This window comes from Nostoc sp. MG11 (assembly GCF_014904695.1).
Classification (GTDB): domain Bacteria; phylum Cyanobacteriota; class Cyanobacteriia; order Cyanobacteriales; family Nostocaceae; genus Komarekiella.
On the sequence record NZ_JACXXN010000039.1, the window covers coordinates 1 to 45,898 of the forward strand.

Sequence of the window (45,898 nt, forward strand, 5' to 3'; positions counted from 1 at the left end):
CAATTCGCAATTCGCAGTTCGCAATTCGCAATTGCGGACGTAATTGTAAATTGATTCATTCAGGGATACAAGCCCCTCAATTCATTGAGAAAAAAAATCCGTAGTATCAATACTCAAGCCCCCGCCTTAAGGCGTGGGGTAATAATTGCGAATTGCGAATTGCGAATTGCGAATTGGTGTGACGAATCATTTATGTCTAAATCTTTAGTTTAATAGTTGAGCTTTTTAAATTAATTTGAAAATATAACCTACATCAAAAGCCAGCTATTCAAATAAAGGATTATTTAAAATGTTTGATGCTAATTCCGCCAAATTAGTTGAAATCCTAGACCACTTTGGGTTTACAAAGGGAAGTTTCACAGGTGAATTAGAACGCATACTTTACCTCCTCCCAGGATATGAAAATTATCGTCTAGGCTTTAGATGGGTTAAAGATGATAATTTTTGTTCCGATGCAATTGAAGTTACTTTAAGTAAATGCTGGGGTGGATTAATCATGGCCCAATGGCGTGTAGATTTATTTTTGTTTGGGCTAGTTTTGAGGCAAGCTCAGATGTTTGCTTCTGAATTGGAATCACTCGATGAAGTGGAGCATAGTTAAAGTTAAAACGTGCTTGTTTGAAGCCCCTAGTAGTTCGCTCTCGTGAACTGAGCTGGGCAAAGGGAAAGAGGTAAAGGTGTTTTATCCCTTCCCCCTGCCCCCTAGCTTCCCAAACACCTCGTTGAGAATTTGATTTACTTCGTCTTCTGTCGCTGGAGTATCCCAGGCTCCCTTAGATACCAAATTTTGTGTGTACTCTTGAATCCAAATCTTCAAAAACTCTTTTTGTTCAACTCTGGCTCCTCTGGGTAATATTATTGTGACTGGAACTTGATTGAAAACCAGACTGCAAACTTCGCACGTTCCCAGACCAGGAACATGAGTTTTGAAAATTCTGTTGGACATACTCGACTGTTGCGGCACAGTAACCAGAAGGGTCAACAACAACTGCTGGATATTGATACGAACAATTGTTTCTCCTTTCTGGGAAGTTGTTTGACCTCAAAATAATCGGCGTTGTTTAAACTTAACTGCGGGGTTAGTTTTTTGATTGAGTTTAAGAATGTTTGTTTCTTAAACTAAAACCTTAGTACTTAAAAAATCAAAAGATAGAACTTCGGAACTTGGTTGAAATAAAATAGAGGAATCGGTAATATAAGTTGTATCTCTTAATCTTTGGCGCTCCCACTCAGGATAAATGTAATTTTGCAACCAGCCAGTAAGCTCCCAAGAATACTTATTGTCTATCTGATTTAATAGTGCTATCGCATTCTTCTTGGATAAAAAATCAAACTTTTCTCCATACAACTCTAATGGAAAAGCCAGATTTTTTATCAGGCTTTCATATTTACTCACTCTGAAATTTGCTTGCGACTCCAAGCAATAGTTAATCACAGAAAAAGCTGCAACACTTAAATTTACAGCATTATCAGCAAATATAAAGCTCTCGCCATCTTTATTTGATTCATAATCTATAGGTAGCCAAAAATCTATACAATAAAACTGATAATTAGTAGACATAAATTACTTCATTATTTAAAATCATAGCCAAATTCCACCTTGTTTCCCTGGACTAATGAATTTAAATTAAATTGCTTAAAATGGAATAACAATAAAGGGAAACTGGGTTAAAAAGATACCAGATGTGCTTGCAGTTTGAATTCATCCTGTTAAAAACAGTACCATTATGCCTACTAGTTTATTTATATATCTAAAGGAGTAAATTGAAGGAGTTTATCGGAATTTTAAGTTATTTTTTATACTAAACATTGAAAAAATTAAGAAGTGCAGATGCAGCCTGGGAGCAACGCTAAAAAGTGAGATCATGGTGAAGAGAGCAGGGGAGGTAGGGGAGGTAAAACAATGAATAAAGAAGCAATCAAAGATCATAAAAATTTGGGGATTTATAAAATTGCCTTTGAAGCGGCAATGAAAATTTTTGAGCTATCAAAGAAGTTCCCTGTGGAGGAGAGATATTCGTTAACTGATCAAATTCGTAGATCCGACGCTCGAAGACTCGCTAACGCTTCGCTATCACGTTCTGTTTGTGCTAATTTAGCCCTTGAGCATGGAGACAAATAAGAGGACAAGGGGCAGGGAGCAAGGGAGGGGAATGAAGAGAAAAAATAAGGGGTTTCAAATATTAATCCCCCTGCTCCCTGCTCCTTTTCTCCCTGCTTCTTATGAAGCTGCTTTTATCGCTAAATTAAACGATTGTGTTCGCGGAGCGTGTCGTAGACAGGCTGAAGCAGCAGAAACCCAAACTGGGATTGAATTTGCTGTCAAATGCAACTACATGAATGTAGAAGTAGGACGAGAAGTTTATGCAAATTACAACCAAGTTTTATCCGGTTTGGTAAATATGATTAATAATCCATCACCTTGGTTGAGAAATCACTAATCCCCCCCTGCATCCCCTGCTCCCCCTGCTGTTTCAGCATCTCACAAAATCGAGTTGCTCCCATGCAGCCTTAGGTCTATCCTGCTCAAAAAGCCGCCAGAAAAGCATAAAGGCATTCAGTCTTTAATTAAACCCAAGAATAGAGGTGCATATCTTTTACCTGAAGGCTAGGAATGGCTGTAGTTGTGTGAAGATGTAGGAAAAACTAGAACCACTTCTTTGTGATATTAACTTACAGGATAATATAACCCCGTATTTTTATTAAATTCCCACCCCATACCCGATTTATCCTTGCCCTTACACCAAGCTACAAAAAGCGGTGGGTGCAGCTTATTTCGCTGTTCACGTATAGTTTCTACACTAACACCAAGTCTTGTAGCCAAACCTTCTTCGGTTAGCGGTTGAATTCTTTGAGTAGAGCGTTGATAATACGAATTGTTGTACGATTTCTTAGTTTGCTTGAGTTGATTATTCAGATAATCTTGAATTTTAAGAATTGCTTCAGTCAACTGTTTGATTCGGGCTGCCATCCCCTCAATTTTTCGCTCCAAATCAGCGAGATTAGGGATTGCTCCGGTTTCATTGCTATTAGATTCACTTAACAACTGTGACTCTAAATGAGCAAGTCGTGAGCAAATATCCAATATCGTTTGATTCGTAGCGTTGGCGCTATTATTACTAGCAACCAAGTACTCCTCCAAGTACTCCTCAACCCTTGCCTTAATCTTAGAATCCAGGCGTTTATCTAAATCATTGCTGACAATTTTATCAAGATCATCTAAAGAACCATCCAGGTAGCGTTTGATAAATTGGGTGAGCACGGCTGTTGCCGTCGTGTCTTTCGAGTTGCAACGGGCGATAAACTGCGACCACATCTTTTGATCACAGTTGAAAGATGCCAGTTTCTTGTTTTTCCCTGTTTGGCTCATATCTGGCTCATGTCTAGGTAAACCGGAACTGCCCGCGACCGAGTAAGCGCCAGGACTGGAAGATAGTTACCTAGACAGTACCATGATTAGTGCGTTATTCCCTGCCTAACCCCGCATCAATCATCTTCGCCAATGATTCTGCGTTGAATCTCGTGAGCGATTCCGCCAATTGCTGAAAATAACTGTATTGTTCGTAGGCATAATCGCTTGGCTCTAACTCCAAAAGTTGACAAAACTTAAAATAATCTGTCTGCCAGTTAAATTCTTCAATCGCCGTAGCAAATCTTTGGGCCAAATCCCTCGATTCAAAACTTGCTGCCGTTGGCTTGCCGTTATGATTGTAGGTACTGCCGCGCTCGGTCATACTGTTGCTACAAGATTGTGATGATAATATTTTTGTATTATTAGCGATTTTCCTCCGTCCCGCGTAAACTAAAAAATGCGGTGAAAATCACGGTGTATGGTAAATGAAGCGCGATCGCCACGGCAAAGCAAAAATTCTCAGTCACGAGGAAATACAGTTGCTATTTACCGACGGACTGAAAACGACCCGCGATCGCACCATATTTGCTACTGCCCTGTTCACTGCCGCGAGAATTAACGAAGTCGTCACTCTGCTCAGTGACGATATATATGATGGTAAGGGAGGGGTGCGATCGCATCTTACGATTCGCAAGGCCAACACCAAAGGAAAGTTAGCAACTCGCTCCATTCCGATTATTGAAAATCTGCAAAACCTGCTGATACAGTACTATCCCCAATCTGGGGAAGTATATTTATTCCCTGGCAGATATGGGCAGGGACACATCGCCTCAGATTCCGCAGCCAAGGCATTAAGAAAAGCATGTGCTAATGTTGGATTGCAAGGGGTAAGTACTCACAGCTTTCGACGTACCGCATTAACACAGATGAGTGATAATCAAATTCCGTTGCGCGTCATTGCTGAAGTTTCGGGACACCGCAGTTTAGAGGAACTTCAGACATACCTGGAAGTTCGCCCGGCACAACTGGTAGGTGCGGTTTCGTCCCTCGCAATACTGCTCCCGGTAGCTGAGGCAGTGAAAAGCGACTTTTTACGTACTGCAAACTCAAAAGTCTAACTTCTCTATATATAAGGTAAGAAAACTTGTCTTTGGCATAACTTGGGTCTTTTAGTTAGCTCTTGCGGGGAATGTAAGTAATATCCAGCTTCTCCACAGCTTTACGTTTCGTTTCTTCTCCCCGACGGTCATACTTGGAAGTTGTTGCAGGTGAGGTGTGTCCGGCTAACTTTTGCACAGTCACAATATCAGTTCCAGAATCTAGCAAGTCTGAGCAGAACGTCCGGCGGAAGTCATGAGGAGAGAATGGGTCTACGCCTGCTGAAGTTGCTCGTTTTCTCAAAATCAGTAATATCGCCTGGGGAGTCATGCGTCTTAACTGCACTTCTCCACCCTTGCGAATCGGACACAGTAACGGGCCTGGTTTCTTTCCCCGAACAGCAAGCCAGTCTCCCACCACAGCAGTTGCTACAGTTGGCAGATACACCGTGCGGTCTTTTCCACCCTTGCCACTACGCACTTCCAAACAATTAGTCTTGGCAAGAAAGTCTTTCAAGTCCAGGTTTACTGCCTCAGCCCGTCGTAACCCAGCCCCGCGCAGTATGGCAATCAGTGCTGCATCTCTTACTCCCTGCGGTGTGGTGTCATCCATGCACGCTTGCATCAACGCCGTAATTTCCTCTGGGGAGAGCGCCCTTCCCCTAAGTTTTTTTCTAACTTTCACCGATGGAAAATCCACAGCTTTAGCAAAATCAGTTGCGTCCATCAATTCTAGTCTATGCGCTTCAGTGAGAACTCGCCGCAAAGCACACAGCATTTTATTAGCTGTAGCCGGGGCGTATCGTCGCATCAAGGCAGTGCGAACCGCAGAAGTATGCTGGTAGCGCAAGGCTGACCAGTCTAGCGTCATCGCGTCACATTCTCCACTGGTTAACAAAGAAGCGATCGCATTTAGCGCTCCCTCCATCGTCGATTTTGAGCCTATTGCCAGCCCAGACAGATACACCGCCGCCGGGTGGAGAGTCAATGGCGGTGGAATGGTTAAGACCAGTGATTTAACTGTCTGGCGGCGCATTTACTTATCAGAACATACATTCTAGATAGTAATTTTCTCACCAATAGTGAATCGCCGATCGCTTATTTTCGTTAACATGGAACGCTAACGTCGTGACGAAGATATAACGCCTGCTTTTAGGAGTGAGTAGCCAGATGGCGAACGCTATGAAGATGTAGTGCATTCAAGCTCGATAAAACGTAACATTTTCTCCTCAAACTCTGTCAAATAAGGGCGCTTCAGTTCTCCCAGGTGTCTGAGAACAGCATCAGCAGCAGCTTCTAGATTGTCACTATCGCGCAGTTTGTTGATACGGGCGCTAAGTGATTGCATATCGTGGCATTCCGAATCGCTATAGTTCAGTGATTTCAAATGGTCTATCCTCACGGTGTATTCTCCATTCCACATTCTCAGGGTACAGCTAAAGTCATTGACTGCACTGACAATCGCCCAACACCCACCCTTGCCCCTCAGTTCAGGATTATCTTTAACAATAATCTGGCACACTTCGCCAATTTGGTAGGTGTTGGGTACTTGGGTGCGTTCCATAATACGCTGCACCACATCTTTGACAACCCTACCAGTTGGAATTTTTCCGCCAGCTTCTTGGACTGCGGCTTGCCATACCTCCCACTGTTCCTGTGGCTTTAGGCTTGTAATTGGTCGAACTTGTCCTTCACTGGTCGGCAGAATTTGTGTCCCATTTGTTGTCAAATCCTCAATCCCAGAATTTTGACAACAAATTGTTGTCAAATTTTCGTAGACATCAGCTGCGGCAATTAAGTAATTCGACTTTTGGCGACTGTGACCAAAACGAACGCGGCAGTAATCTTCAAAAGTCTTGTGAGTTGAACGATACAGTCTGCGGTCGCGTAATTGCATTAACGCTTTGCCAGCTTCATAAAATGCCCTTTCTACACGGCGTTCTAGATACAGGCGATCACGTTCTTCTTGCTGGCTCAACTCGTCAAAATTGTCTAACTCAACAGCGATATCGGCTCTTTGCATTTCCTGAAGCATAGTACTAACAGGCTCCAATTTGGGATTAAAAATTTGTGATCAAATCAGTTCAATAGCCCTCCATCGGTAGCACCTCCTCCGATAGCCACTGATAAAACTGGGGTACAGCTTGTTCAACTCGCCGCAGTTCATCTGCCGCTAGAGCCTCCAATTCCAGCACCGCCTGCCAGCGCAAATCGGAACACCATCGCTGAAGTATGCCTTTAATCGCATCTACCCCTTTAGCAATGCCATCTCTAAGCGCTTGTACACAATCAAGTAGAGGAGTCGATTCATTGAATTGCGTGGTATCCACCCCCCCCCATAGGGGGTTCCCTATAGCAATATAGGGGGGGGTGGATACGGGGGCTTGATTCGGGTCAAACTCATGCTGTAACTGTATTTGAGCCTTTTCTTGCCGTTTGTTTTGGCGATGAGCTATTACTGTACGAGCAAATTCCAATTCCTCCACAGCAAGTGAATAAATTTTCACTTGTTGACTGCGTGGCCCCTGCTTGCGACAAGCTAACTTGAGTCCCATCTGCTCTAGTAAAGTGGCCAGCAACCATATCGGTTCACATTCACCAGGGACAGTAAACCCAAGAATTGCTTTAATGTGAGCAGCGCAATCAACAGCGATCGCTCTCATGTTAACTAAGTCGCTGTCACTAGCGTTAACTTCCTCGCCTGCTACCAATCGCTTGAGAAGGTGATGCAAACCCAAGTTGAACCGTGCCAACCATTTTGCCGAATAATTACCCCAGTCGATGCACAGAGGTAAATTATCCCGTTGGCTGCGGTCTTTTTGGGTGACAATTGTTGGTGGTGCGGGGTATTGCTGTCCAGTCTTGGAGTCAACAATTGACTCATCGGGTTCTAATAGAATTGCTTCTAGAGAAGCGATCGCTCTAATTAGCCGACCGCCGTCATCTAATTCAACCAGTTCTGGGGTGACATCCATACCGTAGGAATCAAATATGCGAAACTTCTCACATTCAAAAACCTCCTGGGGTGTCAGGTAATCTTTGCTCTGACGGTGACGGTATTCACTCAAAGTAATATTGTTAGCTTTGGCAACAGCCGAATAATGGGCAATGTCCAGAGCCGATGCCGCAACTTTTAGACTTTCTAGAGATTGATGATCATCATCACTCCCCACTGATACTATGGTATTGCCCATTTCTGTAAGCAGCGATCGCAGGTCATCCCGCAGATTATTGAGAGAATAGTGACGGTTGGCTTGAATTTGACAGTAAGCTTCTAGCGCCCAGTCTTTTTCTGCTCCCCGCGCTCCTGTTTTGCGGTCAATCCGCAACAGAAAAGCAGTCATCTCGTTGGTTTGGAGCAATCGCTGTTTGATTTTTGTAGCGTTGGTATCTTTGTAACCGAAGGGAGGGCGAGGAGCCACCCAAACATGAAATGGAACTTTGGGGCGATAACGGTAGAGCTGTTGAGCGCATTCGGTTGCAGTTTGGGAAACGCCGTGAAATACACCAAACACTAAATCAAAATGATATTGGGAGATATCTACACCAGTTCCCAGGCTGGGGGAAGTCAGCAAGGCATCGAGATTTTTGACGGCGTTGGTAATATCTTTAATGAATGCAATGTTTTCCTCGCTGCCAGAATTATCGGAGTGAACAGACCAAATCCGTAATTTTGGCGATTGCTTGCTGTGAAGATCGCTTTTTTGAGAATGTGTGGCTGATGCTGAATCGCTCCCAGGTGCAGAAGAAGAATATATTTGCACGGTTAGAGATTTTTCAAGTTTCTTGATGAAACGCTTGGAGTCGCTGACTACCATGATTTTCTGTCCTGCCATCAGCGCCGCCGAGATTTGGGCGACTAGAGCGCTGGAATTATCCCCCTCGTACCAGTAAATTGTGCGATCGCCATTTCTCCATTCGTTTTTGACAATGTACGGGATTTCACCTTCTGGTCGCATAGCCCGAAAGAAGTCCACTGTCAGGTCATCCATGTGTGCGTCGGCAATTACCACCAGCGGCGCATTGTATACTATATATTCCAGCACTTCCAAGATGGCGGCGCGATGTTCTTTGCAAGTATTACTGTGTAGTAGGTGCGTGAGGTATTGGCAAGCCTCATCAATAAATATGCAACCGTAGTTTAAAGCTTGGGTATTTAGTTTGTGCAAGCTGTCGATGGTAATGCTGAGAGCTGTGGCTTTGGCTAACCCCACGTAACCCAAGTCTGAATACATGGCAGTCCCCAAGCGTTCGGCAAGATTTTTCAGCAGATTAACGCGATGCCCGTTGTTAAGAAATCTTGCTGAAGGATTTTGGTCACGCCACCAGCGCATTAGCTCGGTTTTACCAGTGCCCATGTCGCTCCATAAAATCACAAGTCCTCTCTGGGGAAAGCGGAAAGTAGAGCGGCCAGAGGTAGAGGAATACCGAGGATTAAGGGAAGGGGTGAACAGTTCTTCTGTTTTTATCTCATAAAGCTCTCCAATTTCGGAGCATTTTTCTTCCAGATCGCTCATGCACAAGGCTTGAGACAGATATTTAATATTGACTGTCACATCTGGTTTGTATTTGCTCAGTCCCCATTTTTTAGCCCGATATGAACGCTGGTAATCTTTAAGGCTTTTGGCATCATCAATGATCGCGCTCAGTAAGGCATTCGCATCCGCACCCCTTGACACCACAAAATCATCAACGCCTTTTTCTGGCCCTGGCAGCAATGCCACTTCACAAACACAACCTTGGGACTCGATTGCTCTACCAGTGCGAACGGTTGCTTGAAAAACTGACCAACGGGTATTGGAAGAAGTTTCGTAGTCAAATAATATAATGAACTTGCGTCCCGCCTGAGCCAATGGTACTAAGTCAGGATGCAACCGTTCATCAAAATCCAGCTTGCCCACGCGCCCGTTCCAAATTCCAGGGAGTGCGATCGCTACAAACCCTAGACTGAGTAAGCAAGCGGCTTTCTTCTCACCTTCGCAAAGTATTATCGGGATTTCTCTTTGAGCGATGACCCACTCCCAGAAGATCAGCGGCCGCAACAAGTCTTTTAACCGCAGCGCCAGGGGGGAGAGATATCGCTTGATGTTATACCTGCGTGCAACTTTGTCCCAGATACAATCAGCAACATCAAAATATGTGACGCGGTTGGCGGTTTTGGGGGGCGACTCGTACTTAACGGGTTTACCTTTGTGCCAATCAATGCGGGGGAAGTTCGGCTTTATCCGCCCCCACTCCATTGGTTGCCAATTTTTGAACGGGTCGAGGGATTGAATCCATGTCCCTCCCAGTAATAGATGCTGATACAGCTTTAAGTATGCGTCCGTGACTCGACCTGCATTTTTTCGAGGGAGCAGAGGGGATATAAAAAGGAAATCGTAAACTGATTCTCCTTCAATGTGGAAGAAGTTGCGTTCAATCAGCGCCGGATGAATCGCACTACCAACCGCTAGCTCATGGTACTCTGCGTCCGTGAGATTGTTTGGATATTCAGTTGTCGCTGCTTTCATCTGATGCCCCCGCCCGTTAGGGAGCGCTCTTGAAAGTTGGTAATTGCCAATTTTTCAAGAGAGTTACTATTGGCCGCTTCTTTAATTCCCCAGCCTAAAGAGTTTTGTTCCTTCTTCTGTCTAAAGAGAATATGGGTGCTGAAACTCTTAAGAGTTGACAACACTGTGCCAAACACAAAGTTTTGGTCACTCGAAATCAGCAGTAACAGCTCCGCTTGTGGGTTTAACTCCTGTACCGCCTGGGCTAACTGATTCTGTTTGATTAAGATTTGTTTGTAATCATTCGTATTACAAGCAATGATTGCGATCGCCGCCTCTGATAGGTGCGTGTGGTTCAAGTGATGCCAGAACCAGCTTGTCTGCGGTAGTACTCTCGCTCTTTGCAAGACATTTTTAAAGCGAGTTTCCTTGAAAGAGCTAATAATCCACTTCTCTAGGGTGTCGGAATTAAGGGGTAGAATGTGCGGGACACAGACAACCCCCGACAGCCTAACCTCGACACCCTCTTTTATTGGGCATTTGCCATTTATCACGTTATTTACCTCTGATTACTTGGTTGACAAGTTCAGAGGGGGTTTACTGCGCTGCTACAACTTTTAACTACGAAATTCGGGAGTTTTCTTTACAAAACTTAATACTTTCCTAAATTGAGGAATTTCAACAGCCAAAACTGCCACACAAAACTGGTCAGTTTCGTGTGGCTTCTCGTATAATACGAGAAGCAGCGGATTCAATCTCTTTCGACCAGTCAGTGGATAAAAGCCGTCAAACTTTATGCACCACTGCTTTGGTTTCTCTGAGATAACCCCGCTCTGAAATTATTTAATTTTTTGCGCTTGGACAAAGCGTTACTCCTTAGTACGTTTTGTCCTTTAAATTTTCTACTGTTGTATATCTACCTCCATCTTCCACTTCAACTAGCCTTGATCTTACAGAACTTCTGATCATCTGATATCTAACATTGTTTTGATTTTTGCTTTAGACCTCCATATTTATTAAAGATTGTTTGAGGGGTAATCTGAGGTTTGGTAGCACCTCTATGTAGGGTGGATTACCCTGTGTAATACAGTAAAAGCTTTTGCTCAAGATGCGATCGCTAAATTGGACGAAGCATTAGATGTATGCACTAATCCTTGCGGATCAGTTAAAATATACTTTTTAATTACTGGCTGGAGAGTAAAGCTAATTTCTTTAGTAACTGGGTCTTTGCTACTTTCGACTAACGACTGTTTTTCAAGCATTTCTAATGCTGTAACCAAGTCCGAGACAGAGATAGATGATTTACACTTTTGTCTTAGTCCACTCAACAAGTTATTAAAACTAATAGACGTTAAATTTAACGCTTCTTTTTCTGCTATATAAATCATAATTTGTTGCTGGAAATCACTTAAAACCTGACCAAACATATTATTAAGCATTTCTTTAAAACGATTGCTAACAAACGTGGTTTTATTTTCAAAAAATATTTCTGTACTACTAGCAAAAAAGTGATGGATTCGATTGACGACTGCTTTCATTTCGCCAGGATTGCCGCGATAAGTCTCAATTAATTCTTCACAACACTTCTTTTGCCCTGCCAATCCTTGCTCAGATAAAAACTGCATCGCTGCTTCAGTATCTAATCCTTCAAGTCTAAGATACTGAATAGGTCGATCAGCCTCTATAAAAACATCAAATTCACTAGGCCAAACTCTACTAGTCAAGAGAAAACAGCTTTGATGTTGCTCCTCTATTAAGCGACGAAAAAATACTTTGTATTCTGATGCCTGTTCGGAATTACTTATTTCAAATAAATCTTCAGATTCATCCAATATCACTAAACAACGTTGTGATTGCAACTGGTTAATCAACACGCTAATTAGTGCTTGAGTATACTTAGGCAATTTAAGCTCAGGTTCTGAGTTGGTAGTAAGCTCTATAAGATCTACTATTAGATCCTGTAGTAATGGAGCATGAGCGACCGATTTCCAAACTAAGCAATTAAATCTGGATGGAGATTCTTTACTAAGTTCTGCCACTAGCTTTGCAGCTAGTGCAGTTTTGCCAATTCCTGGGGATCCTATTAGTGAAATGCAGCGCTTCTTGACTATTAATTCTTTTAAGTGGCTCAGTTCCTCTATCCGCCCATAAAAACTAGATGTACTAGGTAGCTGATCTTCCCAGATGTATGCTATTTCCGTGCTAGGGAGTATTTGTTGTTCCGGGATTGAGGCGCATTCAGCATGATACTTTTTAGTAACCTGTTCTAAACAAGGACGTAGCTTCTTTTTAGTAATCCGTTCATTATTTCCAAGAGTTTCAGAAAGTAAGTCCCACAAGGGAGGAGCTATGCGCCTTTGCAAATAGTTAAGACTGTAAGGAGAGTTGTTTGCCATCTCCTCGTAATCATCGTCATTCCATGCTCCCTTTAAAACGGTAATTTCTACATCAGATAAATATTTACCTCTTTTGGCGTATACTAGGTCATTTACCACGAGTAAAGCTTGATCAAAAGTTACTCTTGCTGAAGAGTTTTGCCCTTTGCTCGATCCTTTTGGGATAAGAGAGGTAAGGACGGGTAAATTTAATCTCTGTGCAGCATTAAGATTCATAACTTTATAGTTGCTTTAGTGTGGAAGATATCCGCAAGGGATTGTTCGGGATTATGATTGATCTTGAAAGGTATTATATGCACTAATGATACTTTGACTTATTAAAACACAGTTTTTTCTTTATTGTAAAAAAGTATCATTTGAATTTCTAATGTAATAACTGGATTTTTCAGTATAATACAAAAAACAGTAATAAAATATACGCTTGTTAAAGCATGACTACTCAAGATTGTCAATTAACGCTTTCCCCGGTAGTAGTGGGTACTAGATTTTAGATGAGCAGACTATACCTGTTTATCTTTTTATAGAAGTGAGATATTGTATTAACCCCCTTTGCAATCAGCGTCAAAATACTGACGCAGTTGAAAGTTGTTTAGCATGTGGTACTTCCCTGTTAATTAATAACCGCATCCGGTTGATTAAGCCGTTGAAAGCCCTTACTGACAACCCTTACAACTACTTTGATGTTTTTGAAGTAGACGACGCCGGAACTCAATGGAGTCCTGTACGTAAGCAGCGAGTTATGAAAATTCTAAAATGGAACTCGCCCAAACTAGTTGAGTTAATTGAGCGAGAATCCCTCACTTTACAGCTAATTCGACACCCAAATATTCCTAGAAGTACATTAGATGACTTTTTTACTTTTGTTCCTAACAATAGTCCCTTGGAATTACGCTGCTTAGTTATGGATAAAATCGAGGGACAAGACTTAGAACAATGGATGGAATCTAGCGGGTCGATTTCGCAAGTTCTAGCATTAGAATGGCTCAAGCAGTTAGTTGATATTTTACATGTAGTACATCGCTCTAATTTCTTTCATCGAGATATAAAACCTTCTAATATAGTTCTTCAGCCAAACAGTCAACTAGCACTAATTGATTTTGGTGTAGCGCGGCAGGTGAGTAACACTTATCTAGCTAAGGTTAGTGGAAGCGGGGGAACTAGCACGGGCAGGGGCGGTCGATATGAAATTACATCCGTTGTTACACCTCGTTACACTCCAATAGAACAAATTGAGGGACAGGCAGTACCGCAGTCAGATTTTTTTGCTTTGGGTCGAACTTTTGTCCAGCTAGTTACTGGACTTCAACTGATGGACTTACCCAAAGATAAACAAACAGGAAGACTAACTTGGAGAGATAAAGCACCGCAGATTGACAAACCTTTTGCTGATTTCATTGATGAATTAATGGCTCCCTTGCCAGGGCAGCGTCCGCAGACTACTGAAGTAATTTTGCAGCGTTTAGAAAAGCTACCTCAGCAAATAAAAAATTACAGATTAGCTAATTCTAAAGTATTTAAATATAGCAAATATACGTTAATGTTTTTGGGATTGGTTGGGGGTATTTTTCTATCTATACCTCTAGTAGCTAACTTCCTAATAGCTCAAGGACAAAAGTTAGAGATAGCGAATAATTCTCAAGGAGCGCAAGAGTTTTTTAATTGGGCTTTAAAGATTAGCCCTCAGAGTAATCGTATTATATCAAGCTTTTACTTTGAAAGAGGTGCTCGCAGTGCTAATACTATTAAATTAGCAAAAAAGTATTATGAGTTAGCAATTAAATATAATCATCTGGATGCAGACGCTTATAGTAATTTAGCTTATATGTGTCAGCAATTAAACCAAGATGATTGTGCAATTAAGAATTACGAAAAATCATTTAAATTAAAGCCTGATAGCTGGGAAGCACGTTATGGGTTAGCACTTTTTTATGATGATAGAGGGATGTATGATTTAGCCCAAAAGCAATATCAGTTAGCTATCAAAATGAGTAGAGAAGCAATACCAGCCATCAATAATTTATCAAGATTGAAGATTCTAGATGGTAAATATAACGTAGCAATTGCTTTAGCTCAGTCAGGCTTAAAAAAAACTGAAAACATTAAATTACAGTCTAGTTTATACAAAAACTTGGGTTGGGCAAAATTAGAGTTAAAGCGTTACGCCGAGGCGAAAGCTGATTTGGAAAAATCAACAAAACTGGATGCCAGGACAGATGCTCACTGTTTACTGGCGCAAGCTCAAGAAGCATTAGGTGAAATTAATGACGCCAGGCTGACTTGGGAGATCTGTTTGATTGCCGAGTCTAATCAGCGAGAGGTTCAAGAGTGGCGATTGCAGGTGTTGAAGCGTTTATTAGGGGATTATGTTCCGCCATCTTCGCCCTAAGTCTTTTTTTGATCCCCTGTTTCCTGTATGCTAATAACTAGCAAATAGGTATATAAAAATCTTGATGCTTACTTTACAAAATTCGACAAGTGCAATAGGAAAAAAAATATTCACAGTTCAAATTGTAGTACTCGCATCAATATCAACACTAATTGTTTTAAACTCTAGTAGCGTATGGGGGCAACCTCAATTAATAGCCCTGCGTCAGTGCAAGAATGTTGAAGGTAAGGTGATGAGTGAAGGCGATCGCTACTTGTCACCAGGAAGTCCGCTCTGTCCGGGAGATAAGATTCATCCAGAGAATGGAGCGACAGTTACGGTTGTTTGCTTTTTAAATCGAAAAATTTTATACATTGGTCAACACAACATTTCCGATGCTGCAAACAAATGTGCGCGACCACAAGTCACTGAGTCAGAGCAATATCAGTGTACCAACCTCAAACCGCAGAATTGTCCTACTGATTTTAAAGGGTCAGGTGATGATCATACCGTACCAAAACCAAGACTGATTAGCCCTTATATTAGTGATGGCAGTATATTGAATACTCAACCACTAATCTCTTGGCGTGCCGTTTCCGGCGCTACTAGTTACACAGTAAAGATGGAGGGCAATGATGTTAACTGGCAGATAAAAGTAAACAAGGCTGTACTGCCATATCCAAGAAACCAACCCCAATTGAAATTTGGGAGTACGTATAGAATTACTGTATTTGCATATCAAGCGAACTCTATCATGAGTTACTCTTCCTTAGTGATTAGCGTTTTACCGGAGAAAGAGCAACTGGAGATTGCGTTATTACTGAAACAAGTTAACGAGTTGAAAGCACCTCTTAATGAAGCTGCTGTTGAGGTTCTAGATACTATATATATGTCAAAAAATCTGGTAAATGAGTCGATAGAGACATTAAAGGCAACAATAGCAGCAGGGAGCCAAAACCCTGAAATCTATCGAATACTGGCAGATCGCTACTTAGAGGCAGGACTAACTGATGAGGCTTTTGGTGAATACACGACAGCAAAGAAGTTAGCTAAAAGTAGTAAGAACCTAAAGGAATTGTCAAAGGTGCAAGAAGGTTTAAAATTGTGGGAATTTATAACCAACTACCAACGAGCAAGAACGGGGCCCAGTAGTAATGATGAGCGTATTTAGGATTTTTCATTAATGTTAGTTGGGCAAGACGCAGTGCCTCTGCTTTAAAAATACCATTCTTTAATCCCTTGTAGAATTCTTTCATTAACAAAGCAGTAGAATCCGCATCTACTAACCATAGAGTTGCCACTGTGGTTCTGGCACCTGCTTGTGCAGCGACTCCAGCCATTCCTAATGCTGACCTTTTATTACCCTTTGCAGTCTGACAGGCACTCAAAACTAACAGATCAATTGCATCTGCATCAGTTTGAATTCTACTTTTTAGTAATTTGTCAAATTCTCTAATATTGATGACCTTCTCATAGGCTAGAAGTACTGTCTTCAAAGGGTCAGAGCTAAACTGCCCATGAGTGCTAATATGAATAATTGGGAAGTTATTTTTACTTATTTCTTGCTCTAGACGGCGACTAGTAAACTTTTCATCTAGTAGTGTGAGATAAGATTGTGTTTGACTTTGGACATCTTTTACTTCTTCTTTAGCTTGAGGTAGTGGTCTGATGCCTTTAGGAGCGTTGCTATCTGACAAGCTGGGACTGGGCTTAGACAAAGCCGCGATGAGAGATGTGAACCGCTTTTTTGATAAAGGTTTTGGAGATCGAATTTTAGAACCTAGAGTCACTGCAACGCTATAATGCTCGATCAAATAATCTTTTCCATCATACAATATGCCCATCGGTATACTTTGGAAAGATTTGTCTAAGATAAATATTAATGTTCCTGATGCAGGTAAATATGACGATATCGGCGCGATTAGTTTTTCATAAAGTGCTTGAGAAGGTAAAATAATTTGTCGCACGTTAGTAGAAACAAGTTTATCTTTCTGCAATTTTCGTATGAGGTCACTAACATGATCTTTAATTAGATTCGCTTCAATAGAGTGATGATGAAGAGAGCGGTCTTGAGACTGTAAAATAACTTCTATAGTGTCATCCAAGTCAATGATATGAATTATTCCAGAAACACTATTCAAGTTTTGAACTTCGTTGAGAGCAACGAGATCAAGCTTGCCGCATTTGAGAAAATTTTCTAATTGTGCTGTTTGTAAACGTTCGTTTGTTTGAATTACTTCTTTAAGATTAGGATTAGAATCTTTCAAAAGTAACTTCATATAATCACGGTATATCGGTTCTACTTCTTCTTGAAAGAAGAACTGTATATCTATATTACTTGACAAAATACTATCACGAATTTGCGCCAGATTGTCAATGGCGGATTTGTACATTGTGAGGGCTTCTTTAGCTTTCCCTTGCTTGTTGTACAAGTTTCCTAGTTGTTGTTGCCATTGGTAAACAATATCTTCCGCTTGAATTGATTGAGCTAAGCTTAAAGCTTCTATGAAATATGATTCTGATTTCTCTGGTTGTAATTTACCTAAAGTGCCAAGACTATAAGACTTTATTCGCTGATTAGTGGTATTTCTAGCCGTTTGCAAAGCTGACTGACCATACTCAATAGCTAATGAACGTAGTTGCTGCTCTGGAATTTGACTTAAACTATTAGCAAAGTTGAGTTTCGCATAAACAGATTGGGTAGCTGATAATTGAGAAAATGTAGAAGAGTGTTTTAAAAGTCTATTAACTGAAGGTTGAATTTGTTGTTGGATTTGATTGCGAATCTCAACTAATTGTTGATTGCCTAAATCTAACTCTACTGTTAACCACTTCTCAAAATCTAATAGTAAGCTCAAATGATGCAGTTGAGATTTTAGTTGTGTGACTGGAGAATTTGCTGAAACCTGATTCACTTGCTGATAAACTTCAAGTGACTTGAGTGCTTGTTGCGAAATCAGATCTACAATTTCATTTTTAAAATCTGGTTCTTCTACTTCATAATATTTATTTCGTGCTTGTTGATAAATAGCTTCCTCAGTATTAGCCAAAGACAGCAAAATATTATTAGGCTTAACAGAGGCTGTCTGTTGAGCAATTGATAACGTTTTTACTAAAATTATTTTTGATTCATCTAACTTACCAATTAAGCGCAAGACATCTCCGAAGTTGTGCCATGCAAATAAATTTACTGGCAAATGTTTTTGCTTATCAATCGCCGCTATCAATAGTTTTGTTATAGATTCAGTAGACTGAACTGGCAAGAACGCACAAATCTTAGTATCTGTATTTAGCTTTAGAGCTTGCAATAGTGTGTTACAAGCCAAACGATTTAAACCTAAAGCCTGTAAGGCAAGGTTTTGGTTAATTAAGCTGCCAGTAATACCTTCTTCGTAGCCAAGTTGACGATAAATTTTTGTAGCTGATTCCCAGGAATCAAGGGCCTCCGATGCTCGTCCTTCATTTAAATACTTTTCTCCTACTTGGGTTAGTAGTCGCGCCTGATTACGTTTTTGTGCTTGTTTATTTACAGTTTGAGCAGCGATAATGGATGGCTTGCCTACAACCGTAAACAGCCCCAGAATACTTGAGAAAACATATTTAAACCAATCTCGGCGTTTAATCATTGCTGGGTATCGATTGTAAAAGTATTTTTTGATACATTTTCTTCAGAACATAAGTTAGCGGACAACGCAGCATAGGGTGTCCCTGAATTAGCTTCTGCCGTCAACACGATATTTCCATAAGAATCTTTTATCCAACCTTGTGCTTCTATATTTTGGATTGGTTTTTTAGTTATCAATTTTGGTTCTTCGGAATTATTGTTGACCTGGACAGAAACAAAATTGTCTTGCCAGGTCGGTTTAATAGGTGGTACATCGTTAGGACTGAGCGGTAATCTATCAACGCCAGTTATGATAAATTCACTTTCCGCCACGCCTGACTGTCCCTGGCAAGCCGAGGCTATTTCAGGAATTTCTGTAACTGTATTTGATGCTGTGGTAGCACCACCAGGGTCAAAGGGGAAGCCGTTGATTTGAACTGTACCATTAAGTCCTAACTGTGAGCTTACTTCAACTCGGCTATCATCAGAGAAAAAGAATCCATCAGCATTGATCCAAATATTGCCGCCGCGTCCTCCAAAAGCATTGGCTGTGATAGCGCTACTTCCCAAGCTAAACAAAGCAGCTGTATCAATGGTGATGTTTCCACCGTCACCGTTAGTGCCTTGCTGACCAGCAGTTGCAGAGATGTTGCCGTTGTTTAATTGAAGAATTTTTGAGTTGATATCAATGTCACCACCCTGACCAACAGCAGTGGTTGCAGTGATACCTCCTTTGTTTGTAATGTTGATTGTATTGGCATTAATCTGAAGCTTCCCTGCATCGCCAGAGCCATCATTACTTACGGTGACTTCCGCGCCGTTTGTGACGCTCAACTGATCAGTATTAATTGTCACGTCTCCAGATTTTCCAGAAGGCTTTAGTGGGAGTCTAAATAAATTTTGTAGCGTTTGAGACTCAATATTAGCAGACGAGATTACCGAGCTAGGATTCCCAGAGCCAGGTGTTGTGCCACTTATTTCTACGGAGTCACGAGCGTTAATAATAACACTGCCACTATCGCCAGATGCTAAGGTAGAAGCATCAATTCTTCCTCCATCGTAAACCATTAACCTTGGTGCATCAATTGTTAACGTCCCAGCTTTGCCAGCATTAAGCGATGTGGAAGACAGGACACTTGGCTGAGAGGTTATCGGTGAAGCTCCTATTATTTCTATAGAGTTAGTCGCACTTACAGTTGTATCTCCTCCTTTACCAGTTCCAAAGGTTGAAGTAGATAAGTTACCGCCATTCGCGGCAATAAATCGTTCCGTTGCCACTCTGATTTTACCCGCATCTCCAGAATTAAAAGTTGCAACAGCAATAGTACTAAAAACACCAGCATTAAGAGGCGAAACCCCAATCACTTGCACAGAATTAGAGGCATCAATAATTATGTTGCCACTTGGTGCTGCACCAAAGGTTAAATTACTTATCTGGCCTCCATTCCGAATAATTATCTGCTTAGTTGAAATTGCAATATCACCAGCTTTACCAAATCCCAAAGTTTCACTCCGCAAACTACTAGCAGTCCTAGCAATTGGATCACTACCACTTGACACCTCTAAAGACTCAGAAGCATTTAATCTTAATGAGCCTGCTGGTAGTAGTCCTTGGTTTTGATTCAAGATTACTGATCCATCAGTAAGCGTAACTATGTGTCCTTGTATCTGTATAGAACCATTACCAGTTCCACTAACATCAGCCAGTGAGCGTCCTAACAAGTGAACGTTTTGGAAAGAGAGTATACCTTCATAGCCTAATTCCCAACCAGAAGTAGTTGGACTAATACTGACTAAACTATTGCCATTAACACTACCTAATTCAAGTCGTCCCCCTTTTGCCTTTATCGTACCGCTCTCAAAAAATACATCACCTCCAATAATTGCTAGAGTTTTTCCAGGCTGTACTTGCAAACCTTCTAAGTTATTACTCAGGATAAGTGGAGAAAATGGTGGCCCAATTAGTTGATGACCTTTGCCTTGCACTCTAATTGTTCCGGGATTTCTTCCAAATTGCAGTCCAATAGGAGTATTGATAGTTAGCAGGGGCGTTGCTTGAGGGTTTGTAGCGCTGAACTCAAAGTTATTTGCAAACTTTAAGCTACTAGCTGTACTTGCTAAAAACGAGCCACCGATATCTAGACGCGCATTCTGACCGAATATAATACCATTTGGATTAATTAAAAAAAATTAGCTGTACCGTTCGCTCGAATTAAACCATCAATATTAGAAATAGATTGTCCTGTTACCCTGCTAATAATATTTTGGACATCTAAGGTATTGTTAAAGTGAGCCGTACCGCCGATAGGAACAGAAAACTCTTTGAAGCTGTGGAATAAATTACCTCCAGCCTTGGTTCCTCCATTAACAATATTTATATTGCCATCTTGTATCAATATAGATGGAGTAGGTAGGCTAGCATCTTGAATAATCTGTGCTTCTACTACTGGTTCTAAAATTGACGAACACATAAAAGATAAGCTTTGAGATAAAAGGAAACCCCAAACATGAATGTAAAATCTCATAATTATAAAAATTGATATTTGTCGTAAGTATACAATCAAGTGATATTTCCGTAAACCGTTATTTACTTTTTACTATAAAAGATTAAATTCAATGCAATGTATAATGAAAAAATTTTTACCATCAGGATGAACGCAGCTAAATATTGATGAACTGACAGGATATTGCAAAGGAAGTGGGGTAGAGTTAGCTATAAATAATAAAAATAACAAAGTTTTTTGATGGTGCAAGAGTACCTGAAGTGAACTCAGTATGGTATTGTTAAATAGTTTTTCTATTGACACAGAATAAGCAGATTTCAGTTTAATTTATATGAAGTTTAAACCTAAAATTAGTATTTCTGACTACTTTACAGTGATATAGAAGATTTATGAATAGATTGCACGGAAAGATATAAGTTAATCGATACTTTTACAATTGCCATCTCTAAGGTGATTTGTAGAGTATTACAATCCAATCAATCATCTTTTAGTTTTGCCATTTTGTTCTCCAATTAATCTTAAAAGCCATTTAAATAAAGTATAAATAATAGTGTACTATGACATAAGTTAACGTTATGTCAGTAATCTAAGTATCATCTAGGGTTTTATAAATTACATGAAAAACTATAAAAAGTTAAAAAAGTGTTTAAAACCTTTGGCTTTTGGTACTACATTAATTAGTATTCTTATTGCTATAGATATAGTAGTGTTTGGTAGTATTTACCATCCATTAACTTATATTTACAACCTCCTAAGTTTTATTGGGTGTAAATATTCTCCATCTCCTAACTGTAGCCAAACTGCACTTTCAAGCTCATACCCTAATGTATTAGGTAAAAATGGTGTTGTTGTTACTACACAACATGAAGCGTCTAAAGTGGGATTGCGAATTCTGAAAGAAGGTGGGAATGCAGTTGATGCGGCAGTAGCCGTAGGATATGCCTTAGCAGTGACCGAACCCTGTTGTGGCAATCTTGGCGGAGGTGGTTTCATGTTAATTCACCTCGCTAATGGAAAAGATACATTTATTAATTTCCGTGAAAAGGCTCCTTTAGCTGCTACTCAGACTATGTACCTCGATAACAAGGGGAAGCTAAAAGTAGAAGTGAATACTAAAGGTTATCTTGCAGTTGCAGTCCCAGGAACTGTCAAAGGACTTGAATATGCACTTTCCCAATATGGGACAATGACCCGCAAGCAGGTTATGGCTCCAGCTATTCAACTTGCTATTAAAGGTCTTGAATTGCAGCAGGGAGATATTCAAATGTTAAAAACTGGGACTGCCAAGTTCAAGACTCAACCTAATGTTGCCAATATATTTTTGAAAAATGGCAAGCATTCTTATCAAGTAGGTGAACACTTGGTGCAGAAAGACCTAGCTAAGACTCTCAATCTAATTTCAATTCAAGGGTCAGATGCCTTTTACAAAGGAACAATTGCACAGGAAATAGTTAAAGCTAGTCGTGAGCAGGGTGGTATTCTGACACTTGAAGATTTTAGTAACTATGCGATCGCTCAAACTGCACCTGTAAAATGCAACTATCGTGGGTATGAAGTCATTTCTGCTCCACCTCCAGGGGGCGGTACTACCTTGTGTCAAATGCTGAATATTTTAGAAGGCTACGATCTTAAAAAACTTGGCTGGCATTCTTCAGAGAGCCTCCATTTTATGCTATCGGCCATGTTGTACGCCTATGCTGATCGCAATAAGTACTTAGGAGATCCTCAATTTGTAAACAATCCCGTTGAGCAACTCTTATCAAAAAGTTATGCAAGCTCTATCCGTTCCCAAATTCCGCATAAGCAAGCCATTCCTCCAGAGCCTCTCTACTCTGAAATTACATCTTATGAGGGAACGCAAACAACTCATTACTCCATTCAAGACAGCTATGGTAATGCTGTGGCTGTAACTTATACCATTAATTCTAACTTTGGGGCAGGAGTGATTGCTGGTAATACTGGTTTCTTCCTTAATAATGAAATGGATGCTTTTACATCTAAACCAGGTGTGGCTAACAACTATGGCTTAGTGCAAGGAAAGGCTAACGTCATTGCACCAGGTAAACGTCCCCTCAGTTCTATGGCACCCACTATTGTGAAGAAAAACGACAAAGTTTTCCTCATTACGGGTAGCCCAGGTGGGCCAACAATTCCCACAACTATTTTACAAATTATTACTAATGTAATTGACTATGACAAGAATATTACTGAAGCTGTCAATGCTCCCCGAATACATTATCAAGGGATGCCAAATATAGTACTTACTGAACCATATATGCTTAAATCAAATGTAATTCAAGATTTATGGTCAATGGGATATAGAGTTATTCCTTTTTCTCGTTGGGGTGCAGCCGAATCTATTCTATTGAATCCTAAAACTGGGTTATTTTATGGTGCTAATGATAGCCGTAAGCGTGCTGGGCAAGCTGTAGGTTATTAACCCTGTTTAATTACTCTCGGAAAACAAAAATTAGAGCCAAATTTTCAACTATGGGTCAGGATTTTCTGCTGGCTGATAACAGCGTGTTTGCTTCGGCAGAAGTGCAAGTACCCATTCTAAGGGCTGGTGGTACGTTGCAGGTGATTCCCTTTGCAGACTTCGGTGTGGGGTGGAATTCTGGTGCAGAAAATCCCGATTCGAATACTGTGGCTTCTGTTGGACTGGGATTGCAATGGCGCGGGGGCGAAGGCTTTACTGCTCGTGTTGATTGGGGGATTCCTTTAGTAGATGTGGATTCGGACGGAAGAACTTGGCAGGAGAATGGGGTGTATTTTTCTGTGATTTATAATTCCTTTTGAAGATAATTTGTGATAACACACGTCTAAGCGTTGTACAAAAACTATACTTGAAAAATTTTCTTTAATTTTCCTGATGGAGACAAGGAAGACTGTATGTTACTGCAACACCGTATTGTTTATATCTGAATGAGATTTTAGAAAAAATTACTAGCAATGGTGGTAAAAGTTTTTGAAATTTATGCTTTTCCATAGATAACATTTATTCTGTTAGGTAGATAAATAGATTGCATAATATTTCATACTGTTGAACTCAATAGTCCTGTTGAACGAAGTCAAAGGTCAGAAAGATGATCTTTCTGACCTCTCGTTAAAAAATAATTGGTAAGGTTTAATATTTACTGTTTTTAAGAAGGTTGATCAATGGGTTACTACAATTTTAATGAGCATTTCTGGACAGCAAAGACAGTTTGTAACCCAGTATCAACAAAGTTAAATACGAGAAATACCCGCAACAGCAGAATAAGAAAGATTTTATTTGTAGTATGCGTTGCTGTATGGACACCACTGTTAGTTCAGATTCTAACGATGATTACAAATACAAATCAGCAAAAAACATCTATGAATACTGATAACTCTAATGGTAATTGCTTGATGTTGAAAGTTAGCAAGGGTTTTCAAGCTTATTGTTCTATTCAGAAGCAGTAATCAACCAATGACTCTTAAGCAAGAGGTATAATTTTCTCTGCACAGATGATAAAGTATCAGGTTGATGAGCGGCTTCATTTCCTGTCTTATCGCTTCTGACTACGTACTCTGGATTATTAACACTTGTAGCAATATAGTTTCCTCTAAGGTTTGTGGGTGAAGTCAACTGCTTTAGCACCTCGCCTGTCACCTTACTTTGTGGAATATTTCATTCAACCTTGTCAAATTTTTCAGATTTTTCCTACCATTAGACACGCAGATTAAAAATCTGTACTAATCCAATGATTATAAGATATACTGCCACAATATAATTAAGCAATCTGGGAAGTATAAGAATCAATATTCCTGCAATTAAAGCAACAATACCATTAATGTTAACACTTACTTGAAGGGCAGTAGTTTTTTGTGCAAGTAGAATTGGTAGATAAGACATAGTTAGTTAAGTGTAAGAGTAGTTTACTATTGACGTTAATTTACCGGTTCCTAAAATCAGTTTGACTTTGCTTATCAGCTATAGACATTTAATATGCCATAACAAAAGCTGAATGGTGTATTGTCTGTGTGAAGATTGGCGCACTCTTCAAGTTCTAGCGCTTGTCAAAAACTGCGAAAAAACCTTAAAACTATTGCAGCATCTAGGTTAGGAGCGCGTGTCAGATTTAGTGAATTCTGGCGCTGTTGTGATTAGTATAGATGCTTTGAAGGTGGTGATGCGATCGCTGGCTTGATTATTGCTACCCTCCATAGAAATACAGTATATTCTCAACAGAGTCGAAAATCATCTCATTAAGCTTTGTTTGTTGACAAGAATTTCAGCGTAGGCGTAGCCCGTCGTAAGCTTAAGGCATAACTGTTAATGTAAGATCTGTGCTGAAAAAAATCACTTAAGCGACAACTGATATATGGTGAACACACCAGACACATTCGATTGGGATTTCTTCTTGAGGCAATGGAGTAGGGATTTACTGGAACGTTTGGAGAATAGCGAATTTACAAGTCTTCCTTTGGAGGTTGTTCATACAAGGTGGTTAGGCTATCCTGGAGCAACAAATGATGAGATTTCTATTGCTGAAGCTCGTTTGAAAACAACTTTGCCACCTTCTTACCGAAGCTTCCTAGTAATGAGTAACGGTTGGCCAAGGTTAGATGTTCTGGTTGATAGGCTTTGGTCAATTCAAGAGGTTGAATGGTTAGCGTCGAGAAACCAAGAACTGATTGATGCGTGGATGACTGGAGTTGAAATAGGAGGTGGATCTCGTTCTGTGCCCGATGAGGAATATCATGTGTACGGAGACGAACAAGATTCTACTTCGTTACGAGATGATTATCTACAAACAACTTTAGAAATTGGTGGAAACCCAGAACAAGGGCTATTGTTACTTAATCCCCAAGTAGTATTTGAGAATAGAGAGTGGGAAACTTGGTTTTTTGCTAACTGGCTTCCTGGCGCTCAAAGGTATAAATCATTTCATGAATTAATCCAAGATAGACATAAACGTTTCCTGGACTCATTTCCTAAGCTTCGAGAACTTTCTTGAGAAAAAATAAGATGCACAGTAGTTGAGTACTGTGCATCTAAAAAGTCAATGACACACTGATTAGTTCTATTGATCAGTATTTACAAAATTCTTTTGAGTTTCATCGATTAACCGTTGCATCCTGTCAGCGCTTCCTAAATCTCCGTTAGCATGATACAAATCTTCAGCTGTTTGAAAATCTGCAATCGCAGCCAGTGGATTATTTGTTGCAATGTGCATAGTCCCCCGCTCATAATAAACATCTGGAATTTGGGGATCTGCTTCAATTATTTTGTTTATAACTTGGAGCGCCTCTTGATACTGACCATTTTCCATATACTCCAGCTGCTTCTTGGTGAGATTCTGGATTGCCTCTGTGTTTGAATTCTGTTTAACGTCTGTTTTGTGATGACTTGCTAGTTGACTGGTAAAATATGTTGACTTGTCCTGATCTGCTGTATTTTGTGGAATTATCAGGTTGACTCCAAAAAGTATTAAGATTGTTCCGATAAACAGAACTATACCTGTAAATAAATTCTTTGATATTTGCATTGATTCAACCCTCAAGACTATGTTTGGGTTACTTTGAGTATAGTTTTGATAACTAATACTAAGTCACTCCCAATACGGTTCAGTTAAGAAAAAACCAATATATATGATGAGGTACTTAAACTCAAGTAATGAAACTGACAGATGGTAGCTATAGCTAAATAACTAAGTAACTGTTGATTAGCAAACTAGCCACTGATCCTGACTCTAAACCGACTTCCATTCCTAATAGAGTTATTTCTGTAGAAGGAGCTTATTATACCCCCTTGAATGTTTTGCTCTGTTGGAGGAACTGCACGAATAGAAGAACCTGCACCTCCTTCACGAGAACTAGCAAACGGGTACTCATCACAACTAGTATTGTTTGGTGGTTGTGATATGAAGTTTCTACAGGCTTCTCTTCTGTTTTGGTCTATCTCTGCCGAAATTGTAGTGCGTGTCAGGATACTAGGATAACCTCTAGCTTGAGCAGTAGCTATGTGGCTTGCAATGTTGGGTATTCGTGACCTGGAAAAAGTTATAGTTGGTAAGCTTTGAGCTTTTAAACCTGCTTGAGGTAAGCCAAATAAAGAAGGAGAGAGCAAAGATACTACAAAGCTAGCAACAAGCGTAAAAAGAAATACGGCAACAGAAAGCTTTCGTTTCATACTTAAACACTTCTTGTCTTTTTTCAGCCTGTTGAATTTTTCAGACAAACTAAGTCTCCCATATTCAGTTCAAGATAAAAGAAAAAATGGTATCAAATAAACTTATATAAAAGTTATTTAGGGTTTGCAACAAGAACTGGAGATTTATCTTAAAATTCATTATTTTTGAGATATTTGAGCTAAAAACGTTCATTCGTAGGAATAAAAAGCGTTACATAAATATGGTAAATACTAATATATTAAATGTAATTTAGATTACAAATCGTTCTCTCTTTACCAGAACAGCAACCTCAAAAATTGTGTAACATCAGCGCTGTTGTCTTGAGATGCGGTTATGCAAACAAGGGCGTTGTATCGCTGTAGAGCCTGATTGAAGTTACCAAGCCTGTTTGGTTACGGTCTGTGATGGCTACAGCTTTTACTGTTACAAGCTTTCCATCATTGCATTTGTAATGATTAAGAGCTTCCAATACAAAAGACGAATCAGTGCCGTAAATATTCAGCAAGTCATGGGTCAAACTATCAAAGCTAGTCCAGTACTCAGAAAGACCCCTTAGAATCGCAGCCTTACTGACAACAGGAGGATGATTGTTGGTTTGCATGAGACAATCATCTGCCAAAAATGTACCGTACCCTTCGATGTTTTTGCTATCAATAGATTGCAAATAGGCAAGATACCATTCATAAATTTGGGGCGAAAGCTGATTGATTCTAAGCTTGTCGGTTCTCAAGTGGTATTTCTCCTTGCCATATAACGACTTGATTAGATTATCTCGCGCAAACTACAAGCTTCACAATTAATTCTGAAAACGCCATTACTTAACTATTTTCAGAGAAATATTGCATTAGAGTCCGTAAAACCGCTAACCTCATGTAGTAATGATAAAACCTTACATCTGCGTAGATCTCTGTAATAGAAAGTAACCGACCAAGCTCATCTGCTAGATGTGTAGAGCTTAATTTGGCTGACTTCAAAATTGTCCGATTCATGAAAGCCCTAGAAGTTATAACACTTTAGGATATCCGCAATTCTATGTTCAACTTGTCTGGCAAACCGCAATTAGTATTTGACAATAACCCAACTCTGACTTCTGTTAGTAAAGATTGTGACTTGAAGAAGATTTTGGACAGGTTGTCCAAGTTTACCTTCCAAAAACGTCCAAAAAATAACATAAAGGAAAGCTAAACTGCTCAAACTATCTCCCTGTATGCAAGATAAAGGTTTTGCTAATAGCGATGCTTATGGCGGCAAGCGATCGCAACGCTAGTAAGTTATCCCAGTTAAAGGAGAAAGTTGGCTAGGAGTAGTATTTATATGGATTTGCGTCCATGTTCTTCTCCCATTTTTGTTATTATGTCCATTTTATTTATCCAAAAAAAGCGATCGCTTGATTAATGCCTTAACAAAGTTACAAGTATTTCAGCTTATAACTTGTCCAATTTCTCTTTCCAAAACTGTCCCAAATCTTCTTCAAGTCACAAAGATTAAGTAACATTTCTAACAATTATCACTGCTTGACGTTTCATTTATCAGTTCACATTCTTGTTCAATAAAGCTCAACAGTTTTTCTTCAAACTGGGTCAAATATGGGCGCTTCAACTCCCCTAAGTACTTCAACATAGTATGGGCAGGCTCTTCCAAATTCTCGTTCTCCCGTAGCCTAGTAATGCGATCGCACAATGACTGCATCTGTTCACATTCGATAGGCAAGTAGTTGAAAGACTTCAGATACTGCAATCCAACGGTATACTCCCCATCCCAGGTTTTCACTGTACAACTGAATTCGCCCACATGGCTGATTATGCCCCAACAACCACCTTTGCCCCTCAGTTCCGGGTTGTCTTTTGCAAGGATTTGGCAAACTTCGCTTAGCTGAGAAGTGTTCGGTACTTGCGTCCTTTCCATGATGCGCTGCACAACATCTTTGACAACACGACCTGATGGTACTTTACCACCTGCTTGCTGTACTGCTTGCTGCCATGCATCTCTTTGCACTTCAGGCTCTAGCGGAATCAAGGGTCGTAGCTGATATTCGTTAATGGGTAAAATTTGTCCCTCACTAGATTCTGGAGTAAATGTGTCCGCACCCAGATCATTTTGTGTCCTAATAGGACACATTTTCATGAGATTATCTACGACCACCGTACTTTCCATTAACCTGTACGGATAACGACGCTCAAAACCGAAACGCTCTCGGCAATAGTCCTCAAAGGTTTTGTGCGTATTTCGATACAACTTCCTGTCTCGCAACTCTACCAATGCCTTACCCGCAAGGTAAAACGCTTTTTCTACTTGTCGCTCCAGATGTAGGCGATCGCTTTGCTCTGCTTCGGTCAATTCTCCTATTTCAACAGCAGCAACCGTAATCGTTGCTGAACCAGGATCTACTTGCTGAGAGATATCCTCGTTTGCAGAGCTAGCGGTTGCTTCTGAATCGTTGGATGGGGCAGAGGTGGCTTTTTTACGTCTAGAAGGTGGTTTAGCCATTATCCCACCTCTTGAACAGCACTTGAAGAGTCAACTTTTAGGGTCTTGTCTCCAGATGGCTCTACTCGTAGCAGCTTCCAAGCATACTTTTTCTCCATATTGCGGCACTCCTCTTTCCTTTGTTGCAGCGTGCCGTAACTCTGGTTTCTCTTCCCTAGTCATACCTGTTCCACTGTAAGGAGAGTAAGGATAATGCTGTTGGTTTTAACTTTTCCAAGAGCAAAAGCACTCATGCAGCCTCGACCTCTGAGTTGGAACGCTTTCTTGTTTTACGTTGAGGTATGTCTTCTGGATTTCTCATTTCAAAAAGATCACCTACTTCTCTAGCAAAGTAATTGCATAAAACTTCAACTGTACCGACATCAACGCGGCTGAAGTTATTTGTGAACAAGCGGTTAATCGTTGTGATATCTAACCCAGTTTCTTTTGCCAACTGTCTTTGTGACAGCTGTGGATCTTTTTCTGCCATAAGCACGGCTAGCCTACAAAACATTTTTTTGCTCATGCCTCCATCGTACCTGTAGGCTACATTAACACAAAATTATGCACTACTACATACAAAATATGTATATGTACACATAAAATTTGCATTAACACTTGACAAATGTATGTACTACCGCATACAGTTATATACATTAGAGCAAATAAAATTTGCCAAAAACAAAAGGCGACCGCCTCAGTCTTGCAAACGCAGCGATCGCCCTTTGACCCTTTTACAGGAGCCTTCATTATGACCCATCCAATCTACACACAGCAAGCGCTTTCCTGCTATAACCTCCCCCGCCTCAAAAGAATCGCGGCTTCACTCGGCGTAACACCCACTGGGGACAAGAGAGCCGCTGCCACCTGGATAAACGCAATCATTACCCACCAATCCACCCAGATTCAGAAGCTTGACGAACAAGCCACAGCCCAACCAGAACTGAACCACTTCATCGTCAAGCAAGCCCAATCCATCGCTCCAGAGCAACTGACAACAGCAGAAATCAGCTTCTACGATCACGAGATTTACTGCGACAACAAATTGATAGCCAGCATCACCCATGATCACAATGACTTTGTGACGCAACGCTGGGTGGTGATGGTGAACAGTGAGGAAGTATTTCGTGCCAATACCTACATGAAATGCCATCGCTTCATCTGCATTCACTACAAAGACGGGTCATTGCCAGTGCAGCAGCAAGACGCTACAGACACACCTTGCACCACTGGTAACGAAATCATGGCTCAGATTTTCGCCGAATGCGAGAGGTACGGCTTCGACATCTTCGACGATGGCATTTACCGCAATGACGTGAAACTGGGCGAAGTAGGATGCACTGAGGTTAATTGGTGGTTTGTACGGGTAGGGGAGAATCAAGAGCGCATACCCTGTGATTCAGCGTTAGATGCGGTGTGGTGGCTGTCAATGGTGGACGTTGTACCCACTGCTGGTACAAAACCCGCCTTTGAAGAATTGATACCTAAACCACTAGAGCAGCTAACTCCCAACGAACTGCAACAACTTTTTGAGAACGCAGATTTAATTGCAGCCTAAGCAAAGTGTGAGCAGTAATTTTACCTGCTGCTCATTTTTGATTGCTATTGGGAAAAAGCCTTCAAACTGCTCCCAATCATTCACCAATCACTTCATTAATTAATCACAACTATGCAACCAGTAATCTTAATTCCCAAACACTGGGAATATCCTCGCTTTGCTTTGGAAGAGCGTACAAAACAAGGAATCATAATCGGCTTTGAATACTACGCCAAAGACAGTTTTCTGGCTGAAAGATTTGGTAATGGCTGGCGTTATTCTGTAACTCCTCATAAGAATTCCGAGGAATTGTTGCACTATCACCAAGAGCAGATTCAGCCACTATCACCAGAAGAATTACAAGCGCAAATTACTGCTGAAATTGATGCCCATCAGCAGCAAATAGATATTCTTAGGCAACAGTTAACAGATGTAGCTGGAGGTTACACCAATGGCTAAAACTGTTGATAACTATGTTGAGCGTGCCTCTGCTAAACTGTTGCGTTCTCTGCATCGAAGTGGTGGTAAAGCACCTCTACATCGTATTGGGTTTACTAATTCAATTATTCAATATCTCTTGGATAAACAACTAGTGCAGGTGCAGAATACTGGACGCGGATTTCTATTAAAGATTGCTGAAGATTGTTGAATCAAACACAAGATTTAGGAGTAATGAAAATGCCCCATCCCAATCTACACACCTTAGTTGAAGCCGCAAAATTTATTCTTCAAGAAATTGTTAGACATCCTGAATTTCAAGCACTTGATTATCACCCAGATTTAACAATTGGTGATGCTCAAACGGCACTTGATTATTTGCAAGGAGAACTAAATACTAGAAAGTTTTCTATGAGAGCACAAAGGTCTCCTGAAAAATCAAAATAATCGCCTGAGTAAGTGCTAGTTATTCAGGCGAACGCACCATGATGCGTGCAATTGCATGATCAATCATCTTACAGCACATACTAATACCAATGTAGTAATCCAGAACACAAACTAATCATGGAAACTATCACAATCAACAACAGCGTCTTTCTCATCCCTCCCTCTCAACCAAAACTACAAGCCAATTGCGCCAAAGAATATGGGCAGTTCTTACTTGATTGTCCTCCAAAGCTAACAATCTTAGAAGCTCAAGCAGGGGGATATCTTAAAGGCAATAAAGCTGATTTCGCCATCGCCATTTCTAGACCAGACCGCGTTTTTACTATCAACGAAAACTTCGTTAACGAACCCTTCACTGAATTATGGGTGATTCCGGTAAGCGGAGGACTAAAAGAACAATTCAAAGGTCCTGCTTCCATGCTGTTCTGCTTCTTAATGCATCGCCGCAGCAAGGACAGGTTCGCCAGTCTCTACAATCACTTTGCTCATCGTGCATTTCAGGAATGGTGTGAAGAAGGGATGCCTGGTGATCCTAAAGAGTTTTGTTATGGTGCGATCGCTAGTGTATTACGAAATTACATCTTCTGCGTCGAGTTTCAAAAGGTAGACGGTGCAAAGGGGTCTTATTGGTTCATTCAGTGGTCTTATCGTCTTTCCCAATCTGACTTTGAGAACGATGCATTAGAAGCCGCCCAGATGATTCGTAGTGGTGCTGAAGAAGGCGCAACACTTCATTGGGTGACGAATGAGACGTATGAACGTTGGGCTAGTAATGCAGAGACAGCACCCGCATTGCCTCCAGTTTCAGAAGTGGAGGCGAGGGCATCATTGCAAGCTCACAATCAGCAAGTGTTGCCACAGAGTAAGAAACGGTAATTAACAACAAGCATTGGCGGCTCACTTTGGAGTCGCCACTACATAAAGCTTATAGCACATATCAGGCAATGAAAATCAGTACTATGTCGATAAGTTATTCCAGAAAATTCAATTTAGGGCAGTTTGAATCAATTGATATAGGTTGTTCTCTTTGGGCGCAAGTCGAAGATGAAGAGAACGCAGACGGCGTAGTTCAATTCCTCTATCACCAAGCTAAGGCATCAGTAAAAGAAGCAGCAATGCCAGTGATTAAAGCGAACGAGTTTCAGATTAACAAAGCTAAATCGCAACGTAAGGTAACAACTGATGAGGGCGTTACAGAGTTGGACGATTTTTAAGGCAGTAAGACACTACAAAAGGAAGTCAAAACAAATGCTTGTCATCGTTACAGTCATCGAAACAGTCACAAGTGAAGCACACATTAACATTCAGAATGGGTTAAGTGAGTTTGCAATTAAGCAGCACATTACTGACTTGTATAACAGTGAATCAATACAACATTGCTTTGAGATTTCTGACGTAAAGTTTGAATCAATCAGCGCGACTCTTGTTAGACAACAAGACTTAACAGATTCAATTTCTGCATCAAATGAGTTATCACAATTTCCACAATCATGACTGCAATATCAAGTAATCCTGTTCGTAGATACAAACGCCTTTACACTAGCCAGAAACGTAATAAAAGACCCCATCTGATTGCGAAATATGGAATGAAATGTTTCTGGTGCAAGTGTCAACTTACTGAGTAAACGCTGACCATCGACCATTATATACCACTCTCAAAAGGTGGGAATCATCAAATTAAAAACTTGCGATTGGCTTGTTATGAGTGCAATCAAAAACGAGGTAATTCATTACCAGAGTCAGTCAACAAGTTTTATCACCACTGAAATATCGGAGGTTTAAGCATGAGAAGAAAATGGACTGATGAAGAGTTATTAACTCTCGATGAAATGGCACAAATGTACACCCTCAAGCAAATAGCTTTCCGGCTCAAAAGACGAGGGTATTATCGGACAAGATTCGCCATTAGCAAGAAACTGTACGCTTTAGGATACTCTACGCGCCCGATTCTTGATAATTACAGTTGTCAGGAAATAGCCAAAGCTCTTTGTTACCATTCAACAACTGTTACTAAATGGGTACGCAAAGGTTGGCTAAAAGCTCAAAAGCGTTCCGCTACTTGTTACCAAGTTAAAAGCCGAGATTTAAAACAGTTTTTCAAGAATCCTCCGCAATCACTGACTAATCGGATTGCCACCATAGACCCGCAAATTATTAAATACTTGGTGGGGTAATAATTATGACTGGTGCAATCACCACTCTAGAAAGATGCTGGTATCTCTCACCACAGTGGGGTCAACAGATTCCACCATTTGAAGCGAGGTTGTTAGAAAGAGTTTACCTCCCCATCAGTAAAACATTTGGTTACTGCTGCGGTGTGGAATGGAAAGATGACCGCTGGATTTATGCAATTGCTTGTAACTACCAAGTCGTCCACGCTTATTTCTACTTTTCTTGATTTTTTTCTACACCCGACACCCTACCCCCAACAAAGAGCCCTGGCAAAGGTTTCATCTTATCTTAGTGCCATTCCCATCAGCCTCGACAATCGGCTGATTCTTTTACCACAGAAAGATTTGGTACGAGTCAATGTCTGAATCCTGCTTCACATAGGAGCCAATAAATAACGGCCAACGATTGACGGTTTTGTAACCAACACAAACACAGCAAACAGTTCTCAAGCGGCATTGCCCATAGTGCCGCCCCATTTTCATGCGTCTAAATAACGGAGGGGACATGGAAGCTAACGCTCAGACTAACAACGATTTCACACAAAAGCATTGCCAAGAATGGGTGAAGGGTTCAGCCGTTGACCCGACCCTGACCACTTTAAATGTCCGTTCTCTGACTGGGGATGAAGTATACGAATTGTTATTGTACGCCCTACCCAAAACCGCCCGACGTAACGATCTCCGATTGCGGAATGGATACTTGAGAAGGTATGATCACACGACAAAAGGTGCATGGTGGGTTAGTGGACTTGACCCACTCAACAACTGGCTATCAATGGATTGGGGACGGATTAAACCGGACTACCCCAGGCTCGAATGGGTAGTGAAGACTCCTACACAAGAGTTGGCTCTTGGCTTAACTGCTTCGAGAAGGGAAAGTGAAGCTTCGTATGTGGATTTTGAAAGAATTCCGTTCCCTTTATTGGGTGCAGATGAGCAAGGGCGTACCAAAGTATCAGCGCTGCGATTTTTCAAGAATGGACGAGTCGCAATAATCGCCAAGTCCTTGCAGTGCGATCGCAGTTCAGCCTGGGACTGGGTGCATTCGATGCGACTATAAATTCCGATAGACCAGATAGTCGCTTCTTCAGTTGGCAAGGACAAGCGCAGTGGGTACGCCTGCTGGCTCCTGAAACCATAGCGTTACTCCGTCTGAACACGCAACTGGCGACTACTACACTCGTGCCTTTCGAGCAATTTAGCGTTGGTGGGCAGGAGAGCGTACGGGGTTATCGCCAGGATTTCCTGCTGACTGATAACGGCGTGTTTGCTTCAGCTGAAATACAAGTACCCATTCTCCGGGCTGGTGGTACGTTGCAAGTGATTCCCTTTGCAGACTTCGGTATTGGCTGGAATGCAGGTATAGAAAATCCCGACTCGAATACTGTGGCTTCTGTGGGACTGGGGTTACAATGGCGAGGGGGCGAACGTTTTACTGCTCGTGTCGATTGGGGGATTCCTTTGGTGGATGTGGATTCGGACGGAAGAACTTGGCAGGAGAATGGGGTGTATTTTTCTGTGATTTATAATGCTTTTTGAAATCTAGATTAGTCTTGCTTGATAGGTGTTATTAAAAGTGAAAAGCACCATTAAAGCTTTCATTACTATTGAGAACACATTTCTAGATTCATTGAAAGTGTTCATCTGGTTTTGGGAAACTGTGATGGAGTTTAGTTAGTTCATGCTCAAGTATTTTCTCAGATTTCCATATTCGACGCCAATGTCGTAGTTGTTGAAAAAACAGTGAGCTTCGATAGATGTGCAATTCAAAGGTTTCAACGGTATTAGGTGGTTGGATCACCTCTGGGACTTGTACTTTTTGAAAAGAGCGTGTTTTTCCTCGTACCCACCCGTTTGGGGTCAAGTAAAACTCAATTAGTAAATTTTCAAAAATCATACTTTTGACATTAAGTTATTCCGCTCTAAAAATCTAACTGTCAAGCTTCTTGATAACAGATAATTAAACTATTTGAGGAATATCACCTAGTACAAATTTGGTAGACTCAATTTCGGAGCTAGCAGGCAAGTTTGGTGCTAGTAACATGATTAAAACAGTTTAATAAACCAAAGCCTTGTTTCTGGAGAGATATAAAATTCGGGCTTTGGTGAAAGATTAGTATATATTGTGACTAAAATCGAAATTATTTTTACTAATATAAGGGCGTTCGTGAGAGGTTAAAGTAATTGCATTTTTGTCAAGAGAGTGCAGGTAAAGGGGATAGATCCAGCTTGGAAGCTGACTTTCGCAAGGCTTTGATCAGTATAAGAATTTCTTAAGAGCAAGAGTTTCGGCGTTTTAGAATTCAGCCGATTTTTTCGTCAATACTCTTATCCAGCCGGGGGTTAGTGAAATCTCGTGCGTTCGCCCTGAACTGAAAGTAGCTTCTCCTGAGAATTTAGTAATTTAAAGACTTCATACGTGAATATGAAATTGCTTTTTCCCTTTCATCTCAAGAGAGCTAGATACTTTGTTTCTAAACTACAAAAAGATTAGTAGTTAGAGCTAAATGATTTAGCTAAATAAGTAACATGACCGATGGCATATACGTTGACATAGCCTTCAATTAGCTTGTCAAATCCAGAAAAATCGCTGAAGTTATCATAGCCACCAGAGATTGAAGCAGTATCGCTCAGGTCATTAAGAAAGCTTTCGGAATCTTGAAATAATTGAGAACCAGTAAGTTTTAATTCAGAAAGAGTGATATTAGCCATGACTAACTCCTGAAAGAATAGTTTTGCAAGCAGTTAAGTTTTTCTTAGCTGTTAATGCAATTTTTATTGAAGAGAATTAGAAAAATCAAGATTAAAAGTTGGTTGAAATAGACACAAAGAAATAAGTTATGTCTATTTGAGATTTATTAGTTTAAATATAGTAATCCTAACTTGAGTTGACAAAAAGAATTTAACTAACAGTGTCAGCCTTAAGGCTGAGAGTTGAATAAGCCCTAAGATTGAGAGTAAATTACCTCTCAAGATGTATGAAAGATAAAGACCCTTTGCTAAGAAGGGTTATTTAATAATTCAAGAGAGCATGAATAATAATGAAAGCAGGAAATGGAGATTTTGAGTAAGGTGAGTGTAAATGAGGAAATGATTGCTTTTATCAGCAAATGCCAGTGATTTAATTACTATGATTTCAAGACTGAATTCCTGCCGGGACTCTATTCCCATCTCTTCCAAAGTCAAACTTGAGAGTCAAAGACTTAATTCCAGAGGTTTGGTCAATGGAATTAATTAAAAACAATTGTATTTAAAAAAGTAATTATTAAAAATGAAGATGTGAGAGAAATACATTTAATGTATTTATCTATTTCTCACTCAGAAAAGTGATGTTGCTCTTAAAATTGCTAAGTCCGTTGCCATGAACGGACTTTTTTTAACTAAATTCTGATTTTTTGTACTTATTAACTGGATGCAAATGTTGTAGGAAGTACTGTTGAGGTATTCCATTGGTATCTGGGGATCATTTAAGAATGCAGAGATGATAGTATAAAGACAGGCATACCAAGTGGTACAGAAGTCAAGAAAGAATGTGTAACTAAAATGGCTTTGACGCTTTTGCATTACAATTTCAATCTATTTGGCAGAAATTCTCTAAAACTCAGACTAGGAAAGGCTTAGAAACGAAGGTATGATTTTTCTTTACGTAGATGATATAAGTAGTGAATGATGAATAAAAAGTGGGCTGTCAAACGACTAACAGTAAATCTCACCTCAAGTGAAGCACAAAAACTTGAGGAGTACTGTGCAATGACCGGAAGGGCATCAACCGACGTGATTAGAGAGTTGGTGCGTTCTCTTCCAGTAGACGAGAAGGAAGTAGCTGACATTGCCGACTCCTCTCAACTTGCGGGATTAAGTAGTAGTCGAAAATCGGCAACTTGACTTCAACGTAGCCATTAATAACAGTACGTTTCGGAATTGTTCTAATAGAATTAATTAAGGTCAGATGCATTTTGGTAAAACTTCTTGCCAAAATGCAGTACTCAATATACCTGAACACCAAATTTGTAGAGATACTGTAACAGTAAGAGGAACAACTGACATACTTCGAGAATTGCTCTGCTTTCTGGAAGCTGATAATTTGAAAGTAACTAATATTTAGTTTTCCTGTCAAAAAAGAGAGTTAGCTAACGCGAAAAATCGGTAATTCAATACAAAGGTACTATTAATCGGAGTAAGTTGAGTCGGGCAAAGAGCGAATCAGCTCTTGAATCACATCCGTTTGTGATTTTCCTGTCTGATTACAGTAGCTTTCAAGTATCTTGATTTCATTTTCTGACAAGTCAAGATGAATTTGCTTGAGAGTCAATTTATCGGTTACTTTCACGTCTCACCCACCAAATGTAGTATAGTATTTGCTTTTATGCCTGACAGAGCTTAAAAAGCTTGGGTTCTAGCTTTGATTGTGTATCAGGTTTTCAAGCGTAACGTTTGCCAATCGGTACTAGCTTTTGTAATATACTACTAAAGTGGTATACTTAATACTGTAGATTTAGTATTAAAGTATTAAAATAATATTAAAAAGTTGACTTAATGATTAGAATATCTTGTTAAAGATTTTAATAGGAGTAACCACTCATATCCGAATGGCACTAAGTTTAGTTATTTGTTGAGGTGAGCTAGGGAAGCTGGGGGTGCTGGGGGTGCTGGGGGAGACAAAGAAATAAATGTATTTACGTAGCTCTAGTATAAACAATTACTAGGAATAGCTCTTACTCCCCCAGCCTAAGAGCAGCCTCCCCAGCACCCCCAGCTTATCTTAGTGACATTCCACTCATATCCAATTACAGCAGAATTGCGGAGTCAGTATCAAAATGCTTTAGCAGTCTTCGCTCTGGTTAAGCCAGGAGGTGTGCTTGGAGAGATAAATGAATGGCACGCGCTTGCTTGTGCGCGTTACTTGTTGAGGCAAGCTACTCTTGAGGTGGGGAGCTAGGGGAGACAAATAAATAAGTGTATTCAAGATTATTGGAGTAGCAAGAGTTACGAATAATTCCTCTTTACTCCCCCAACCTAAGAGCAGCTTTACGAGAGTGCCATTTAAGACATAAATAAAATGAATCAAATAGCTGGGGTCAATCAATTTTAGATTTTGGATTTACAATTTTGGATTAACCTCTCCTTATAAAGAAGAGGCATCCGATTTTAGATTTGCGATTTACGATAGCGTTAGCGTTCGCGCAACGTCTCGTAGAGAAGCGGTAGCGAGGAACGAGCGTCGGAACGAGCGTCCGCAGGAGCGTCTTTTGGATTAGAAGAGAATTGTTCGTTTTTAATCCAAAATCCAAAATCTAAAATCTAAAATTGTCTCGGTCAGGTTTAATTATGTTGAGACATAATTATGTAGCATAGTAGATGTTTCTAATAGACAATTTTTTTGTTATTTATTCGCATCAGAGGTAGCTAATTTATTAAACTTAATTGCAGCGATCCGGTTTTTTAAAACTGACATATTAGTTGGATCAAGGCGAAAGTTAAAAAGCATAACCTCGGAAAAGAGAAAACTGTACTGACGTACATAGCTTTCAGCAAGTTTAGAAGTACAAATTGCATCTGCCTTCTTTAAAAGGTGGTCGTCTTGCTGAAGGTGTTTCAAAGGTAGAGTTTGAAAGTTAATGTGTGAAATTCCAGATTGTTGTAGTACTTGCTTCATCATTTGACAATCAGCTTCTTCTTGACAAATAAGTAGCATTAAAGCATGACGTGATAAAGATGAAATTTTTGTCAGGAGTTGTAAGTCTGGTTTGAGGTTAATAGCAATAACTTCCTGCTCGGAGGCAGTTAGTTTGCTGACTTCCCATTGATGCTGTACTGTGGTAATTATCAGGTCAGCAGCGAGGATTTTTTTTAATAACTTTGATTGGTTAGTTTTGAAATCTTTTAAACTAAAAAATGATAAAGAAAGTTTTATTTCCGATTGAATAACTTCATATATATCTATACCAAGTGATGAGTTTTCTATAAATACTAACTCTAAAGGGGAAGATGTGTGCTGATTCAACATAGCGGCTTGTGTGTAAGCCGCAGCACTAAACTCCGATGGAGATAATCCAAGTCTTTTCGCAGCGTTGAAGGCTTGATGTAGTAGATTGTAAACTTTTTTGTGAAGAATATTTTGTGTAACTTTAGTGTGGGCAACAAAAGTTCCTTTACCTTTTTTTGCCACCAGATAACCGGATTTAATTAAATGATTGTAAACTGCTGCAACAGTATTATGATTGACTTTTAAATGTTGAGCTAATTTAATAGTAGTTGGTAAAGTATCACCTGGTTGCAAATATCCTGAAGTAATTAATAGCTTAATCTGTTCAACGATTTGAGTATTAATTTTGATTGCTGCTTGGGTTTCAATATAAATAGTAAACAGAATTGAATGAGGCATGAGTATAATTAATATACAAAATAAGTTTTTCTGAACTTCTATTGACTACTTAATTATTTAAAATCAGTGCAAGCTTTTATATTTTAAGTTAAATAATGTTGCAAAAAGGCAGAAATTTTTGATTGTGAAAATACTTGAATTACTCATAATATTTTTGAGAGGAGACAAAGATTTTTGATGTCTACAATTAATGATTTATCAAAGTTATATTTTGTAATTAGCTAACACTGTATTTCATTATGAAAAGTAATCATAATAAGAGATTGAAGATGCATATTAAGGAATTACTTGTTGTCTTACCAGGATTGAGGTAGGACGGCTCTTGGACTGATTGCGGGTTTGTGCTTTAACACTTATATGAAAAGTCACTCTTAACCATACAGCTATTTGATTGATTTTGCAAGGATGTTTCCGTAATCTTAGGATAAAAAACAAACTTTTCAGCACATAGCATTAATCCTATAAAGAACTTATGATTGATTTTTAGAATTGTTTAAATTTTTGATGAAAAAATCTTGAACTGAAGTCAGAAGGAAAACCTTCTCCACTCTTGCCAATCCTTCTGACTTCTTGTTCAGCACTTATTAGGGCAGGGTCGGAATACCCGTACTTATTCATCCTTCTGACTTCTGACTCCTGACTTCTGACTTCTTGCTCAATACAAGGCTCGTATTACTACGCAAGAATTTCCTCGTAATCAAAGCAACTGCTCGCAGGTATACTTTAAAAGCAACAAGAGCTACCCCACCAGTTCAAAAAGCTTGCCAACAAGAGCAGCAATGTTAGGTTGGTCGAGTACTAAAAACAGAGAACTTAGCAGAATCCACAACGCTTAGGGGCACTGCTCCCGAATAAAGAGTAACTTGGGTTAGCAAAAGATGAATCCAAGCTGCTGTTATGGATAAAGCGATCGCGTCCTGCTGCTTTTGCTTGATACAATGCTCTATCTGCCGTGGCAATTATTTGTTGGAAGTCAGAATTAGGCTGAGGAACTACTGTAGTTGACCCAGCACTCAGGGTTATATGAGAACAAAGTAGTGAATTGCGGTGGGGTATTGCTAGTGTGCGGACAGCACAGCAGATTGTTTTGGCAATATGAATAGCCCCAAGTGCGTCTGTATCAGGTAAAACAACAGCAAATTCTTCTCCGCCATAACGGGCAACTAAATCCGCAGTCCGCTTGAGAGCATCTTTGATAGCTCTAGCAATTTTGACTAGAGTGCCATCGCCTGCGAGATGACCATAAGTATCGTTGTAAGACTTAAAGAAATCAACATCGCACAGAATCAAGGATAAAGGCTGTTGTGAGCGTATTTGGCGCTGCCACTCAAGGGAGAGATATTCTTCAAACCGCCGACGGTTAGCTACTTGAGTTAACTCATCAAGATTAACCAAAAGTTGCAACTGCTGATTTGCAGCAAGGAGTTTTTGCTGTAGCTGAGATTGCTCAATCAAACGTTTTAGACGTTGGCGCAAAATGGATAACGGAAGGAATTTAGTAACATAGTCAGTTGCACCGACTGCAAATGCATGGTTAATCGAGCGTTCATCCTCAACAGATGTAAGCATTAAAATAGGAGTGTGCTGACCTTGAGCTGATGAATGCAACTTGTTACAACACTCGACGCCATCCATGTCTGGCATTGAGATATCAAGGAGTACGATGTCAGGGTGCAGTTGCTCAAAAATATTTATTGCCTCTATGCTATTTTCAGCTTCCGCGACTCGATATCCATCCTGCTCTAAGAAAAGTCGCAGTACTGTGCGGAAAAAGGGTTCATCGTCAACGATCAGAGCTAATAATTGATTTTCTTCAATAGGGGCTGTCATGATGCTTGCTTATTCAGAGTGAAATCCTTGACTCTAGGACAGAGCAACACACTAGGGCGCTAACAGCGACAAATAACTTGTGATTTGACAAGCAATAATTAGGCATAGATCACTAATAGGATTTTTGCCCAAAATTCTTGGTAATCAGCCCTTTTTAAGAATACAGTTACTAGATTGATTAAGCAAGATTTCCAGGAATTTTACGGTTTGAGAAATAGAGTATTGTCTTACATGAGCAGCAGGACAAACATATATAAGAGCTTATGATGAAATAACGATAAGCTTTTTAGTTATGGTTCAAATCAAAATTGATGTTTATTAACCTGATATTAATCATAAAAAGCTTTAGGAGTATCATTAGAATTCATCCTTCTGATTTCTTTGTCCAAACTTCTGACTTCTAGTTCAAAAAGTACTAACCAGGCAAATAACGCTGTTTCCCCATTCCAACTTGTTTATTTAGTGAAATTTTATTTCCCGCTGATTGCCCAGCCGCAAACCCATCGGCAGAATTACAACAAGGTCGGGAATTCCTAAATTTTAGATTCAAGTTGGTTGCAGTGTAAGCTTTTAATTCCGCCTCTAACCTTTCATAAAGCGACCGCATGACAATTGCTGAAACTTGTGCGGCATCACCACAAGCACTTATCCCTTCTCGTTTTTGTTGTTCTATACTTTCAAGAATCCTGATCTGAAGTCTTTGTGCAGCACCTAGCTTAAAAGCATTTTTGAACGCGCGTAGGCTTTGCCCGACGCAGGCATCACCGATTTCCTCTCTTGCCAATCTCTCGATAGCTTGTACCAAATATTCAAATTGCATTTGAGCAGATTGAATATTGACTTTCCGTCCTAAAATAATTGTTTTTGTGCTGTTACGACTCTTGCGATTAAACGCAAGGCAGTAATTAGCCGATGCTACTGCATTAAGTAAAATCCTCTTCCATGTGCTTTGTCTTTTTGACTGATCAATGATTTGTTCTTCTACTTCTTGAGGTACTTCATCTGCTAAATCTGCCAGAGACAGATTATAGCGAGTCAAGATTTCTTGAGCTTTGGAGAAAGCGGAGATGGCTTCGGCTTCATTAGGAGATTGAGACAAAGCAAGCAGCTTCTTAATTTTTTCACCAATCTTTTCTAAATTTGGTGGTTCGGATGAGGGAGATTTGCTCCGTAACTCTGCTTGAAATTGCTCTTGGTTGCGTTGCTCTGGTTTGCGTAGATAGTACTCAATTAATTGTTCAACCTCGTTTTTCCAGAAAAGATAATTATCCCAACCCCTAAAAGACTTACGCATCCAAATATTATTGTCACCTTGAATAAAACTTTTGGATTCTAGTGTGGCTTTCAACTGAGAATGTATTGGGTTAGCTAAGTCAAAGTCTTTGAACTCAACTGCGATCGCAGTTGCATAGTATATAGCTTGTAGCTGCATTATTTTTGTCCGTTATTGTTATCATGGAACCGAATTAGTGATATATGAAAAATCTGAATCAGGTAGCCAAAAACTGATTAGTAGAGATTTAAGTTTTTGGGAGAATAATAAAAATAAGCAAATTATCTATAATTATGCAATTGCTCATGTTCTGACGTGGGTGGCACCAATACCATACAATCAGACTATCGAAAAGGGATAGAAAAAGCATTGGCGTTAATAACGCTTAACGCTGCTCCCGCCCATCCCTCAAGCTACTAAAAAAACCGAGGCACATGAACATATTTGAAATTACTGTTTCCTTTGTAACCAGAGGCTAGCGAAAGTTGGTTGAGGTTTTGCACCCCGCTATATTGTTTACCATTGATCACCCAAGTAGGGAAGCCAGGAACTTTTGCTGCCTTGCATAAATCTGGTTTAGCATTCAGACCCTTTGAGTCGCACTCTATTTTGATGCTATCGCTGATTATTTGATAAGCTTCCTTGCCAAAAAGCAACTTCTGCTCGTGGGAATGTGGACACTACCATGCGGCGTACTCTTTCGCACCTATATTGACCAAATGCCGTGCTAAGGCTATCTCTGCCTCGCCGGAAGTAGTGGTGATTGACCAGCCGATGCCAGTAAGGCGACGTTCGTCGGGACGGAAGAATATTTTTTGCTGCTCTTTTGGTTGAGCGGTTTGAGGGGCTTGTGCAGATAATGAAGTTACGCTAACACAGGTAATACCCACGGCTAAAAGTCCGGCTGTCCACGCAAGTTTTGCAAACATATTATTGATGATAATCAGGACATTTCACATTATCACATCAACTTATAAGATGCGATCGCAATAATCCGGGCAGTTCTCACCTTCTACGCCATGAGGATGTATCGCGCAGACCAGCATATTGCCACCGTAGTATTGCCCGTGATAATTCTCGCAACCAATGCAAGCTGCTGGTCTAGATTCTTCTTCATCAAAATCATCCTCATCCTCACCTTGATCTTCAATCAACGCATTACAGTTAGGACAATTAATAATCTCTCGTCCCCTGTCTTCAACTAAACAAGTTATAGATTTCCAGTAATAAATATCAATATCTATTAGTACAGAAAAGTAAGGGTAGCCACAATTGCAAATGTCTATCTCACTCTCAAAATTACCATCAGAATCAGCATCTTTGTATTCTTGAGCAATCTTCCAGTCCTGTTGCAAAGATCGGCTCCCAGGGTTGCCCTCGGAATCTACTGTCCACAGCCTGGAGTCGTGAAAGATTCTAAGACTAAAAGATGTATAGTCGTGAGCCAGATTTTCAAACTGACAACTACTATTTGCTTCTTGATAATCAAAGCTTCGATGCTTAACTACTAACTTTTTATCATGAGGATAGGTTTGAATTACCAAGTACTCACCTTCGCAAAAGGGATTGAAGTCTGTGGCAACGTTCGCGTTTAAGAAAAGGAAATCTTTCAATGTATCCATTGTTTCTCTTGATTGGAATTTGAGTTGTAGTTTTTTAGCAGATATAATTCCCGGAATTATGTCTAATTATCTAAGCCGAAAAGCTTGCTTTTTCAGGTAAAATCATTAAAAATAAGTACATCATGTTCCTCGCATGGCTTTTGTAAAAATAAATAGTTGGTTTCATTTGGGAAAGTCTGCTTTTGCAGACTTTTTTTAATTATTTACGCAAATATAATTCCAGTAGTTCTGTCCACTTATTTTCCAAAACAAGCTTGTATTTAGAAAATAAGTTTACAAAAATAAATATGTCATGTAAATGCATTTTGTATTTACATGATTATCACTGACTAAGGTGATACGGTTTTAGCTACGGGTAGTCCGCGTTTGCGGACTTTCTTTAATTAATTAGAAGCAGAGGTTAAACCCAATCAGACATTTGACCTCTAAAACAGCAAACTCATTTTAAATTACCACAATGCAATCTATGAGTACGAGCATTATCTAGCATCACCTTTCCCGACTGCTGACTCTGTTGTATGAGATGCCAGATGTTTTTCCGTCCGTTGTTTACTTGTAAATACGTCAAGTTGAATTTAAGTTTCTCTACGGGATAAATCAACTTCTTGCAAAATACGGGTAACGATACAAGGGATTTCAGATAAATAATAAAAATCCTTAAAATAATTGACAGTAATAGCTTTAAGCTTGAGACCTATTGAATTAAAGTGTTTTAGTCTTCTCTGCTTACTCACCTGTTTGAAATGCCTATCCGCCAAGTATCA

At 40.1% G+C, this 45,898-nt stretch carries 45 protein-coding genes and 4 pseudogenes; 21 read left to right on the plus strand and 28 right to left on the minus strand.

The window, feature by feature from the left end; all coding sequences use genetic code 11:
- The first annotated feature begins 289 nt into the window (after positions 1 to 289).
- Positions 290 to 601 (plus strand): hypothetical protein, encoded by a 312-nt coding sequence (locus HCR01_RS29855; protein WP_193199636.1) that lies wholly within the window; start codon positions 290 to 292, stop codon positions 599 to 601.
- An 81-nt stretch (positions 602 to 682) separates the two neighbouring features.
- Here HCR01_RS29855 and HCR01_RS29860 read toward each other — a convergent pair whose 3' ends face one another.
- Together HCR01_RS29860 and HCR01_RS29865 are read right to left on the minus strand one after the other, a co-directional pair.
- On the minus strand, positions 683 to 946 hold the full coding sequence (locus tag HCR01_RS29860; RefSeq protein WP_193199637.1) for a hypothetical protein: 264 nt from the start codon (positions 944 to 946) through the stop codon (positions 683 to 685).
- Positions 947 to 1,114: 168 nt separating this feature from the next.
- Complete coding sequence (locus HCR01_RS29865; protein ID WP_193199638.1) at positions 1,115 to 1,561, minus strand: hypothetical protein; 447 nt, start codon at positions 1,559 to 1,561, stop codon at positions 1,115 to 1,117.
- A gap of 342 nt (positions 1,562 to 1,903) precedes the next feature.
- Here HCR01_RS29865 and HCR01_RS40905 point away from each other — a divergent pair.
- A pseudogene (locus HCR01_RS40905) lies at positions 1,904 to 2,441 on the plus strand (four helix bundle protein).
- 227 nt (positions 2,442 to 2,668) lie between these two features.
- On the opposite strand, the gene HCR01_RS29880 reads toward HCR01_RS40905, so the two are convergent.
- Positions 2,669 to 3,370, minus strand: a complete 702-nt coding sequence (locus tag HCR01_RS29880) for a hypothetical protein (protein WP_226889721.1) — start codon at positions 3,368 to 3,370, stop codon at positions 2,669 to 2,671.
- 94 nt (positions 3,371 to 3,464) lie between these two features.
- Positions 3,465 to 3,734 carry a hypothetical protein gene (locus HCR01_RS29885; RefSeq protein WP_193199640.1) on the minus strand — a complete coding sequence of 90 codons (270 nt, stop codon included), beginning with the start codon at positions 3,732 to 3,734 and terminating at the stop codon, positions 3,465 to 3,467.
- A 103-nt stretch (positions 3,735 to 3,837) separates the two neighbouring features.
- Here HCR01_RS29885 and HCR01_RS29890 point away from each other — a divergent pair, with 103 nt between their 5' ends.
- Positions 3,838 to 4,470, plus strand: coding sequence for a tyrosine-type recombinase/integrase (locus HCR01_RS29890; RefSeq protein ID WP_193199641.1), 633 nt, complete (start codon positions 3,838 to 3,840; stop codon positions 4,468 to 4,470).
- A gap of 55 nt (positions 4,471 to 4,525) precedes the next feature.
- On the opposite strand, the gene HCR01_RS29895 is transcribed toward HCR01_RS29890, so the two are convergent.
- The 5 genes from HCR01_RS29895 to HCR01_RS29915 all read right to left on the minus strand — a co-directional run bounded on the left by HCR01_RS29895 (position 4,526) and on the right by HCR01_RS29915 (position 12,550).
- Positions 4,526 to 5,485 carry a tyrosine-type recombinase/integrase gene (locus HCR01_RS29895; RefSeq protein ID WP_193199642.1) on the minus strand — a complete coding sequence of 320 codons (960 nt, stop codon included), beginning with the start codon at positions 5,483 to 5,485 and terminating at the stop codon, positions 4,526 to 4,528.
- 144 nt (positions 5,486 to 5,629) lie between these two features.
- Complete coding sequence (locus HCR01_RS29900) at positions 5,630 to 6,484, minus strand: hypothetical protein (RefSeq protein WP_193199643.1); 855 nt, start codon at positions 6,482 to 6,484, stop codon at positions 5,630 to 5,632.
- A gap of 49 nt (positions 6,485 to 6,533) precedes the next feature.
- Complete coding sequence (locus HCR01_RS29905) at positions 6,534 to 9,959, minus strand: plasmid replication protein, CyRepA1 family (protein ID WP_193199644.1); 3,426 nt, start codon at positions 9,957 to 9,959, stop codon at positions 6,534 to 6,536.
- The gene (locus HCR01_RS29910) at positions 9,956 to 10,492 is read right to left on the minus strand and encodes a hypothetical protein (RefSeq protein WP_193199645.1); all 537 of its coding nucleotides are present in this window, start codon (positions 10,490 to 10,492) and stop codon (positions 9,956 to 9,958) included. Before HCR01_RS29910 ends, HCR01_RS29905 begins: the two co-directional genes overlap by 4 nt.
- A gap of 549 nt (positions 10,493 to 11,041) precedes the next feature.
- Positions 11,042 to 12,550: an NACHT domain-containing protein gene (locus tag HCR01_RS29915; protein WP_193199646.1), complete on the minus strand. Its 1,509-nt coding sequence runs from the start codon at positions 12,548 to 12,550 to the stop codon at positions 11,042 to 11,044.
- A gap of 310 nt (positions 12,551 to 12,860) precedes the next feature.
- Here HCR01_RS29915 and HCR01_RS29920 point away from each other — a divergent pair, with 310 nt between their 5' ends.
- Both HCR01_RS29920 and HCR01_RS29925 read left to right on the plus strand, forming a co-directional pair.
- Positions 12,861 to 14,720, plus strand: a complete 1,860-nt coding sequence (locus tag HCR01_RS29920; RefSeq protein ID WP_320073207.1) for a protein kinase domain-containing protein — start codon at positions 12,861 to 12,863, stop codon at positions 14,718 to 14,720.
- Positions 14,721 to 14,781: 61 nt separating this feature from the next.
- Positions 14,782 to 15,870, plus strand: a complete 1,089-nt coding sequence (locus HCR01_RS29925) for a tetratricopeptide repeat protein (RefSeq protein WP_193199647.1) — start codon at positions 14,782 to 14,784, stop codon at positions 15,868 to 15,870.
- On the opposite strand, the gene HCR01_RS29930 is transcribed toward HCR01_RS29925, so the two are convergent.
- Both HCR01_RS29930 and HCR01_RS29935 read right to left on the minus strand, forming a co-directional pair.
- Complete coding sequence (locus HCR01_RS29930; RefSeq protein WP_193199648.1) at positions 15,812 to 18,325, minus strand: CHAT domain-containing protein; 2,514 nt, start codon at positions 18,323 to 18,325, stop codon at positions 15,812 to 15,814. The genes HCR01_RS29925 and HCR01_RS29930 overlap by 59 nt on opposite strands.
- Positions 18,322 to 20,828: pseudogene (locus tag HCR01_RS29935) on the minus strand (filamentous hemagglutinin N-terminal domain-containing protein). The gene HCR01_RS29930 and the pseudogene HCR01_RS29935 overlap by 4 nt, the downstream one beginning before the upstream one ends.
- A 595-nt stretch (positions 20,829 to 21,423) precedes the next feature.
- On the opposite strand from HCR01_RS29935, the gene ggt reads away from it, so the two are divergent.
- Together ggt and HCR01_RS29945 are read left to right on the plus strand one after the other, a co-directional pair.
- The gene (gene ggt, locus HCR01_RS29940; RefSeq protein ID WP_193199649.1) at positions 21,424 to 23,247 is read left to right on the plus strand and encodes a gamma-glutamyltransferase; all 1,824 of its coding nucleotides are present in this window, start codon (positions 21,424 to 21,426) and stop codon (positions 23,245 to 23,247) included.
- A gap of 56 nt (positions 23,248 to 23,303) precedes the next feature.
- A pseudogene (locus HCR01_RS29945) lies at positions 23,304 to 23,606 on the plus strand (BamA/TamA family outer membrane protein); the annotation flags it as partial.
- 628 nt (positions 23,607 to 24,234) lie between these two features.
- Here the strand turns inward: HCR01_RS29945 and HCR01_RS29950 are convergent.
- Positions 24,235 to 24,456 carry a DUF2945 domain-containing protein gene (locus HCR01_RS29950; RefSeq protein ID WP_193199677.1) on the minus strand — a complete coding sequence of 74 codons (222 nt, stop codon included), beginning with the start codon at positions 24,454 to 24,456 and terminating at the stop codon, positions 24,235 to 24,237.
- 42 nt (positions 24,457 to 24,498) lie between these two features.
- On the minus strand, positions 24,499 to 24,684 hold the full coding sequence (locus HCR01_RS29955; RefSeq protein ID WP_193199651.1) for a DUF3096 domain-containing protein: 186 nt from the start codon (positions 24,682 to 24,684) through the stop codon (positions 24,499 to 24,501).
- 469 nt (positions 24,685 to 25,153) lie between these two features.
- Between HCR01_RS29955 and HCR01_RS29960 the strand changes: the two genes are divergently transcribed.
- Positions 25,154 to 25,789: an SMI1/KNR4 family protein gene (locus HCR01_RS29960; protein ID WP_193199652.1), complete on the plus strand. Its 636-nt coding sequence runs from the start codon at positions 25,154 to 25,156 to the stop codon at positions 25,787 to 25,789.
- A 66-nt stretch (positions 25,790 to 25,855) separates the two neighbouring features.
- Here the strand turns inward: HCR01_RS29960 and HCR01_RS29965 are convergent, their stop codons facing one another.
- From HCR01_RS29965 to HCR01_RS29985, 6 genes are all read right to left on the minus strand, one after another.
- The gene (locus tag HCR01_RS29965) at positions 25,856 to 26,320 is read right to left on the minus strand and encodes a hypothetical protein (RefSeq protein WP_193199653.1); all 465 of its coding nucleotides are present in this window, start codon (positions 26,318 to 26,320) and stop codon (positions 25,856 to 25,858) included.
- A gap of 185 nt (positions 26,321 to 26,505) precedes the next feature.
- A complete protein-coding gene (locus tag HCR01_RS29970) occupies positions 26,506 to 26,964 on the minus strand; it encodes a NucA/NucB deoxyribonuclease domain-containing protein (RefSeq protein WP_193199654.1) in 459 nt (152 codons plus the stop codon).
- A gap of 332 nt (positions 26,965 to 27,296) precedes the next feature.
- Positions 27,297 to 27,695, minus strand: coding sequence for a nuclear transport factor 2 family protein (locus HCR01_RS29975; RefSeq protein WP_193199655.1), 399 nt, complete (start codon positions 27,693 to 27,695; stop codon positions 27,297 to 27,299).
- A gap of 767 nt (positions 27,696 to 28,462) precedes the next feature.
- Entirely contained in the window at positions 28,463 to 29,452 is a 990-nt protein-coding gene (locus tag HCR01_RS29980; protein WP_193199656.1) for a hypothetical protein, read from the minus strand.
- 30 nt (positions 29,453 to 29,482) lie between these two features.
- Positions 29,483 to 29,614: a hypothetical protein gene (locus tag HCR01_RS40170; RefSeq protein ID WP_264299953.1), complete on the minus strand. Its 132-nt coding sequence runs from the start codon at positions 29,612 to 29,614 to the stop codon at positions 29,483 to 29,485.
- 67 nt (positions 29,615 to 29,681) lie between these two features.
- On the minus strand, positions 29,682 to 29,957 hold the full coding sequence (locus tag HCR01_RS29985) for a helix-turn-helix domain-containing protein (RefSeq protein ID WP_226889722.1): 276 nt from the start codon (positions 29,955 to 29,957) through the stop codon (positions 29,682 to 29,684).
- 99 nt (positions 29,958 to 30,056) lie between these two features.
- Here HCR01_RS29985 and HCR01_RS29990 point away from each other — a divergent pair, with 99 nt between their 5' ends.
- The 11 genes and pseudogenes from HCR01_RS29990 to HCR01_RS30040 form a co-directional block, all read left to right on the plus strand.
- Positions 30,057 to 30,989 carry a hypothetical protein gene (locus HCR01_RS29990; protein ID WP_226889723.1) on the plus strand — a complete coding sequence of 311 codons (933 nt, stop codon included), beginning with the start codon at positions 30,057 to 30,059 and terminating at the stop codon, positions 30,987 to 30,989.
- Between the two features lie 111 nt (positions 30,990 to 31,100).
- A complete protein-coding gene (locus HCR01_RS29995) occupies positions 31,101 to 31,427 on the plus strand; it encodes a hypothetical protein (RefSeq protein WP_193199659.1) in 327 nt (108 codons plus the stop codon).
- The gene (locus HCR01_RS30000) at positions 31,420 to 31,617 is read left to right on the plus strand and encodes a hypothetical protein (protein ID WP_193199660.1); all 198 of its coding nucleotides are present in this window, start codon (positions 31,420 to 31,422) and stop codon (positions 31,615 to 31,617) included. The genes HCR01_RS29995 and HCR01_RS30000 overlap by 8 nt, the downstream gene beginning before the upstream one ends.
- On the plus strand, positions 31,614 to 31,853 hold the full coding sequence (locus tag HCR01_RS30005) for a hypothetical protein (RefSeq protein WP_226889724.1): 240 nt from the start codon (positions 31,614 to 31,616) through the stop codon (positions 31,851 to 31,853). Before HCR01_RS30000 ends, HCR01_RS30005 begins: the two co-directional genes overlap by 4 nt.
- 117 nt (positions 31,854 to 31,970) lie before the next feature.
- Positions 31,971 to 32,729 carry a hypothetical protein gene (locus tag HCR01_RS30010; protein WP_193199661.1) on the plus strand — a complete coding sequence of 253 codons (759 nt, stop codon included), beginning with the start codon at positions 31,971 to 31,973 and terminating at the stop codon, positions 32,727 to 32,729.
- A 68-nt stretch (positions 32,730 to 32,797) separates the two neighbouring features.
- A complete protein-coding gene (locus HCR01_RS30015) occupies positions 32,798 to 33,067 on the plus strand; it encodes a hypothetical protein (RefSeq protein WP_193199662.1) in 270 nt (89 codons plus the stop codon).
- Between the two features lie 34 nt (positions 33,068 to 33,101).
- Complete coding sequence (locus tag HCR01_RS30020) at positions 33,102 to 33,347, plus strand: hypothetical protein (RefSeq protein ID WP_193199663.1); 246 nt, start codon at positions 33,102 to 33,104, stop codon at positions 33,345 to 33,347.
- Positions 33,348 to 33,487: 140 nt separating this feature from the next.
- The gene (locus HCR01_RS40910; RefSeq protein WP_413773984.1) at positions 33,488 to 33,619 is read left to right on the plus strand and encodes an HNH endonuclease; all 132 of its coding nucleotides are present in this window, start codon (positions 33,488 to 33,490) and stop codon (positions 33,617 to 33,619) included.
- A gap of 18 nt (positions 33,620 to 33,637) precedes the next feature.
- The gene (locus HCR01_RS30030) at positions 33,638 to 34,027 is read left to right on the plus strand and encodes a hypothetical protein (RefSeq protein ID WP_193199664.1); all 390 of its coding nucleotides are present in this window, start codon (positions 33,638 to 33,640) and stop codon (positions 34,025 to 34,027) included.
- Between the two features lie 5 nt (positions 34,028 to 34,032).
- Positions 34,033 to 34,251, plus strand: coding sequence for a DUF1392 family protein (locus tag HCR01_RS30035; protein WP_193199665.1), 219 nt, complete (start codon positions 34,033 to 34,035; stop codon positions 34,249 to 34,251).
- Positions 34,252 to 34,844: 593 nt separating this feature from the next.
- Positions 34,845 to 35,563 (plus strand): annotated as a pseudogene (locus HCR01_RS30040) (ShlB/FhaC/HecB family hemolysin secretion/activation protein); the annotation flags it as partial.
- 88 nt (positions 35,564 to 35,651) lie between these two features.
- Here HCR01_RS30040 and HCR01_RS30045 read toward each other — a convergent pair.
- Both HCR01_RS30045 and HCR01_RS30050 read right to left on the minus strand, forming a co-directional pair.
- A complete protein-coding gene (locus HCR01_RS30045) occupies positions 35,652 to 35,921 on the minus strand; it encodes a hypothetical protein (RefSeq protein WP_193199666.1) in 270 nt (89 codons plus the stop codon).
- 593 nt (positions 35,922 to 36,514) lie between these two features.
- The gene (locus HCR01_RS30050; protein WP_193199667.1) at positions 36,515 to 36,736 is read right to left on the minus strand and encodes a hypothetical protein; all 222 of its coding nucleotides are present in this window, start codon (positions 36,734 to 36,736) and stop codon (positions 36,515 to 36,517) included.
- A 957-nt stretch (positions 36,737 to 37,693) separates the two neighbouring features.
- On the opposite strand from HCR01_RS30050, the gene HCR01_RS30055 reads away from it, so the two are divergent.
- Positions 37,694 to 37,909: a CopG family transcriptional regulator gene (locus HCR01_RS30055; RefSeq protein WP_193199680.1), complete on the plus strand. Its 216-nt coding sequence runs from the start codon at positions 37,694 to 37,696 to the stop codon at positions 37,907 to 37,909.
- Positions 37,910 to 38,192: 283 nt separating this feature from the next.
- Here HCR01_RS30055 and HCR01_RS30060 read toward each other — a convergent pair whose 3' ends face one another.
- Positions 38,193 to 38,354 (minus strand): CopG family transcriptional regulator, encoded by a 162-nt coding sequence (locus tag HCR01_RS30060; protein ID WP_193199668.1) that lies wholly within the window; start codon positions 38,352 to 38,354, stop codon positions 38,193 to 38,195.
- Between the two features lie 435 nt (positions 38,355 to 38,789).
- Between HCR01_RS30060 and HCR01_RS30065 the strand changes: the two genes are divergently transcribed.
- Complete coding sequence (locus HCR01_RS30065; protein WP_193199669.1) at positions 38,790 to 38,963, plus strand: hypothetical protein; 174 nt, start codon at positions 38,790 to 38,792, stop codon at positions 38,961 to 38,963.
- Between the two features lie 444 nt (positions 38,964 to 39,407).
- Here HCR01_RS30065 and HCR01_RS30070 read toward each other — a convergent pair whose 3' ends face one another.
- The 6 genes from HCR01_RS30070 to HCR01_RS30095 form a co-directional block, all read right to left on the minus strand.
- Positions 39,408 to 40,409: a GntR family transcriptional regulator gene (locus HCR01_RS30070; RefSeq protein WP_193199670.1), complete on the minus strand. Its 1,002-nt coding sequence runs from the start codon at positions 40,407 to 40,409 to the stop codon at positions 39,408 to 39,410.
- 813 nt (positions 40,410 to 41,222) lie between these two features.
- Entirely contained in the window at positions 41,223 to 42,239 is a 1,017-nt protein-coding gene (locus tag HCR01_RS30075; RefSeq protein WP_193199671.1) for a diguanylate cyclase domain-containing protein, read from the minus strand.
- Positions 42,240 to 42,654: 415 nt separating this feature from the next.
- The gene (locus HCR01_RS30080; RefSeq protein ID WP_193199672.1) at positions 42,655 to 43,671 is read right to left on the minus strand and encodes a DUF2786 domain-containing protein; all 1,017 of its coding nucleotides are present in this window, start codon (positions 43,669 to 43,671) and stop codon (positions 42,655 to 42,657) included.
- Positions 43,672 to 43,928: 257 nt separating this feature from the next.
- A complete protein-coding gene (locus HCR01_RS30085; RefSeq protein WP_193199673.1) occupies positions 43,929 to 44,168 on the minus strand; it encodes a hypothetical protein in 240 nt (79 codons plus the stop codon).
- A 24-nt stretch (positions 44,169 to 44,192) separates the two neighbouring features.
- Positions 44,193 to 44,441, minus strand: a complete 249-nt coding sequence (locus HCR01_RS40915) for a hypothetical protein (RefSeq protein ID WP_193199674.1) — start codon at positions 44,439 to 44,441, stop codon at positions 44,193 to 44,195.
- 42 nt (positions 44,442 to 44,483) lie between these two features.
- The gene (locus tag HCR01_RS30095; RefSeq protein ID WP_193199681.1) at positions 44,484 to 45,134 is read right to left on the minus strand and encodes a hypothetical protein; all 651 of its coding nucleotides are present in this window, start codon (positions 45,132 to 45,134) and stop codon (positions 44,484 to 44,486) included.
- Positions 45,135 to 45,898 lie beyond the last annotated feature (764 nt).

Excerpts from the sequence above, each read along its gene's own strand:
- HCR01_RS29855 (WP_193199636.1), top strand. The coding sequence starts at position 290 with ATGTTTGATGCTAATTCCGCCAAATTAGTTGAAATCCTAGACCACTTT.
- HCR01_RS29860 (WP_193199637.1), bottom strand. The coding sequence starts at position 946 with ATGTCCAACAGAATTTTCAAAACTCATGTTCCTGGTCTGGGAACGTGC.
- HCR01_RS29865 (WP_193199638.1), bottom strand. The coding sequence starts at position 1,561 with ATGTCTACTAATTATCAGTTTTATTGTATAGATTTTTGGCTACCTATA.
- HCR01_RS29880 (WP_226889721.1), bottom strand. The coding sequence starts at position 3,370 with ATGAGCCAAACAGGGAAAAACAAGAAACTGGCATCTTTCAACTGTGAT.
- HCR01_RS29885 (WP_193199640.1), bottom strand. The coding sequence starts at position 3,734 with ATGACCGAGCGCGGCAGTACCTACAATCATAACGGCAAGCCAACGGCA.
- HCR01_RS29890 (WP_193199641.1), top strand. The coding sequence starts at position 3,838 with ATGAAGCGCGATCGCCACGGCAAAGCAAAAATTCTCAGTCACGAGGAA.
- HCR01_RS29895 (WP_193199642.1), bottom strand. The coding sequence starts at position 5,485 with ATGCGCCGCCAGACAGTTAAATCACTGGTCTTAACCATTCCACCGCCA.
- HCR01_RS29900 (WP_193199643.1), bottom strand. The coding sequence starts at position 6,484 with ATGCTTCAGGAAATGCAAAGAGCCGATATCGCTGTTGAGTTAGACAAT.
- HCR01_RS29905 (WP_193199644.1), bottom strand. The coding sequence starts at position 9,959 with ATGAAAGCAGCGACAACTGAATATCCAAACAATCTCACGGACGCAGAG.
- HCR01_RS29915 (WP_193199646.1), bottom strand. The coding sequence starts at position 12,550 with ATGAATCTTAATGCTGCACAGAGATTAAATTTACCCGTCCTTACCTCT.
- HCR01_RS29930 (WP_193199648.1), bottom strand. The coding sequence starts at position 18,325 with ATGATTAAACGCCGAGATTGGTTTAAATATGTTTTCTCAAGTATTCTG.
- ggt (WP_193199649.1), top strand. The coding sequence starts at position 21,424 with ATGAAAAACTATAAAAAGTTAAAAAAGTGTTTAAAACCTTTGGCTTTT.
- HCR01_RS29955 (WP_193199651.1), bottom strand. The coding sequence starts at position 24,684 with ATGTCTTATCTACCAATTCTACTTGCACAAAAAACTACTGCCCTTCAA.
- HCR01_RS29960 (WP_193199652.1), top strand. The coding sequence starts at position 25,154 with ATGGTGAACACACCAGACACATTCGATTGGGATTTCTTCTTGAGGCAA.
- HCR01_RS29965 (WP_193199653.1), bottom strand. The coding sequence starts at position 26,320 with ATGCAAATATCAAAGAATTTATTTACAGGTATAGTTCTGTTTATCGGA.
- HCR01_RS29970 (WP_193199654.1), bottom strand. The coding sequence starts at position 26,964 with ATGAAACGAAAGCTTTCTGTTGCCGTATTTCTTTTTACGCTTGTTGCT.
- HCR01_RS29980 (WP_193199656.1), bottom strand. The coding sequence starts at position 29,452 with ATGGCTAAACCACCTTCTAGACGTAAAAAAGCCACCTCTGCCCCATCC.
- HCR01_RS40170 (WP_264299953.1), bottom strand. The coding sequence starts at position 29,614 with ATGACTAGGGAAGAGAAACCAGAGTTACGGCACGCTGCAACAAAGGAA.
- HCR01_RS29985 (WP_226889722.1), bottom strand. The coding sequence starts at position 29,957 with ATGAGCAAAAAAATGTTTTGTAGGCTAGCCGTGCTTATGGCAGAAAAA.
- HCR01_RS29990 (WP_226889723.1), top strand. The coding sequence starts at position 30,057 with ATGTATGTACTACCGCATACAGTTATATACATTAGAGCAAATAAAATT.
- HCR01_RS29995 (WP_193199659.1), top strand. The coding sequence starts at position 31,101 with ATGCAACCAGTAATCTTAATTCCCAAACACTGGGAATATCCTCGCTTT.
- HCR01_RS30000 (WP_193199660.1), top strand. The coding sequence starts at position 31,420 with ATGGCTAAAACTGTTGATAACTATGTTGAGCGTGCCTCTGCTAAACTG.
- HCR01_RS30010 (WP_193199661.1), top strand. The coding sequence starts at position 31,971 with ATGGAAACTATCACAATCAACAACAGCGTCTTTCTCATCCCTCCCTCT.
- HCR01_RS30015 (WP_193199662.1), top strand. The coding sequence starts at position 32,798 with ATGAAAATCAGTACTATGTCGATAAGTTATTCCAGAAAATTCAATTTA.
- HCR01_RS30020 (WP_193199663.1), top strand. The coding sequence starts at position 33,102 with ATGCTTGTCATCGTTACAGTCATCGAAACAGTCACAAGTGAAGCACAC.
- HCR01_RS30030 (WP_193199664.1), top strand. The coding sequence starts at position 33,638 with ATGAGAAGAAAATGGACTGATGAAGAGTTATTAACTCTCGATGAAATG.
- HCR01_RS30035 (WP_193199665.1), top strand. The coding sequence starts at position 34,033 with ATGACTGGTGCAATCACCACTCTAGAAAGATGCTGGTATCTCTCACCA.
- HCR01_RS30045 (WP_193199666.1), bottom strand. The coding sequence starts at position 35,921 with ATGATTTTTGAAAATTTACTAATTGAGTTTTACTTGACCCCAAACGGG.
- HCR01_RS30050 (WP_193199667.1), bottom strand. The coding sequence starts at position 36,736 with ATGGCTAATATCACTCTTTCTGAATTAAAACTTACTGGTTCTCAATTA.
- HCR01_RS30055 (WP_193199680.1), top strand. The coding sequence starts at position 37,694 with ATGAATAAAAAGTGGGCTGTCAAACGACTAACAGTAAATCTCACCTCA.
- HCR01_RS30070 (WP_193199670.1), bottom strand. The coding sequence starts at position 40,409 with ATGCCTCATTCAATTCTGTTTACTATTTATATTGAAACCCAAGCAGCA.
- HCR01_RS30075 (WP_193199671.1), bottom strand. The coding sequence starts at position 42,239 with ATGACAGCCCCTATTGAAGAAAATCAATTATTAGCTCTGATCGTTGAC.
- HCR01_RS30080 (WP_193199672.1), bottom strand. The coding sequence starts at position 43,671 with ATGCAGCTACAAGCTATATACTATGCAACTGCGATCGCAGTTGAGTTC.
- HCR01_RS40915 (WP_193199674.1), bottom strand. The coding sequence starts at position 44,441 with ATGTTTGCAAAACTTGCGTGGACAGCCGGACTTTTAGCCGTGGGTATT.
- HCR01_RS30095 (WP_193199681.1), bottom strand. The coding sequence starts at position 45,134 with ATGGATACATTGAAAGATTTCCTTTTCTTAAACGCGAACGTTGCCACA.